The sequence below is a fragment of the Ferrimonas gelatinilytica genome (genome assembly GCF_039544205.1).
Lineage (GTDB): Bacteria > Pseudomonadota > Gammaproteobacteria > Enterobacterales > Shewanellaceae > Ferrimonas > Ferrimonas gelatinilytica.
Genome location: NZ_BAABLF010000006.1, coordinates 1 through 57,429, shown reverse-complemented (window position 1 = coordinate 57,429; position 57,429 = coordinate 1). Strand labels below are relative to the sequence as shown.

General features: G+C 58.1%; 52 protein-coding genes, 2 tRNA genes and 2 pseudogenes. 24 read left to right on the top strand and 32 right to left on the bottom strand.

Annotated features, from left to right (window positions below; genetic code table 11):
• Positions 1–241: 241 nt before the first annotated feature.
• From ABD997_RS05250 to ABD997_RS05225, 6 genes are all read right to left on the bottom strand, one after another.
• On the bottom strand, positions 242–454 hold the full coding sequence (locus tag ABD997_RS05250; protein WP_345315960.1) for a GDCCVxC domain-containing (seleno)protein: 213 nt from the start codon (positions 452–454) through the stop codon (positions 242–244).
• A gap of 144 nt (positions 455–598) precedes the next feature.
• On the bottom strand, positions 599–1,141 hold the full coding sequence (locus ABD997_RS05245) for a hypothetical protein (RefSeq protein ID WP_345315959.1): 543 nt from the start codon (positions 1,139–1,141) through the stop codon (positions 599–601).
• A 994-nt stretch (positions 1,142–2,135) separates the two neighbouring features.
• Complete coding sequence (locus ABD997_RS05240) at positions 2,136–2,504, bottom strand: hypothetical protein (protein ID WP_345315958.1); 369 nt, start codon at positions 2,502–2,504, stop codon at positions 2,136–2,138.
• A gap of 68 nt (positions 2,505–2,572) precedes the next feature.
• Positions 2,573–3,064: an RDD family protein gene (locus ABD997_RS05235; RefSeq protein WP_345315957.1), complete on the bottom strand. Its 492-nt coding sequence runs from the start codon at positions 3,062–3,064 to the stop codon at positions 2,573–2,575.
• Positions 3,065–3,203: 139 nt separating this feature from the next.
• Positions 3,204–3,647 (bottom strand): hypothetical protein, encoded by a 444-nt coding sequence (locus ABD997_RS05230; RefSeq protein ID WP_345315956.1) that lies wholly within the window; start codon positions 3,645–3,647, stop codon positions 3,204–3,206.
• Positions 3,631–4,077 (bottom strand): hypothetical protein, encoded by a 447-nt coding sequence (locus ABD997_RS05225; protein ID WP_345315955.1) that lies wholly within the window; start codon positions 4,075–4,077, stop codon positions 3,631–3,633. The genes ABD997_RS05230 and ABD997_RS05225 overlap by 17 nt, the downstream gene beginning before the upstream one ends.
• Positions 4,078–4,733: 656 nt before the next feature.
• Between ABD997_RS05225 and ABD997_RS14975 the strand changes: the two are divergent.
• A pseudogene (locus ABD997_RS14975) lies at positions 4,734–4,957 on the top strand (transposase); the annotation flags it as partial.
• Between the two features lie 134 nt (positions 4,958–5,091).
• On the opposite strand, the gene ABD997_RS05215 reads toward ABD997_RS14975, so the two are convergent.
• Genes ABD997_RS05215 through ABD997_RS05205 form a run of 3 tightly spaced genes read right to left on the bottom strand, consistent with a single transcriptional unit; the run spans position 5,092 to position 7,846 of the window.
• Positions 5,092–6,333 (bottom strand): NAD(P)/FAD-dependent oxidoreductase, encoded by a 1,242-nt coding sequence (locus ABD997_RS05215; RefSeq protein ID WP_345315954.1) that lies wholly within the window; start codon positions 6,331–6,333, stop codon positions 5,092–5,094.
• A 15-nt stretch (positions 6,334–6,348) separates the two neighbouring features.
• Entirely contained in the window at positions 6,349–7,425 is a 1,077-nt protein-coding gene (locus tag ABD997_RS05210) for a YkvI family membrane protein (protein WP_345315953.1), read from the bottom strand.
• A gap of 46 nt (positions 7,426–7,471) precedes the next feature.
• The gene (locus ABD997_RS05205; RefSeq protein ID WP_345315952.1) at positions 7,472–7,846 is read right to left on the bottom strand and encodes a RidA family protein; all 375 of its coding nucleotides are present in this window, start codon (positions 7,844–7,846) and stop codon (positions 7,472–7,474) included.
• An 867-nt stretch (positions 7,847–8,713) separates the two neighbouring features.
• On the opposite strand from ABD997_RS05205, the gene ABD997_RS05200 reads away from it, so the two are divergent.
• Entirely contained in the window at positions 8,714–9,421 is a 708-nt protein-coding gene (locus ABD997_RS05200; protein WP_345315951.1) for an SDR family NAD(P)-dependent oxidoreductase, read from the top strand.
• A 118-nt stretch (positions 9,422–9,539) separates the two neighbouring features.
• Here the strand turns inward: ABD997_RS05200 and ABD997_RS05195 are convergent.
• The 5 genes and pseudogenes from ABD997_RS05195 to ABD997_RS05175 form a co-directional block, all read right to left on the bottom strand.
• A pseudogene (locus tag ABD997_RS05195) lies at positions 9,540–10,713 on the bottom strand (IS3 family transposase).
• A 72-nt stretch (positions 10,714–10,785) separates the two neighbouring features.
• Entirely contained in the window at positions 10,786–11,040 is a 255-nt protein-coding gene (locus ABD997_RS05190; protein ID WP_345315950.1) for a hypothetical protein, read from the bottom strand.
• 116 nt (positions 11,041–11,156) lie between these two features.
• The gene (locus ABD997_RS05185; protein ID WP_345315949.1) at positions 11,157–11,486 is read right to left on the bottom strand and encodes a hypothetical protein; all 330 of its coding nucleotides are present in this window, start codon (positions 11,484–11,486) and stop codon (positions 11,157–11,159) included.
• 646 nt (positions 11,487–12,132) lie between these two features.
• The gene (gene sohB / locus ABD997_RS05180; RefSeq protein WP_345315948.1) at positions 12,133–13,158 is read right to left on the bottom strand and encodes a protease SohB; all 1,026 of its coding nucleotides are present in this window, start codon (positions 13,156–13,158) and stop codon (positions 12,133–12,135) included.
• A 102-nt stretch (positions 13,159–13,260) separates the two neighbouring features.
• Complete coding sequence (locus ABD997_RS05175; protein WP_345315947.1) at positions 13,261–15,789, bottom strand: VolA/Pla-1 family phospholipase; 2,529 nt, start codon at positions 15,787–15,789, stop codon at positions 13,261–13,263.
• 260 nt (positions 15,790–16,049) lie between these two features.
• On the opposite strand from ABD997_RS05175, the gene ABD997_RS05170 reads away from it, so the two are divergent.
• On the top strand, positions 16,050–16,796 hold the full coding sequence (locus ABD997_RS05170; RefSeq protein ID WP_345315946.1) for a YciK family oxidoreductase: 747 nt from the start codon (positions 16,050–16,052) through the stop codon (positions 16,794–16,796).
• 79 nt (positions 16,797–16,875) lie between these two features.
• On the opposite strand, the gene rluB is transcribed toward ABD997_RS05170, so the two are convergent.
• From rluB to ABD997_RS05145, 5 genes are read right to left on the bottom strand one after another with little or no spacing between them, the layout of a single operon-like run.
• Positions 16,876–17,748 carry a 23S rRNA pseudouridine(2605) synthase RluB gene (gene rluB / locus ABD997_RS05165; protein WP_345315945.1) on the bottom strand — a complete coding sequence of 291 codons (873 nt, stop codon included), beginning with the start codon at positions 17,746–17,748 and terminating at the stop codon, positions 16,876–16,878.
• A gap of 11 nt (positions 17,749–17,759) precedes the next feature.
• Positions 17,760–18,344, bottom strand: a complete 585-nt coding sequence (gene scpB, locus ABD997_RS05160) for an SMC-Scp complex subunit ScpB (RefSeq protein ID WP_345315944.1) — start codon at positions 18,342–18,344, stop codon at positions 17,760–17,762.
• Entirely contained in the window at positions 18,341–19,144 is an 804-nt protein-coding gene (locus ABD997_RS05155) for a segregation and condensation protein A (protein ID WP_345315943.1), read from the bottom strand. Before ABD997_RS05155 ends, scpB begins: the two co-directional genes overlap by 4 nt.
• 54 nt (positions 19,145–19,198) lie before the next feature.
• On the bottom strand, positions 19,199–19,819 hold the full coding sequence (locus ABD997_RS05150) for an L-threonylcarbamoyladenylate synthase (protein ID WP_345315942.1): 621 nt from the start codon (positions 19,817–19,819) through the stop codon (positions 19,199–19,201).
• Positions 19,820–19,822: 3 nt separating this feature from the next.
• Positions 19,823–20,650, bottom strand: a complete 828-nt coding sequence (locus tag ABD997_RS05145; RefSeq protein ID WP_345315941.1) for a PHP domain-containing protein — start codon at positions 20,648–20,650, stop codon at positions 19,823–19,825.
• A 301-nt stretch (positions 20,651–20,951) separates the two neighbouring features.
• On the opposite strand from ABD997_RS05145, the gene aroF reads away from it, so the two are divergent.
• The 13 genes from aroF (at position 20,952) to ABD997_RS05080 (ending at position 34,373) form a co-directional block, all read left to right on the top strand.
• The gene (gene aroF, locus ABD997_RS05140) at positions 20,952–21,965 is read left to right on the top strand and encodes a 3-deoxy-7-phosphoheptulonate synthase (RefSeq protein WP_345315940.1); all 1,014 of its coding nucleotides are present in this window, start codon (positions 20,952–20,954) and stop codon (positions 21,963–21,965) included.
• A complete protein-coding gene (locus ABD997_RS05135; protein WP_345315939.1) occupies positions 21,965–23,521 on the top strand; it encodes an anthranilate synthase component 1 in 1,557 nt (518 codons plus the stop codon). Before aroF ends, ABD997_RS05135 begins: the two co-directional genes overlap by 1 nt.
• Positions 23,521–24,114, top strand: coding sequence for an aminodeoxychorismate/anthranilate synthase component II (locus tag ABD997_RS05130; protein WP_345316238.1), 594 nt, complete (start codon positions 23,521–23,523; stop codon positions 24,112–24,114). The genes ABD997_RS05135 and ABD997_RS05130 overlap by 1 nt, the downstream gene beginning before the upstream one ends.
• Positions 24,108–25,127, top strand: a complete 1,020-nt coding sequence (trpD, locus tag ABD997_RS05125; protein ID WP_345315938.1) for an anthranilate phosphoribosyltransferase — start codon at positions 24,108–24,110, stop codon at positions 25,125–25,127. The genes ABD997_RS05130 and trpD overlap by 7 nt, the downstream gene beginning before the upstream one ends.
• Positions 25,124–26,572 (top strand): bifunctional indole-3-glycerol-phosphate synthase TrpC/phosphoribosylanthranilate isomerase TrpF, encoded by a 1,449-nt coding sequence (trpCF, locus tag ABD997_RS05120; RefSeq protein ID WP_345315937.1) that lies wholly within the window; start codon positions 25,124–25,126, stop codon positions 26,570–26,572. Before trpD ends, trpCF begins: the two co-directional genes overlap by 4 nt.
• Before the next feature lie 26 nt (positions 26,573–26,598).
• Entirely contained in the window at positions 26,599–27,786 is a 1,188-nt protein-coding gene (gene trpB, locus ABD997_RS05115; protein ID WP_345315936.1) for a tryptophan synthase subunit beta, read from the top strand.
• The gene (gene trpA / locus ABD997_RS05110; RefSeq protein ID WP_345315935.1) at positions 27,783–28,586 is read left to right on the top strand and encodes a tryptophan synthase subunit alpha; all 804 of its coding nucleotides are present in this window, start codon (positions 27,783–27,785) and stop codon (positions 28,584–28,586) included. Before trpB ends, trpA begins: the two co-directional genes overlap by 4 nt.
• A 234-nt stretch (positions 28,587–28,820) precedes the next feature.
• On the top strand, positions 28,821–29,369 hold the full coding sequence (locus ABD997_RS05105; RefSeq protein WP_345315934.1) for a septation protein A: 549 nt from the start codon (positions 28,821–28,823) through the stop codon (positions 29,367–29,369).
• A 324-nt stretch (positions 29,370–29,693) separates the two neighbouring features.
• Positions 29,694–30,914, top strand: coding sequence for an L-lactate MFS transporter (locus tag ABD997_RS05100; RefSeq protein WP_345315933.1), 1,221 nt, complete (start codon positions 29,694–29,696; stop codon positions 30,912–30,914).
• A 346-nt stretch (positions 30,915–31,260) separates the two neighbouring features.
• Positions 31,261–32,487, top strand: coding sequence for an L-lactate MFS transporter (locus tag ABD997_RS05095; RefSeq protein ID WP_345315932.1), 1,227 nt, complete (start codon positions 31,261–31,263; stop codon positions 32,485–32,487).
• A 110-nt stretch (positions 32,488–32,597) separates the two neighbouring features.
• Complete coding sequence (locus tag ABD997_RS05090) at positions 32,598–32,894, top strand: YciI family protein (protein ID WP_345315931.1); 297 nt, start codon at positions 32,598–32,600, stop codon at positions 32,892–32,894.
• Positions 32,895–32,899: 5 nt separating this feature from the next.
• Positions 32,900–33,706, top strand: a complete 807-nt coding sequence (gene xthA, locus ABD997_RS05085) for an exodeoxyribonuclease III (RefSeq protein ID WP_345315930.1) — start codon at positions 32,900–32,902, stop codon at positions 33,704–33,706.
• A 337-nt stretch (positions 33,707–34,043) separates the two neighbouring features.
• On the top strand, positions 34,044–34,373 hold the full coding sequence (locus tag ABD997_RS05080; RefSeq protein ID WP_345315929.1) for a hypothetical protein: 330 nt from the start codon (positions 34,044–34,046) through the stop codon (positions 34,371–34,373).
• A 135-nt stretch (positions 34,374–34,508) separates the two neighbouring features.
• Here the strand turns inward: ABD997_RS05080 and panF are convergent, their stop codons facing one another.
• Both panF and ABD997_RS05070 read right to left on the bottom strand, forming a co-directional pair.
• Positions 34,509–35,933: a sodium/pantothenate symporter gene (gene panF / locus ABD997_RS05075; protein WP_345315928.1), complete on the bottom strand. Its 1,425-nt coding sequence runs from the start codon at positions 35,931–35,933 to the stop codon at positions 34,509–34,511.
• Entirely contained in the window at positions 35,926–36,135 is a 210-nt protein-coding gene (locus tag ABD997_RS05070; RefSeq protein WP_345315927.1) for a YhdT family protein, read from the bottom strand. Before ABD997_RS05070 ends, panF begins: the two co-directional genes overlap by 8 nt.
• 689 nt (positions 36,136–36,824) lie before the next feature.
• On the opposite strand from ABD997_RS05070, the gene pflB reads away from it, so the two are divergent.
• From pflB to ABD997_RS05055, 3 genes are all read left to right on the top strand, one after another.
• On the top strand, positions 36,825–39,107 hold the full coding sequence (gene pflB / locus ABD997_RS05065) for a formate C-acetyltransferase (protein ID WP_345315926.1): 2,283 nt from the start codon (positions 36,825–36,827) through the stop codon (positions 39,105–39,107).
• A 179-nt stretch (positions 39,108–39,286) separates the two neighbouring features.
• A complete protein-coding gene (gene pflA, locus ABD997_RS05060; protein WP_345315925.1) occupies positions 39,287–40,027 on the top strand; it encodes a pyruvate formate lyase 1-activating protein in 741 nt (246 codons plus the stop codon).
• Positions 40,028–40,125: 98 nt separating this feature from the next.
• Entirely contained in the window at positions 40,126–40,770 is a 645-nt protein-coding gene (locus ABD997_RS05055) for an energy-coupling factor ABC transporter permease (protein ID WP_345315924.1), read from the top strand.
• A gap of 103 nt (positions 40,771–40,873) precedes the next feature.
• On the opposite strand, the gene yfbV is transcribed toward ABD997_RS05055, so the two are convergent.
• Positions 40,874–41,311, bottom strand: coding sequence for a terminus macrodomain insulation protein YfbV (yfbV, locus tag ABD997_RS05050; protein WP_345315923.1), 438 nt, complete (start codon positions 41,309–41,311; stop codon positions 40,874–40,876).
• Between the two features lie 262 nt (positions 41,312–41,573).
• On the opposite strand from yfbV, the gene ABD997_RS05045 reads away from it, so the two are divergent.
• On the top strand, positions 41,574–42,758 hold the full coding sequence (locus ABD997_RS05045) for an acetate kinase (RefSeq protein ID WP_345315922.1): 1,185 nt from the start codon (positions 41,574–41,576) through the stop codon (positions 42,756–42,758).
• 57 nt (positions 42,759–42,815) lie between these two features.
• Positions 42,816–44,954, top strand: coding sequence for a phosphate acetyltransferase (gene pta, locus ABD997_RS05040; protein ID WP_345315921.1), 2,139 nt, complete (start codon positions 42,816–42,818; stop codon positions 44,952–44,954).
• 672 nt (positions 44,955–45,626) lie between these two features.
• Here pta and ABD997_RS05035 read toward each other — a convergent pair.
• From ABD997_RS05035 to ABD997_RS05010, 6 genes are all read right to left on the bottom strand, one after another.
• A complete protein-coding gene (locus tag ABD997_RS05035) occupies positions 45,627–45,977 on the bottom strand; it encodes a P-II family nitrogen regulator (protein WP_345315920.1) in 351 nt (116 codons plus the stop codon).
• A complete protein-coding gene (locus ABD997_RS05030) occupies positions 45,962–46,738 on the bottom strand; it encodes a DUF1538 domain-containing protein (protein WP_345315919.1) in 777 nt (258 codons plus the stop codon). Before ABD997_RS05030 ends, ABD997_RS05035 begins: the two co-directional genes overlap by 16 nt.
• Positions 46,726–47,457 carry a DUF1538 family protein gene (locus tag ABD997_RS05025; RefSeq protein WP_345315918.1) on the bottom strand — a complete coding sequence of 244 codons (732 nt, stop codon included), beginning with the start codon at positions 47,455–47,457 and terminating at the stop codon, positions 46,726–46,728. Before ABD997_RS05025 ends, ABD997_RS05030 begins: the two co-directional genes overlap by 13 nt.
• Positions 47,458–47,602: 145 nt before the next feature.
• Positions 47,603–49,357: a gamma-glutamyltransferase gene (gene ggt, locus ABD997_RS05020; RefSeq protein ID WP_345315917.1), complete on the bottom strand. Its 1,755-nt coding sequence runs from the start codon at positions 49,355–49,357 to the stop codon at positions 47,603–47,605.
• Positions 49,358–49,785: 428 nt separating this feature from the next.
• Positions 49,786–50,712, bottom strand: a complete 927-nt coding sequence (locus tag ABD997_RS05015; RefSeq protein WP_425557047.1) for a class I SAM-dependent methyltransferase — start codon at positions 50,710–50,712, stop codon at positions 49,786–49,788.
• Complete coding sequence (locus tag ABD997_RS05010) at positions 50,709–51,782, bottom strand: AI-2E family transporter (RefSeq protein WP_345315916.1); 1,074 nt, start codon at positions 51,780–51,782, stop codon at positions 50,709–50,711. The genes ABD997_RS05015 and ABD997_RS05010 overlap by 4 nt, the downstream gene beginning before the upstream one ends.
• 42 nt (positions 51,783–51,824) lie before the next feature.
• Here ABD997_RS05010 and folX point away from each other — a divergent pair, with 42 nt between their 5' ends.
• Positions 51,825–52,187, top strand: a complete 363-nt coding sequence (gene folX / locus ABD997_RS05005) for a dihydroneopterin triphosphate 2'-epimerase (RefSeq protein ID WP_345315915.1) — start codon at positions 51,825–51,827, stop codon at positions 52,185–52,187.
• 25 nt (positions 52,188–52,212) lie between these two features.
• Positions 52,213–53,103, top strand: coding sequence for a TIGR01777 family oxidoreductase (locus tag ABD997_RS05000; protein ID WP_345315914.1), 891 nt, complete (start codon positions 52,213–52,215; stop codon positions 53,101–53,103).
• Between the two features lie 18 nt (positions 53,104–53,121).
• Here ABD997_RS05000 and ABD997_RS04995 read toward each other — a convergent pair whose 3' ends face one another.
• Together ABD997_RS04995 and ABD997_RS04990 are read right to left on the bottom strand one after the other, a co-directional pair.
• On the bottom strand, positions 53,122–55,596 hold the full coding sequence (locus ABD997_RS04995; protein WP_345315913.1) for an ABC transporter permease: 2,475 nt from the start codon (positions 55,594–55,596) through the stop codon (positions 53,122–53,124).
• A complete protein-coding gene (locus tag ABD997_RS04990; RefSeq protein WP_345315912.1) occupies positions 55,593–56,273 on the bottom strand; it encodes an ABC transporter ATP-binding protein in 681 nt (226 codons plus the stop codon). Before ABD997_RS04990 ends, ABD997_RS04995 begins: the two co-directional genes overlap by 4 nt.
• A gap of 40 nt (positions 56,274–56,313) precedes the next feature.
• Here ABD997_RS04990 and ABD997_RS04985 point away from each other — a divergent pair, with 40 nt between their 5' ends.
• Positions 56,314–56,940 (top strand): arylesterase, encoded by a 627-nt coding sequence (locus ABD997_RS04985; protein ID WP_345316236.1) that lies wholly within the window; start codon positions 56,314–56,316, stop codon positions 56,938–56,940.
• A gap of 272 nt (positions 56,941–57,212) precedes the next feature.
• Here the strand turns inward: ABD997_RS04985 and ABD997_RS04980 are convergent.
• Both ABD997_RS04980 and ABD997_RS04975 read right to left on the bottom strand, forming a co-directional pair.
• Positions 57,213–57,288, bottom strand: a tRNA-Ala gene (locus ABD997_RS04980).
• 44 nt (positions 57,289–57,332) lie between these two features.
• Positions 57,333–57,408, bottom strand: a tRNA-Glu gene (locus ABD997_RS04975).
• Positions 57,409–57,429 lie beyond the last annotated feature (21 nt).

Below are 57,429 nucleotides of genomic sequence, written 5' to 3'. Positions count from 1 at the left end.
GAGCGAGAGTGACGAGAGGAGATAGCTGGAAGGAAAAAGAGGGAGAAGAGGAAAGATAAAAAGCCGATAAGAGGGGAGATAGGGGAGACGGGAAACAGGAACAAATCGCTAAGAAAGAGGAACGAAGAAAGCAGAACAGACAGTCATCCAGTGATCCCAGGGCACCGGCCGATACAGTAAAGTGCCACGGATGCAGCGGACCCGCCAAACGCCCATCACTTGTCCCACTGAGTTGACGGGTCTAACCGCAACACCCGTCTCCTCGTTGAATCGGCGGACACTTAACCGTGCCATAGGAGCAGTAGACACAACAGTCACCGGGTTTCGGTTTTAGCAGCTGATGGCAGGCCTCACACTCGTAGAAGAATTGGCATGCATCTGTAGGCATCACCTCCTCTTTCCGGTGCCCGCACTCTGGGCACGTAATGATGGATCGTAATATTATTTCGGACATTGCTGGGCCTTGATGAACAGAGGTAACGTTGATATCACTGACAATGAATTAGCACAAATTGTGCTATGCAAGGTGAATAAAAGAGTCAGACTGGAATTCAGCCCAAACAATAGGACCAGCTTCAGCGCAAATCGAAATGAATTTTCATATCTTCAGCCAGTCATAAAAATCCTCTGGCATTTCTCCCTCTATTGATTCAATCGACTTAATATCAACTGTCGAATTACAGCCCATTAGCGGAACTTCAATGATCTGATCTTGAGAAGACCAATCCATATTTAGAAAGCGGATATTATTTTCATCGTAAGAAACTGAGCTAACCCTACCATGCCCATAGAGCTTCATAGTTTTCCCAAACTTCTCACGTTTTTTAAGAACAACAAGGTCACCCTTACAGATGGAGTTAAATCGTTCAAGCTGGCGCTCACTATCTAAATAATCGAAGCGGCAGATTTTATTTTCCTTCCAACCAATATCCAATCGATTATTAAAGTCTGCGTCCGGACAAAAGCCCATAAACAAAACATATTCGTCTGTTGTGGTGGCATTATTAATAGCATTTAATACATGCTTAGCTTCCAAATCGCCTTCAGATAGCTTTCTATCCGCGTTGGCCTTCAGCTTTACGAGGTCGGTTCTAGACATAATTCCAGAACTAATGCGATCAATAATTTTCTCATACTTCATGTTTGGCCCCATGCTTACGATGACAGAAACACCTAAATTTTGGAAAAAGGCGCGCGGACTAAAACTAAAGGTTATAAAGCTGGATATTTCTAACTAACTGAAAAGAATAAAAACGATAACAGCACGCCTTATATTTAATTATATGAAACAGAGGTTACCTTTTCTTCCGTGTTGAACTCTATGTTACAGCGAAACAGATGAAAGTTAAGTTTGCTACTGTGAATGATTCGCTTACCTTGCCACAACTCTTCTACTCTATATTCCGATAAATTAATGGTGTTTAGTTGCCTAATAACACTTGAGTAGGAAGTGTCTTTGCTTAAGTTTCCACAAAGATAGTAAACTTCCTTTCTTGCTTCGTTTGAGTAGAAACCAAAAGTCACTAAGCTGGAGATTATTGTTGCCACAGCAAAAACCTTTAAATTAAATGTGATTTTTCTATTCAATTATTAATATTCCAAAAAGCACACCAATCAGCGAAAACAGCTTGGTGGCTAAAATATGCAAAACATGAGCAATGGCCAACCGAACGAATGCGATCCGCCTGCAGCGCCTTGCTAGGCATCGTTAGTTGAGCTTACACGATATGCTGCGGTCAGATAACAAAGCAGAGCCCCCATAGGGACAACCGAAATAAGGGCTCCATTCCCGTAATTCAAGTACACCGCATTGATATACGTCGCAGCTATCGCCGCCAACGTCACTAGTGTCAATGCCCATCTTCTTCCTTTTGCAGAAAGCAATATTGCAGTGGATAGTACAAGCAGAAGTGTCATCTGTATCAACACCCAGGTTCTATAGGTTTCACTATCAGATGCCAACAGCACAAGATGGAGGGCTGAAGTAATCGCTAGAACTATCGCCATCGCGTAGCTAAGTAATCTGAATACTCTCATATGTGCCTAACGCCCTGTTAACAGGCAAAAAATTGTTGGCTAAAATTAGCGACGAAGGAGCAAAAGCCAACGGTTTTTTGTCCTTGTTTAACAGCTTGTTAGCTGTACTTTTCTTTATTAAACATTTTTGGCGCACGCAATGCGGTTATAAATGCTAAAACAAATAGCAACGCGGCATAGGCAAACCACGAAATTTGATAAAGCCCCAAAAAGTTACTGGTAGTATGCGATAACAAATAAACGAATCCCGACAAAAACGCCAAGTGCTTTACTGCTATTGGATCATTGATAGTTAGCTGCCCCAAATAAAAGCCCACACCACCCACAAAACCAGCCAATAAAACACTAACAGCAACTGCCAGAAAATGGATATCTGCACCTGATTTATAGACAGAGCAATAGCGAAATATGAAACTGAAAATTATCAGAAACAAAGTAAATATACTTGATTGTTTTATGGTGCTCAATGTAACTCCTTGTACAGCTAACGCAAAACTAAGGGTCCGGCATATTCCGGTCCCTCTTTAGCTTTTTGTTAGGTATTACTTGCTGAAAAATTTACGCTTTCAACACCCTTGTTTTTAGGACGTATAACTACAGTACCTGCAATTTTATCGTGCCAACCCTGCTTCTTCGAATCCCAAGCAACCCAAAAGAATCCAAGGCCTATTGGTAGCAGAGAAATATAATAACCAATGTAACGTATTAATGACTGCTGAACGGAAGGAGGATTTCCAGTTTTCGAGTCAACAACTTTGGTCTTGACAGCCATCTTACCCGGCGTAGCCGATTTATATACCCAAAACAGTACTGTGGCGACAAGAGGAAATATCCAGTTGATCACAAAATGTGGAACACCAAGAATAAATGCATCACTTTCCCAGTATTGCTCACCATAGATCAAGATAAGTAAAGGTAATGTGACCGCAATCAATATTATTGAGTCAATTATCGAAGCGCCAAATCTTATCCAAAATCCAGCATATTCTTGCTGTGCCCCATAAGATTCCATTTCTTTACCGCTCATCTCTATCTCCTTATGTAAAGATGTATATATAAATACCTAACGCCCTGTTAATGGGCAAAATATAGTTGGCTAAAATTAGCGCCGAAGGAGCAAAAGCCAACTGTATTTTGTCCTTTTTAAACAGTTTGTTAGGTACACTTTACCACTGATGTGCAGGCAAATTAATTACTTCATTACTTTCAACTAGCGTCCAGCCTCTGGATTTTCGCTCAAATACATATGAGATTGAAGGCTTATAATCAGCTACTACTAATTTACCAACCAAACTGTTTTGCTTAGAGTACCAACAGTATGCATTACTTTCGTCATAGTCAGGTATTTGAGAAGTCAGTGCTCGTTCAAAATCCGGATCTAAATACACTAACCCTGAGAAGTTATTTTGAGCTTTGTCGAAATATGTATACACGTCACAACTGTTAGAGTTTTGTACTTCTGATGTTCCTGCACAACCGGACAAAACCACAATGGTTGATAATAGAGCCAAAATTTTCATGTGTACCGAACGCCGCCAACACAGGCGAGCGTAGCGAGTCCAGCCAGCTTGCTGGCGTTTGTGCTTGGCCTTGTTAAATTTCTGCTTCAAGTGATAGCTCTGTATCTTGGTTTTTATACTTTGAATGCCAGATGAAGGTGCCACGCATAGCATTAAAATAGAAATACATGAATATCAAGGCCATTGGTAGCCCTTGGACAGTACCGAGGTCATACCATTGAGAAAACTTTGATATTACGAAATAAATGAACATTAACGTTGCGGCTGTTCGAGATTTTTTGTAAATAAATAAAGTCAGTATTGCGATTAATACGACATCAATCATTAACCATGGGTCTAGGAAGTAATTTAAAGTCTCATTATCGCTTTGAGTAAAGAAGCCGGCAGTGCTAAATATCAGTGTTAAAACAAGTGAAATTAGTCCTGCAATCCATCCATTTTTTATAGCAGCTTCACAAAGCTCCTGTGTCTCCATTTTCATTTGATCTTTAAATGATTCTTTTTTCTTTTTCTCTGCCATGAGCAGTTCTCCTTTTGAAATTTAACAGTATATTATCTTGAATTCCCACTTACCCCGCAGGCACTTCGCCTCCGGGCCCGCCGCAACATCCAGATTTTTAGCGATTTACTGGCCAATCTTTACCATCGGCTATTGGTGAAAGTGAGAACCACGGTGAATTGTTGCCAGATAAGCTAGCGGTTACTTACAGTTAACAAACTGATAAATAAAGATATTGAGAATAAATCCGCTGCTTTTTGGGCGAATTAAACCACACGGCGATACCGCGCAACGGTTTGATCTTTTTCAGCGGTGGATTGATAACTGTACAAATAGACAGTATTCATTCAACACCGCTGTCGACGGGCTCAATGCCCCGACGACCTTTCCGGGCCCAAGCACGAACCCTTCGCCATCTAGGATAACGAGCAAACCTCTCCATCGAATCCATCATCGATTATTTTCAATAACTTACGGCATCAAATCCGGCTTGGCAACCGGGCTTTGGGAGCCGACGGAACCCTCAGAGTTAAGTGCGTATTGTCGGTACCGGGTGGGGAAGAAGCGGGGTGGGCTTTACCTCTGGAGGGGACAGGGAGGAGAGTGAGATAGGCTCCCCGCAGCCTGGCTGCGGGGACAAAATTCGACTGGGTATTCGGCTCAACGGTTACTGCTCTGGCCCTACTCAGACAGCGATCCTGGCGTCAATTGGCAAAGGAGAGCCGTCCGCCAAAGGCAGAGATTTCGCCGCCTGGCTGGGACGGGTTCGCGACAATACAACGCCGGTGGAAAACCAAAACTCGGTAGCATCAATAAACGGGGCGACCGTTACCTGAGAACCCCATTGGTCCATGGCGCACGAGCGGTGATCAGCAGCCCTGGTTCGAAAATGCCAAGCATTGGGCATCACTCTTAAATGCAGGCATTAACTGGACACAGTTCGACAGCCAGTACGACACAGCTTTCTGCGTCAAGGACACAGTAGTTAGGCTCAATGATTCTTTTATCAATATTAAGAACATCAGCCTAAAGTGCTCAGAATCTGTTAGCTCGAAAAGGCGTCATATTGATTTCCGTTTCTTTACCTTCAATCATCTGAGCGATTAGCCGTCCGGTTATGGGCCCTAAGGTAAACCCTTGATGCCCATGGCCAATGGCCAGCCATAAACCCTTTTGACCTGGGGCTGGGCCAATGATGGGTTTCATATCCGGTAAGCAGGGGCGTGCGCCGCTCCAGGGCTCGGCATCAACGGTGCTGCCCATATCCAGGATGGACCGCGCTTGCTGCTCAGCCTGAGTCAGCTGGTCAAAGCGGTTAGCGGCTTCCAGGCCCGCCAGATAGGCACCGCTACACAGGCGTACTCCTTGCGGCATCGGCGCCATCACATAACCGACCTCCGCATCGACCAACGGGTATTTGAGCTGAGACTCGCCGGTGTCGGCAAAATGGATGTGGTAACCCTTCTTAAAGAACAGCGGCACCTGCAGCCCCAGCGGTTTAACCCATTGCGCCGCCCAGGGGCCGAGCGCCACAACCGCCTGATCAAATAACAGTTCTTCATCCGCCAGCTGAACAGCCCAGCCTTCGGATCGCCGTTGCAAGGACTGGATCTCTGCCTGGACAAACTTCCCGCCCAGAGACACAAAATGCTCGAAATAGGCGTTCACTAAGTCATGGGGAGTTTGTGCCGACCAGACCTGCTTCCAGTGGACGCCGCCCGCCATCGGCGTTTTAATCGCCGGCTCGACCTCTTTTAACTCGTCCCCGTTCAACAAGTTGTACTCGACACCGGTACCATCCAGAGAGCCCTCGAGCTCTTTACAGCGCTGCTCGAAGACCTGTTTAGTGCGATAGATCTCGAGGTAGCCGCGCTTGGAGATAAAGCGTTCCGCCTGCGACAATTGGATCATCTCCTCATGCGCATCGACGCAGCGGTCGATAAGGGTGGCGTATTCGGAGGAGATCGCCTCATGCCTACCGGACTCGGAGTGATGCCAATACTGAAATAACGGCGCGGCCTTCGTCACCACCTCGGCAAACTGATAGCGAATGTCGATCTGTTGGTTGGGGATCATCTTCAAAATCTTGGACAGATTTCTCGGAAAAGGATAAGGCCGAATCGCTTCACGCTGAATCAACCCAGCATTACCAAAAGAGGTCTCATTGCCCGGTTCTTTTCGGTCAATCAAGGTAACTTGATATCCCGCCTTTTGCAGATGCCAGGCGATGGAAACCCCGACGATACCGGCCCCCAGTACCACCATTTTTTTTGACATGATTTGACCCTACCTTTATTTGATTGTTGCCGCAGCACAGGTGAGTGCGACTTTTCGTTGTTTTAATCCGGCCCACGCGATAGCGATCATCAAAACAAATCCGATATAGCCAAACGACGGGTATACCAAACCAACCAGCTCAATGAAGCCATAGAGACTGGCCATATAAGCTAATAAGCCAAACACCAGCGTGGCAATACGAAAGCCTTGTGTATCGGCAGTGAACATGCGGGACGAGAAGGAATACAGGGCACCGACAGCGGTGTTGAAGATCATTAAGAACATCACAATGGACAGGCCCAAAGCCAAGTTGGGCGAGAAGGATTGAGCCAACGCGAGCATCGGCATCGAGGCCTCGGCGATCACCTCAACGTGACTCAACAGCGCCATGCTCATCAATAACATCAAACCGCCGAGTGTCAGCCCACCCAGTAATCCCCCCAGCGCCGCGGTTTTCGGCGAATGGATGGCCCCCCCGGAGATCGCCAAAATCGCCACACAAGCAAAAATGTTATAGGAAACATAAAGTAGTGCAGCGAGTAACCAGTGTTGGGAGGCTCTAGGCAGTTGCTCCGCCAGCGGCGCTAAGGTGGCATAGTCGGTGCCCTTAGTGACGATGGCATAACCGCCGATCAGGACGGTCACCACGATCAACAAAGGGGTAATGGCACTGATCAGGCCAATCACCCGCTCCGGTTTCAGCCAGGTTACAAAAATCACCAGAGCGGTCACCATGAGACTGCCAAAAGTGGCCGGCAATTCAAACTGCTGCTGCAGCAGCGCACCGGAACCGGCGATCATCACCACCGCAGCGGCAAACATGGAAAACGTCATCAACAGATCGATGGGTTTCCCCAGCCATTTGCCACAAATTTCCTGCACCACCTGTTTATGCGAGTCGGCTTTCAGATGACTGCCGTAGCTCGCTAATGTCATCCCCATAACAATAAACACGACCGAGCTGAGAAGGGTTCCGATCAATCCCCAAGTCCCAAAGCTCACGTAAAACTGAATGAGTTCCTGACCCGACGCAAAGCCGGCTCCCATAACAAACCCAATAAACGCGCCAGCGATCTTAAGGATCTCTTTCATCAACCAAACTCCCTGTTACGACAATGACACAGACGAGCAGAGGAGATTAATCCTCGATCCAGGCCTGAACTTCGATCTCCACATCCAGACCTAGGGCCAGACCCGCGGTCACAGTGGAGCGCACCGGCAGCGCATCTTGGAAATAGGCTTTATAGGCTTCGTTAAATTCGGCGAAATGATCCATGCTGGACAGCCAGATGGTCGCCTTGATGACGTCCTTATAGTCGGCACCGCACTCTCTCAGTGTCTCGCCGATCCGCTCCATTATGGCGTGGGTCTGTTCGGTAACGGAGCCGTGGATCACCTCACCAGCCGCCGACATCGAGATCTGGCCAGAGAGAAGGAGAAAGTTCCCTGCGCGAATGGCTTTGGAGAAAGGAACAGGTAAGGTAGTGGGGTAACGTTTTACAGCTTGACTCATTGAAAATCCCTTAGTGATATCTACAGCGTAAAATTATTATTTTAGATAACTTAAGCGCAACGATGCGTTAACAAAAACTCACGTTATGTTAGCAACACCTCAAAGTCAACTCTTCGCCTCACTAAAGACATAACCACTTGATTCAAAACAACTAAATCAAGCATAAGGCGCAGCGGCGACGCTGTGGCACCACCCGCTAAGATCGAGATGGGGTGTTCGAACGATTCAGACTGTACGCATATTCCAAATACCCGCTCCCCAACGTCTTATCCAAGGAGACTGCCGTCTATATAAAACGGGTCAGGTATTAATATTCAGTTAGAATCGGCGAGACCTAAATATCATCGACATTCCGGAATTGAACCAGTCCTTATCCCCTTTAGGGTGGGCCGGCTTGGCCTCCATGGCGATCTGCCGCTGTGGAGCGGCCGCGAACGAGACAGCCGTTTAGCTCTGGGCAGTGACGGCATCCCCCAGTTAACCACTTCATAAGAATCTTGCTGATACTGGCGTTTAAGCCAATACCCATAGCATCAATGAAGACAATATAGACTAGGCTTTGTAAAACAATATTAAGCCAGAAATCGAGAGCAATAACAGGATAAAATGATTCCTCCGAATTATGCTTCAATAGGTATTTGTCAATAACATGCCACTTACACGACGCTTCCGTTGAACTCCTTGTACAGCTAACGCCCAATTAAGTAGTCAGTAACGCACTGAGCAAGCCTATTAAAACCACTTACAACACAAAAGCCAACGCATAGTAAGTTCGCCAAGTGGCACGAATCTGCTTGAACTGTTTGTTAACTGCATTTTTATACTTAGTCTATAATTAATTTGATACTAGAGAGCGAGCACAAGCAATTGAAAATTCTTATTATTGGTGGCAGTGGTGGTATCGGGAAAGCGATTCTCAGACATGTCATTGCGACATTCCCTGAAGCTAGAATATACGCAACTTACCGTTCAACGTTACCCGAAGAACGACTAGCCGATATAACATGGTTGAAAGCTAATGCGTCCCTAGATGCAGATGTGAGGCAACTCGCAGAAAAAGTTGCGAATCTTGACTTACTGATTAACGCCGCAGGTTTTCTACATGACGCAACCAATAAACCCGAAAAAACCATCAACGAATTCACCCCCGAGTTTTTTAACCAGAACTTGAGTTCAAATACCCTACCCACACTGTTACTAGCAAAGTATTTTTCAACCCACCTCAAAGCCAAACACCAGACGTACTTTGTTTCACTATCCGCTAGAATAGGAAGTATTGAAGATAACAAGATTGGAGGATGGATTAGCTACCGTTGTTCTAAAGCGGCACTAAATATGGCTGTAAAAACGATTAGTATAGAATGGAAATTTAAGCTACCTAACTGCTGCGTGTTTGCATTCCACCCCGGCACCACTGATACAAAATTATCTCAGCCTTTTCAAAAGAGCGTACCACCGAGCAAGCTATTTACCGCTGAGTATGTGAGCCAACAGCTGTTCAATATAATCAGTAACGTCAAACCCTCGGACACCGGTAAATTCTATAGTTTTAACGGTGAAGAGCTCCCTTGGTGACGATATAAAGCTAACGCCCTAATAATGGGCAAAAAATTGTTGGCTAAAATGTGAAGCGGAGCGAAACCAAGCCAACGTAATTCTGTGATGTTGCCCCGATAAAGTGGACACTTCATTGTTATGCAGCCAGCTTCTCATACTGAGTTGGGCTTTGATAGCCCAGGCTCGAGTGAAGCCGACGGCGGTTGTAGAAGTGGTCGATATAGTTAGCTATTGATTCGTGTAACTGAGCAGCATCTGCGTACCGTGCACCAGTAAAGAGTTCGCCTTTCAGCGTGTGGAAGAACGATTCCACCTCGGCATTATCAGTACACCGGCCTGGGCGATTGAGACTGTGATTAATGCCCCTGCGCTCATAGTACCCTTGCATCAATTCATTCAGATACTCAGTGCCTCTATCGGTGTGAAACAATAGTCCCGGCTTGGGGCGCCGTTTACTGAGCGCTTTCCATAGAGCCGTTTCCGTCAGTCGAGCTGTCCGGTTATCACTAAAGGCCCAACCGACAACCTTCCTTGAGTACAGGTCGATCACCACGGCCAGGTAGTACCATTTCCTGCCCAGTTTCAGGTACGTAACGTCCCCAGACCATTGCTGGTTTACCGAGGTCGCCTTGTCGGTCTTTAGGCGAAGATTTTCGACTGCTTTGAGTTTCTCTCGTCGCTTGGGCAATTGCCTGTAAACCCTGCAGCAACGGGCTTTTAGGCCACGAATACGCATCAGGCGAGCAACGCGTTTTCGGCTAATGGATATCCCTTGCTGCTTCAACTGAGCGTGCACCCTTGGGCTACCATATCGACCTTTGGAGGACTCGAATAACTGAGAAATACGTATTCCCAGTTCCTGATCCTTCTGCCTGCGATAGCTCGGCTTACGCCGCCTCCAGGCATAGTATCCAGAGCGCGATACGCCAAAGAACTGACACAGGTGAGACAGCGGAAAGCGACCGTGAAACCGGGCTATGAATCGGAACGCTTCCTCTTTTCCTCCGCTTGGAACCGCTGCCACTTTTTTAGCAGATCGTTCTCCATTTCCAACTCAGCCAAGCGGCGTTTCAACTGGCGATCTCACCCTCGGGGTTTACTTTTCTTGATGGCTTTTTGTTCGCTTTGATCATGCCCCACTTGCCCTCTCGATGCTCTTTGCGCCAACGAGACAACATGAAGGGGTGGATGTCCAGCGACTCGGCCACTTCCTTAACCGAGCGGTGCGGCAAGTGTGACCAGGTTACTGCTTTAACCTTGAATTCGACGCTGTATTGCTGCGTCCGCTTTCCTGTCTTGTAGGCAGGCATGTGGCACCTCAATCGGTTGTGATTAAGTGTCCACTAAAGCGGGTCAACTTCACCCGTTACTGTAATGGCTTGTTATGTGGCTGAACTACGAGAACCAACAATAGCAAACCAGAACAAGCCAATGCCTACAAGTACAATACCTAAAGCTGAACGCTCTTCTTGAATGCTACTAACGTAAATAAATGGTAATGCAGCCATAGTAATTGAGACTAATAGATATAGACCTCTTCGCTTGTTATTTGAATAATAAATACGTTTTCGCCACTTATTTAATAAAAGTGTACCAATGGGCAAATACGTCAACATAAAGATTTCAAAAATGCCCATCTCTCCTAGACACATAACGCCTCACTAAGAGGCAAATAATAGTTGGTTAAAATAAGCGACGAAGGAGCAAAAACCAACTGTTATTTGTCCTTTTGAGTGACTTGTTATGTTTTGAGCTACTCCAAGCACCTTTTGATAGTTTGATGTTCTGCGTTAGCCTTTAAAAGAGCTACAAATTCTTCTGTTGTTGGTTTTAAAACTTTGCAATGATTTAACTCAGATTCATCATGAGTTTCTTCATAACCAACAACATGGTAGCACCCACCGGATATATCTTTACCTCGCCCTTCCTGTTCGCACTTTGCAACGGCTTTATAAAAAAAGTAGGCACGAGTAGATTTTATACATGAATTATATGGTTCACGTACTTCCTTAGTTAACTCTGCGCGCAGTTTCTTATACTCAGGATTAAGCTTACAAGCATGCCCACTAAGGCTAAAAAACATTAACGAAATTATCAGTATTCTCATAAAAACATAACAGTATATTATTCGGAATTCCCACTTACCCCGCTGGCGCTTCGCCGGCAGGCCCGCCCCAACATCCAGATTTTTAGAGGTTTACTGGCCAATCTTTACCATCGGCTATTGGTGAAAGTGAGAACCACGGTGAATTGTTGCCAGATAAGCTAGCGGTTACTTACAGTTAACTGACTGATAAAAAATGGGATTGAGCTTAACCCCTCTGTTTTTTAGGCGAATTAAACCACACGGCGATACCGCGCAACGGTTTGATCTTTTTCATCGGCGGATTGATAACTGTATAAAGAGACAGAACCCATTCAACACCGCTGTGGGCGGGCTCAATGCCCCGACGACCTTCTAGGGCCCAACCAAGGAACCTTCCCATCTTGGTTAGCTTGCGAACTTCCCTATCGAATCCATCATCGATTATTTTCAATAACTTACGGCATCAAACCCGGCTTGGCAACCGGGCTTTGGGAGCCGACAGATCCCTCAGAATTAAGTGCGTATTGTCGGTACCGGGTGGGAGAAAGCGGAGTAAGTCTTAGCTCCGCAGGGGATAGGGAAGAGAGTGAGAAAGGCTCCCCGCAGCCTGGCTGCGGGGACAAAAGTTAACGCGGCCTCCGCCTCATCGGGTACTGCCCTGGCCCCATTCGGCCAGCTTCAGCATCGCGCCCTCCAGCGCCCCTTCCGCGCCTTTGCCAAGGCGTTTGGCGAGGTTCTTCTTCTCGACATACTCCAGCTGAAGCACCGGCTTCTCCTTGCTCTTGGCCATCAGGAAATCGTCTGAGGTGGAGAGCTCATCCACCAGATCCAGTTCCAGCGCCTGGTGACCAAACCAGTGCTCCCCGGTGGCCACCTTGCTCAGGTCCAGCTGCGGCCGGTACTTGCCCACGAACTGCTTGAACAGCTCATGGGTGTGCTCCAGCTCCTCGCGGAACTTGGCCCGCGCCTCATCGGTGTTCTCGCCAAACAGAGTCAGGGTGCGCTTGAACTCACCGGCGGTGTGCTGCTCAAACTCGATGTCGTTGCGCTTGAGCAGGCGGTTGAAGTTGGGCAACTGGGCGATCACCCCGATTGAGCCGACAATGGCAAAGGGCGCTGCAATCACCTTGTTGGCCACGCAGGCCATCATGTAACCGCCGGAGGCGGCCACCTTGTCCACCGCGATGGTCAGGGGGATGTTGGCTTCCCGGATCCGGTTCAGCTGACTGGCGGCCAGGCCGTAGGCATGCACCATGCCGCCCCCGCTCTCCACCCGCACCAGCACCTCATCCTTGGGCTCCGCCACCATCAGCAGGGCGGAGATCTCCTCCCTCAGGCTGGCCACCTGGGCGGCATCGATACCGGCCTTGAAGTCGATGACGAAGAGACGGCCCTGACGCTCCTGCCCCTTCTGCGCCTTCTCCTTCGCCTTGCGCTCCGCTTTGCGCGCCTTCTCCTTGGCCTTGAGGGCATCATCGCCAAACAGCTCCGCCTCGAGCTGCTGCTGGTAGTGTTCCAGCCTCTCCGACAGGTCATGGATCTTCAACGAGCCTTTCTGGCCCTTCTGGCTGCGCCCCGCCGCAGCGATCACCACCACCAGGGCCCCGATCGCCATGACTACGGTGACCGCCTTGGCCAGGAACAGGCCATATTCATGTATAAATTCCAAGATGTTCATCCTCCAGAGCATTCTGCTCCCAGTGTACCGAATCCCTTTGAAAGTTCGAAAGAAAAAGCCCGGCAATTGCCGGGCTTCTGCTGCACTTTCGCCTTACTCGGCGGCGATGACGCCGGGATCCGAAATACTGATGGTGCGCCCCCCGGTCCGGGCATGATCCACCACCTGGGTCTGCATCTCGATGGTGGCCCGAACCGCATCGTTTGGATCTACCCCCGGGGTGGAGGTGGTCGGGCTGATCAGGGAGCTGTGGTGGCCCTTACTGAAGCGCACCGCGCCACTCACACGACCGGCGCCATCCTGGGTGGTCTCGGTGATGTTGGGCAGTCCCAATACACGGATAAACTGCTCGGTGCCGGAGAGCGGGAAACCTTCCACTGCGTTGGGCAACACCTGATCCGGCGGGTTGGAGCCGCCAGTGGCCAGATCCCCAACCACCGCAATCAGGTGGACCGGCGTCTGAGTGGCTTTGAGCTGAGCCGCATGGTTGATGGAGTCCATAGAGTCCACCGCGGTCTGAACGGCAAAGACAAACTGTGGAATCACGTCGGATTTCACCTGCGCCACAACCGCAGCGCACTCCGGCGATTCAACGATACTGCCACTGTTCGGATCGATGCACTCCGGCGCCAGCTCTGCCACCAGAGAGGTGAGCAGCAAAGGGCCGAAGGTGGCAGAGCCAACAAAGGAGCCGGCCAAGCCGCCATCCGGGGCCACCAGACTGGCGTTCACCAGGGCGTAGGGATTGGTTCCCATGGCGGGATCCCAGCTGTTGGCGTAAGCGGTCACCGAGGTACCGACGATCGCCCCGAGACTCAGCCCCTGAAGGCTAACCCGGGTCATGTCGAAGGTGGGCTGGGCACCCGCCATCATCTGGCCCTGGGTCAGGGCGGTCAGCGCCAGACGCAGCCCGAGGTGGTCGATCACCCCCTGGCGGAAGTTATCCCGGGTCGACAGGGAGCTGGCGATATTGACGAAGTTCAGCGGGTTGCCGTTGGCGAAATAGGGCACGCCCAGCAGATCACCAACCGAGGGATCCGTTGCGGACACCTGGAAGGCTCCCGTGGTTGGGTCCAGCAACTTGGAACGCTCGCCATGCAGGGGCATGTCGATGGAGACGGTGGCGATCCCCGCCAATGTGTAGGCGCCCGCCACCGGCAGGGTCAACTCCTTGGCCATGCCCAGGCCGTGCAGGTTCACCGAGACCGGCCAGCCGGCCGCCGGTGGCGTCCAGTTCGGTACTCCCTGGCTGGCGTAGAAGGCCGCCAGCTTTTCGGCATTGGGCAGGGTGATCTGAACCGGTACGCGATCCCGCATCTGCCCGCCGGTGACGCAGCTTTGCAGGTCCACGCCGCCACAGGGGTTGGCCAGTGGGTTGAACCGAGTCAGGTGACGGGTGGGATCCGCCGGTGTGCCGTCATCCAGCAGGAACTGACCGCCCACCAACAGGCGGGGATCCGCCAGAGCCGCCTGGGGGTCGATCCCCTGAGCCTCAGCCTGAGCTTCAAACCTCTCCTGGCTCAGGGTGCCGCCCTGCACCGCCTGAAGCACCGCCACGGGGCTGTCCCCAAATGCCAGGAAGCGGCCATCCACCGCACCGCCATTGGCTTCGGTGGGGAAGCTCTGCAGGTAGGGCAGCGACAGTTCCGCGGCGTAGATATCCGCCATATCCGCCATCATGCAGATCTCGTCCATGCAGACGCCGTTCTGCTTCAAACCGAGCCTGTCCGCCGCGGTCAGGCCGGTGGGCATCGGCGTCGCCGTCCAGACCGGGGCAAACAGCGGCGAGATCGCCCGCTGCGGTTCCGGCTGCAGGCCATCGGCCATCAGCAGTGCCGTTGTGGCCACCACGTCCTGCACCGACTGGGTGGTGAACACACCGCTGTAGGTGATGCTCTCCTTATCCACCGAGTGGGCCGACGCCAGGCTGTTTTCATAGTTGTTCACCAGTCCCTGCAGCAGACGCTGATCCGGCGTAACCAGAGGGGCTTCCTCGATGTCCGCCTTAAGCAGTTCGTAGGTGGTGGAGGGCGCAATGGCGACACCGGTGCTGTCGCTCAGCAGTGAGGTGGTGACCACCGCATAGCTGGAGGCCGGTGCCAGCGGTATCAGGGGCACCACGTTGATACTGTTGCCACTGGGCACCACGGTGAAGTCGATGCCGGCCACCAGCTCTTCACCCACTTTGCAGATGGTCAGGGATTCGCCGGCGGCACACTCAGGGTCCGTCGACAGCGGGCCGCCCAAGGTCACCTCAAACAGGCGCACCGCACCGGGGGCCACGGCGGAGGCGGGATCCAGCATGATATCGCTGCCGCCCGGGGCCACTTCGATCACCATCGGCATCTGGGTAGACCAGCCATCCAGGGCCCCAAGGGCGATCTGCGGATCGGTGTAATCGCCGCTCTCGGCCTCGCCCGGGATCTGCAGGGTTCCATCCGGTGTGCCGGAGAACAGCAGGTCGCTGGGCAGAGCGACCTCCCCTGCCCCGGGATCGAACACAATACGTGACAGCGGGGTCGGTGTGGGCGTCTTCTCGATCACCTCCTGGTGGCTGTCACCGTTACAGCCAGCCAACCCCAGCGCGGATGTAATGGCAACACTCAGCATCAAGCGTTTCATCTTATCTCCCCAGTCCTTTGCTTTTATTTTGTTTTCCAGCCCAGTATTGGTCACAATATCGGGCGATATCGCGGCCCCGATACACTCTGGACTGACTCCTTCCCTAGGGAAAGTAACGCAGAATCCAATGCTTAGCTACACTTTAAAAACATTTGTTTAGCATTCGTCGGCGCTAAGCTCCGACCAGTGGCCGCCCCCGTTTCGACCCAATAAATAACAACGAAAATCTCGACGATTTCAGCCTTAAGCAGGAAGTTCTCATGTTGGAATATCAAGCCGAAAACGATGCCCTCAAGGACAAAGTGATCCTGGTCACCGGCGCCGGAGCCGGTATCGGCCGCACGGCGGCACTGACCTACGCCGCCCACGGCGCCACCGTCATTCTCCTGGGGCGCAGCACCAACAAGCTGGAGGCGGTATATGATGAGATCGTCGCCAGCGGCGCTCCCGAGCCGGCCATCGTGCCACTGGATATGAAGGGTGCCACCGAGCAGAACTACCGCGACCTGGCCGTCACCCTGGAGGAGCAGTTCGGACGACTGGACGGATTGCTGCTCAACGCCTCGGTACTGGGTGCCCTCACCCCCTTCGATCAGATCGACAGTGAGATGTTCAACGAGGTGATGCAGGTTAACGTCACCGCTAACTTCCTGATGGCCAAGTCCCTGATGCCGGTTTTGCGCCTGGCCGAACACGGCTCCATCGTCTTTACCAGTTCCGGCGTGGGCCGCACCGGCCGGGCCTACTGGGGCCCCTATGCCATCTCCAAGTTCGCCACCGAGGGGATGATGGAGACCCTGGCCGATGAACTGGCCGGTTCCACCCTGCGGGCCAACTGCATCAACCCGGGCGCCACCCGCACCAAGATGCGCGCCACCGCGTTCCCGGCAGAGGATCCCCAGAACCTCAAGACCCCCGAAGATCTGATGCCACTCTACCTCTACCTGATGAGCGACGACAGCGTAGCGGTCAATGGCCAGAGCCTGGACGCCCAGCCCAAGCGCTGATCCACTCGAAGGATCAAAAAAGGCAGCCACTGGCTGCCTTTTCTCTTTTCCTCACTGGGCTTTCAGCCCTATTGAGGCGCTACTTGCCCCGCTTCGGGGTAGCGGCACGGCCGCGATGGCGGCTTACCGCCCGGCGGATCTTGTTGGTCTTCAGGCTCTTCTGGCGACGCTGACCCACCTTGTCCTGGGACAGCAGGGTGCGGCTCTCCGGCGCCATCTCGACCAGGGTGCGCAGGTAGTTGACCTGCTCCAGCGGCAGCTCCATCCATCCCCCGCGGGGCAAGCCCTTGGGCAGCGGGATATCGCCGTAGCGGATCCGCATCAGACGGCTGACCTGCACCTCCTGGCTCTCCCACATCCGGCGCACCTCGCGGTTACGACCCTCGGACAGGACACCGTGGTACCAGGTGTTGATCCCCTCGCCGCCGACGCGGTGGAGCCGCTTGAACTTGGCCAGGCCATCCTCCAGCTCAACCCCCTTGCGCAAGCGGTTAAGCATCTCGTCATCGACCTCACCAAAGACGCGGATGGCGTACTCGCGCTCCACTTCCCGGGAGGGGTGCATCAAGCGGTTGGCCAGCTCACCGTCGGTGGTGAACAGCAACAGCCCGGAGGTATTGATATCCAGGCGGCCCACCGCCACCCAGCGGCTGTCTTTGACCTTGGGCAGACGGTCAAATACCGTCGGGCGCCCCTGGGGATCGATGCGGCTGCACAGCTCCCCCTCCGGCTTGTAGTAAGCCAGCACCCGGCAGATCACATCCTGTTCCCCTTTCAGGGAAACCGTATGGCCGTCGATCCGCACCTTGAGATCGGCACTGCCATCCACTCGATCACCGAGTTTGGCCACCTTGCCATCGATGCTGACACGTCCAGCGGCGATCATCACCTCCATCTCACGACGGGAGCCATGACCTGCACGAGCTAGTACTTTCTGTAGTTTCTCGCTCATTAATCTCTTCTTTAATGTATCGGGGACTCGGTGTCCGCCGCACTCTGGCCAAACAGCGCCTGCAGCGCCTGCTCATCTTCCAGGGGCGGCAGCTCGGCCAAGCTGTCCAGACAAAAGTATTGCAAAAATTCATCGGTCGTCGCGTAGAGCGCCGGCCGGCCGGGCACCTCTTTGTGCCCTACGATGCGCACCCAGCCCCGTTCGGTCAGGGTCCGGATCAAGTTTGCCCCCACCGACACCCCGCGAACCCGCTCAATCTCGCCACGGGTGATGGGTTGACGATAGGCGATCAACGCCAGGGTCTCCAGCAGGGCACGGGAGTAACGGGGCGACCGCTCCTGCCACAGCGCACTGAGCTGGGGGCTGAGATCCGGGTGGCTCTGGAAGCGATAGCCCCCCGCCACCTTCACCAGTTGGATGCCCCGGGGCCGGTAATCCAGCTCCAGATCCGCCAGCACCGCATTGATCCGCGCCGGACTGACCTGGAACTCGGCCAGCACGGTTTCCTTCAACTGGCGGGCACTCAATGGCTGTTCTGCCACGAAAAGTGCCGCCTCGATAAGCTGCTTGAGCTGGTCATCGCCAATACGATTCATGCTTTTGCCCTAACATGGATCTGGCTGCCCGGTTCCGCCTGCTGCAGCTGGATCAGTTGCTCTTTACACAGCTCCAGGATCGCCAGGAAGCTGACCACCACCCCCGCACGTCCCTCCTGTGGCGTAAACAGCTCGGAAAAAGGCGTGAAGCGCTCACTCGACAGCATCGCCAGGATCCGGCTCATCCGCTCCCGAGTGGAGAGGGACTCCGCTTCGATCTGGTGGTGTTCGAAGTGGTCCGCCCTGGCCACCACCTGGCGCAGGGCCAGGACCAGCTCGGCCAGGTCCACCTGGGGGGGGATCTGCACCGGCGCCAGCTTCGCGTCCCGCGCCGCGCGCGCAGGCCAGAGGTCCCGCTGCTCCCGCGGTAGCGCGTCCAGATCCTCTGCCGCCTGTTTGATCACCTCGTAGGCCTGCAACTGCTTGATCAGCAGGGTCCTTGGGTCCTCCTGCTCCTCCTCGTCCGGCGCCGGACGGGGCAGCAGCAGGCGGGATTTAATCTCCGCCAGGGTCGCCGCCATCACCAGGTACTCCGCCGCCAGCTCGAACTTCATCTGCTCCATCAGGGCGATGTATTCCATGTACTGACGGGTGATCATCAGGATCGGCAGGTCGAGAATGTCCAGCTTCTGTTTGCGGATCAGGTAAAGCAGCAGATCCAACGGCCCCTCGAACGCCTCCAGGATCACCTCAAGCGCCTCCGGCGGGATAAAGAGATCCGCCGGGGGTTCATGGATCGGCTTACCCCGGACCACCGCAAGGGGAAGGGGTTGCTGGATCATGACGTCGGACTGGGTCATAGGCCGTGGGAAAAACGCGACATTATAGGGACGCGCCGTGCCTTTGTCAGTGCTTTATTCGAAGGCACTGGGATCCCCGGCGCCGTGACGGACCACCTGCGGCGTGTCCTCGCTCATATCGACCACCGTGGTGGGCTGTTCGCTCAGGATCCCGCCATGAATGATGAGGTCCAACTGACGCTCCAGGCGGTCACGGATCGCCTCGGGATCGGACTCGGCGATGCTCTCCCCGGGCAGAATCAGGCTGGTGGACATCAACGGCTCTCCCAGCGCCTCCAGCAGGGCCAGGGCGATGCGGTTGTCCGGCACCCGGATGCCGATGGTCTTGCGTTTCTCGTTGAGCAAACGCCGGGGAACCTCCTTGGTGCCCTTGAAAATGAAGGTGTAAGGGCCGGGCGTGTGGCTTTTCAACAACCGAAAGGCGGTGTTGTCGACCCGGGCATAGAGCGAGAGCTCGGCCTGGTCCCGGCACATCAGGGTGAAGTTGTGGTCGGACTTGATTTGGCGAATGCGGCAGATGGCGTCCAGCGCCTTCTTGTCGCCGATGTGGCAGCCCAGCGCATAGCCGGAGTCGGTGGGGTAGGCGATCACCCCCCCTTTATTAATTATTGCCACCGCCTGATTGAGCAGGCGCGCCTGCGGGTTGTCCGGGTGGACGTGAAAAAATTGGCTCATACCTTACACCCATCCTCTTTGGTGCCAGACGCCGGGTTGCTCTGGCCGGGTCAATCCACGCCCCAGTTCCACCCAGCGGGAGGGAAAATGAAAATCGGAGCCGGCGGAGATTAACAGGTCGTACTCCAACGCCAGCGCCTGAAGAAATTGTCGCTGTTGCAGGTTCTGCTGGCAGTGGATCGCCTCCATGGCATCACCACCAGCCGCCTTAAACTCCACCAGCAGCTTTCGTAACCATTTGTTCGATAATTGATATTTACTCGGATGGGCCAACACCGCAAGTCCCCCGGCGCCCTGAATGCGGGTCACCGCCTCGGCGATGGTGCACCACTGGTTGGGCACATAGGCGCTTTGGCCCCGCCCCAGGTACTTGTCGAAGGCTGCCTGCTTGGCAGCAACGATCCCCCTGTCCACCAGCACCCGGGCGAAGTGGCTGCGCCCAACGCTGCCGCCATCCGCGTAACCCAGTGCGTCCTCAAGGGTGCCGGTGATCTGCCGCTTCGTCAGCTTCTCGGCGATGGTCTCGGCCCGGCGGCGACGCTGGTCGGCCTGGCGATGCAGGAGCGCCCGAAGCTCCGGGTCCTCACTGTCGAAATCGAGCCCAACCACGTGGATATCGAAGCTGTGCCAGCGGGTGGAGACCTCGACGCCGCTGATCACCCTCAGGGGGCTTCCCTCGGCCGCTGCCCGGGCCTCTGCCAGGCCCTCGACGGAGTCATGGTCGGTGAGTGCCAGCAGGTCGATCTGCTGATTGAGAGCCCGGATCACCAGCTCCGTCGGTGTCAAGGTGCCATCCGAAGCCCGGGAGTGGCAGTGCAGATCGATTTTCATATCACCCCTTTCTATTTACTGGGGCATTGTACTCCAGCGGGCGACCAAAGTCCGGTTGCCGAGTTTGACCCTTGACAGGGGTCGCGACGAACCGGTAGCCTGCGACTGTAAAGACAAAACGTCAAATATTCCTTACAGGTTTACAGTTGCTATGAGTCCAGACAAGAAGCACAACAACTGGTGGTGGCACGCCCGGCCATAGCGGGGGTGCAATTTGCTGTACCTGATAGAAAAACAAAATTTTCTAAAACCCGCTCTCGACACTCGAAAGCGGGTTTTTTCGTTCAGTTAGGGGAACACCATGATCATCGTCCTGAAGCCTGGGGTCACCGAAGCGGATGCCCTGCAGTTAGTCCGCCAGATAGAAGCCACCGGGCTCAAGCCACTCTACCTGCCCGGCATCGAGCGCACCGTGCTGGGGGCAATCGGCGATGAGCGGGTGTTGCAGTCGCTGCAGCTTGAGCGGGACCCCCGGGTGGACGAGGTCAAACCCATCCTCTCCAAGTACAAGCTGGTCTCCCGGGAGCTCAACCCCATCGACAGCCACGTAATGCTCGGGAGCCATGCGGTCGGTGGCGAGCGCTTCACCGTGATCGCCGGTCCCTGCGGCGTCGAAAGCCCCGAACAGCTGATGGGCGTGGCGGAGATGGTCAAGGGTCAGGGTGTGGCCGCCCTGCGCGGCGGTGCCTTCAAGCCCCGTACCAGTCCCTACAGTTTCCAGGGCCTTGGCGAAGAGGGGCTGAAGCTGCTCAAAGAGGCCAAGCGTCGTACCGGGTTGCCCACCGTGTCCGAGGTGGTGGACGCCGCTGATGCCGAGTTGATGGCCGGCTACGTGGATGCCCTGCAGGTGGGGGCACGCAATATGCAAAATTTCCGCCTGCTGGAAGCGGTGGGCCAGTTGGGCCTGCCGGTAGTATTGAAGCGCGGCATGAGCGCCACTCTGGAGGAGCTGCTGCTGGCGGCGGAATACGTGGTCAATGCCGGCAACCCCAACGTGATCCTGTGCGAACGAGGGATCCGCACCTTCGAGACCGCCACCCGCAACACCCTGGATCTCAACGCCGTCGCCTACCTCAAGCGCAAAACCCACCTGCCGGTGCTGGTGGATCCCAGTCACGGCACCGGCGTGCGTGAACTGGTGGCTCCGCTGGCCTACGCCAGTGCCGCCGTCGGCGCCGATGGCATCATGGTGGAAACCCACCTAAACCCCGCCGAGGCACTCTCGGATGGCCACCAGGCACTGGACGCCAACGATTTCACTGCCCTAATGTCAGGGTTACGCCCCTTTGTTGAAGCTGCCGGAAAGCAACTGTGATGAACACCCTATCGGAACCGGGCCAGGCCCGCACCCTCACCACCTCGGTGCGTTACCACGACACACCCGCAGAGGTTTACCACACCCTGTGCCAGGCGCGCCCCCATACCCTGCTGCTGGAGTCCGCGGAGATCGACTCCAAGGAGGGGCTGAAGAGTCTGCTGCTGATCGATGCGGCGCTTAGCCTGCGCTGCGACGGCCGCACCGTCACCGCCACCGCACTCAGTGCCAATGGCGAAGGGGTACTGCCCTTCCTGGCCCGGCTGCTTGCCCCCTACCAGCCACAGCAGGATGGCAACGCCATCACCGTCACCCTGCCGGAGCCGGAGCCGGGGCTGGACGAGGACAGCCGCCTCAAGGCCCCCTCGCCGCTGACGGTCCTACGCCTGCTGCAGCAGGAGATCCAATCGGACGATGCCCTGCCGGAGTCGGTACTGCTGGCCGGCGCCTTTGCCTTTGACCTGGTGGCCAGCACCGAGCCGTTGCCGCAAGTGCGCGACGGCGCCAACAACTGCCCCGATTACCTCTTCTATCTGGCGGAAACCACCCTGGTGCTGGATCACCAGGCCCGCACCGCGCGACTGATCGGCACCGTCTTTGGGGGGGATCAGGCCCACCGGGTGATGAACGACAAGCGCGCCCGACTCGGCGCCCTGGCCGCCACCCTGCAGCAGCCGCTGATGCCGCTGCCAGTCTCAGAGCCCTCTGGGCAGGCAGTCTCGGTCAACCAAAGCGACGCCCAGTACTGCCAGCTGGTGCGCGATCTCAAGGAGCACGTAGTGGCGGGGGACATCTTCCAGGTGGTCCCGGCAAGGCGCTTCTCCCTGCCCTGCCCCGAGCCCCTGGCTGCCTATGGCCGCCTGCGGGTACAGAACCCGAGCCCCTACATGTTCTTCATGCAGGCGGAGGCCTTCGCCCTGTTCGGCGCCTCGCCGGAGAGCGCCATCAAGTACGAAGTGAGCACCAACCAGGTGGAGATCTACCCCATCGCCGGCACCCGCAAGCGGGGCAAGTTCGACGATGGCCGCATCGATCATGACCTGGACGGCCGCATCGAGCTGGGCCTGCGCCAGGACCAGAAGGAGCTCTCAGAGCACCTGATGCTGGTGGACCTGGCCCGCAACGACGTGGCCAGGATCGCCGAACCCGGTACCCGCCGGGTGGCAGACCTGCTCAAGGTGGACCGCTACAGCCACGTGATGCACCTGGTCTCCCGGGTGACCGGCCAGCTGCGGGCCGACCTGGACGCCCTGCACGCCTACCAGGCCTGTATGAACATGGGGACCCTGACCGGCGCGCCCAAGGTGCGCGCGGCACAGCTGCTGCGCCAGGCCGAAGGGGAGCGACGGGGCAGCTACGGCGGCGCCGTTGGTTACCTCAATGGCCGCGGAGATCTGGACACCTGCATCGTGATCCGCTCTGCGCTGGTGAACGACGGCATCGCCCACGTCCAGGCCGGTGCCGGTGTGGTGTTCGACTCCGACCCGCAGTCCGAAGCGGACGAAACCCGAAACAAGGCCCAGGCGGTCCTGCGCGCCATCGGAGGTGGCCAATGATCCCAGTCACCCTTCTGGATAACTTCGACTCCTTTACCTGGAACCTGGTGGACCAGTTCCGCCGTCTCGGCCACCCCGTCACCGTCTACCGCAACGACATCGATGCGGACACCCTGGCCCAGCGATTGCTGGCCGAACCCGAGCCCGGCGTACTGGTGCTCTCCCCCGGCCCCGGCGCCCCTCACGAGGCGGGATGCCTGATGGACCTGCTGGCCAACCTGGCGGGGAAACTGCCGATCCTCGGGATCTGCCTCGGCCATCAGGCGTTGATTGAACACTACGGCGGCAAAGTGGGTCGGGCTCCCCAGGTGATGCACGGCAAAGCCAGCGCTATGGAGCACGATGGCGGCCCGCTCTTTGCCGGCCTGCCCAATCCGCTGACCATCGCCCGCTACCACTCCCTGGTGGGGCTGGAACTGCCCAGCTGCCTGGTGGTGCCCGCCAGCGTCGATGGCCTGGCGATGGCGGTGGTCCATCCTCAGGATCGCGCCGTCGGCTACCAGTTCCATCCCGAATCCATTCTCACCGAGCACGGCGCCGCCCTGCTGAGCCAGACCCTCGAACTGCTGACCAAGGAAACCCCGTTATGCTGAGTCCCACCCAGACCCTGATCGCCCAACTGCTCGACGGGCGCCCACTGAGCCGAGACCAGGCAAGCGCGCTGTTCAAAGAGGTGGTGAACGGCCAGATCACCGATGTGGAGCTGGCCACCGCCCTGACCGCCATGAAGGTGCGCGGCGAAACCATCGAGGAGATCACCGGCGCGGCGGACGCGCTGCGCAGCGCCGCCAAGCCCTATCCGCGCCCGCAGGGGAACCTGGTGGACATCGTCGGCACCGGCGGCGATGGCGCCAACACCTTCAACATCTCCACCACCGCCACCTTCGTAGCCGCTGCTGCCGGCGCCCGGGTGGCCAAACATGGCAGCCGCAGTGTCTCCTCCCTCTCCGGGGCGTCGGACCTGCTCAGCCAGTTCGGCATCAACCTGACCATGACGCCCGAGCGCAGCGCCCAGTGCCTGACCGATCTCGGGGTCACCTTCCTGTTTGCCCCCTTCTACCACGGTGGCATGAGACACGCCGCCTCGGTCCGGGCACAGCTGAAGAGCCGTACTCTGTTTAACCTGCTCGGGCCGCTGATCAACCCCGCACGCCCCAACCAGATGCTGCTGGGGGTCTACGATGCGTCTCTGGTGCGGCCCATTGCCGAAGTGCTCAAGGGACTTGGGATCGAGCGCGCCCTGGTGGTGCACGGCGATGGCCTCGATGAACTGGCCATCCACGGCGACAGCCTGGTGGTGGAGCTCGATCACGGCGAGCTGACCGAACGGGTGATCACCCCGGAGGAGCTGGGGGTGCAACGCTACGACCTGGCCGCCATCCAGGGTGGCGACCCCGCCGAGAACCGGGCGATCAGCGAGCGGCTGCTCAGCGGCGGTGGCAGCGAGGCCCAGCGCGCCGCCGTGGCGGTCAACGCCGGGGCCGCCCTCTACCTGGCCGGCAAGGCGGACAGCCTCAAGGCGGGCACCGCCCTGGCGCTGGCCACCATGGACGCCGGCACCCCGATGCGCCTGATCCAGCGCTTTGCCAAGGAGAGCCAGGAATGAGCAAATCCCAAAAGACCCCGGCAGGTGCCAGCGGCAAAGGCAGCACCCGCTACGGTTTCGACATGCGCCGCCTGCGCCAGACCGGGACAGTGCTGGATCAGATCGTGGCCACCAAGCCCGCCCAGATCCAGGCACTCTCGAAACGCTACGGCGACCTGCTGGAGACGCGGGCTCCGGCTTCAGACCGCAGTCTCTTTGACGCCCTCAAGCAGGGCCCGACCGGTTTCCTGCTGGAGTGCAAAAAAGCCAGCCCCTCCAAAGGGCTGATCCGGCCCAACTTCGATCCCGTTGCCATCGCCAGGGTGTACGACAACTACGCCGCGGGGATCTCCGTCCTCACCGACGAGCAGTTTTTCCAGGGCGATTTCGAGTATCTCAAGGCAGTACGCGATGCGGTGTCGGTGCCGGTATTGTGCAAGGACTTCATCATCGATGTGCGCCAGCTGCGTCTGGCCCGACACCTCGGCGCCGACGCCGCCCTGCTGATGCTGTCGGTGCTGGAGGATGAGCACTACACGGAGCTGGCAAAAGAGGCCAAGATCCTGGGGCTGGATATCCTCACCGAGGTCAGCAACGAGGCGGAGATGCAGCGGGCACTGGCGCTGGATGCCCGCATCATCGGCATCAACAACCGTAACCTGAGGGATCTTTCGGTCGATCTGGCCACCACCGAGCGCCTGGCCGGACAGGTGCCGGAGGACCGGGTGGTGATCAGTGAGTCCGGGATCAACCATCATGCCGAGGTCCGCCGACTGGCCCCCCACGCCGATGCGTTCCTGGTGGGCTCAAGCCTCACCGAGCAGGCCAATGTGGACCTGGCCTGCCGCCAGCTGATCTTCGGCCCGGTCAAGGTGTGTGGCCTGACCCGTCCGGAAGATGCCGCCACCGTCGCCGCCTGCGGAGCCAGCTACGGCGGCCTCATCTTCGCACCGGGTTCCCCCCGCTGCGTCACCCTGGAGCAGGCCCGGTCGATCCGAGAGGCCGCGTCCCTCAACTTCGTCGGGGTGTTTGTGGATCAGCCCATCGACAAGATCGCCACCCTGGCCCGGGCGCTGGCGCTTCATGCGGTACAGCTGCACGGCAACGAGAGTGAGGCCGATATTCAGGCCCTGCGTGAGGCGCTGGCCAGCAATGACGCCCCCTGCCGCATCATCAAGGCGGTGAGGCCGGACGGTTCCAATGATGTGGGCAACGCCGACCGGCGCCTGTTCGACGCCGCCCGTGGCGAACGCTTCGGGGGCACCGGCACGGCCTTTGACTGGAAAACCATCGGTGACGCACGCCGGGACGCCTTCCTCGCCGGAGGACTGGGCCCGGATAACATCAACGCCGCCGCCCATGCCGGTTTCTACGGCCTGGATCTCAACAGCGGGGTGGAATCGACACCCGGGGTCAAAGATCCGATCAAAATCGCTGATTGTTTGACCCAGATCCGACAATATTGAACTCATTACCCAAGAAGAGAACGACCATGAGCATCCTCAACCCCTACTTCGGCGAGTTCGGTGGCCAGTTTGTACCTCAGATCCTGATGCCCGCCCTGGATCAGCTGGAGCAGGCGTTTCTCGACGCCCAGCAGGACCCGGAGTTCCAGCGTGAACTGACCGACCTGCTGAAAAATTACGCCGGCCGCCCCACCGCCCTCACCCTCACCCGCAACTTCAGCCCCAACCCCAAGGTGAAGATCTACCTCAAGCGGGAGGATCTGCTTCACGGCGGTGCCCACAAGACCAACCAGGTACTGGGCCAGGCCCTGCTGACCAAGCGGATGGGCAAGAGCGAGGTGATCGCCGAAACCGGTGCCGGTCAGCATGGGGTCGCCTCCGCCCTCGCCTGCGCCCTGTTGGGCCTCAAGTGCAAGGTGTACATGGGCGCCAAGGATGTGGAGCGCCAGAGCCCCAACGTTTTTCGCATGCGGCTGATGGGGGCCGAGGTGATCCCGGTCCACAGCGGCTCCGCCACCCTCAAGGATGCCTGCAACGAGGCACTGCGGGACTGGAGTGCCAACTACGACAAGGCGCACTACCTGTTGGGAACGGCAGCGGGCCCCCACCCATTCCCCACCATAGTACGGGAGTTCCAGCGGATGATCGGCGAGGAGACCAAGCAGCAGCTGCTGGAGCGGGAGGGACGCCTGCCGGATGCGGTGATCGCCTGTGTCGGTGGTGGCTCCAACGCCATCGGCATGTTTGCCGACTTTATCGATGAACCCAGCGTCAAGCTTATCGGGGTAGAGCCCGCCGGCCACGGTATCGACAGCGGTGAGCATGGCGCCCCCCTGGCCCACGGTAAGACCGGGATCTTCTTCGGCATGAAAGCACCCCTGATGCAAAACCCCGATGGCCAGATCGAGGAGTCCTACTCCGTCTCCGCCGGGCTGGACTTCCCCTCGGTGGGGCCGCAACACGCCCACCTCTTCGCCACCGGGCGGGCACAGTACCCCTCCATTACCGATGATGAAGCCCTGGAGGCCTTCCAGCTGCTGGCCCGCAGCGAGGGGATCATCCCGGCACTGGAGTCGGCCCACGCCCTGGCGTACGCCCACAAGATGGCCGAAGAGGCCACCGAGGAGACCCTGCTGGTGGTCAACCTCTCTGGCCGCGGCGACAAAGATATCTTTACCGTTTACGACATCCTGGAGAAGGGGGGCAAGCTGTGAGCCGTTACTCTCAACTGTTTTCACAACTGAAGCAGCGCGCCGAAGGCGCCTTCGTCCCCTTCGTCACCCTGGGAGATCCCAACCCGGCCGAGAGCCTGGCGGTGATCGATGCCCTGGTGGCCGGCGGCGCCGATGCCCTGGAGCTCGGCTTCCCCTTCTCCGATCCCTCCGCCGACGGCCCCACCATCCAGGATGCCAACATCCGGGCACTGGAGTCGGGTACCACTCCGGAGCACTGTTTCGAGATCCTCGCCGCGGTGCGGGCCAAGTACCCTGACCTGCCCATCGGACTGCTGGTTTACGCCAACCTGGTCTATTCACCGGGCCTGGATGCCTTCTACGCCCGCTGCGCCGAGGTAGGCGTCGATTCCGTCCTGGTGGCTGACGTGCCTGTGCAGGAGTCGGCGGAGTTTGCCGCCGCCGCCCGAGGCCAGGGTATCGCCCCCATCTTTATCGCCCCACCCAATGCCGACGAAGCCACCCTCAAGGCGGTCTCGGAAGCGGGGGAGGGATACACCTACCTACTCTCCCGGGCCGGCGTTACCGGTACAGAAACCGCTGCGGGCATGCCCATCGACCATCTGCTGGAAGGCCTGCAACGCTATGGCGCACCGCCGGCGGTGCTGGGTTTTGGCATCGCGGAACCGGAGCAGGTGAAAGCGGCGATCAGCGCAGGTGCCGCCGGAGTGATCAGCGGTTCAGCCGTGGTTAAGATCCTTGCGGGTAATCTTGATGACAGTGACCGGCGGGACCGGTTGCTTAGCGAGTTTTGTCAACGCATGAAGCGTGCTACACGCTGATTGAACCCTCAGGCCTGCAAGCCTTTTTGCCGCTTCTGTGCATCGCAGAAGCGGCTTTTTTTTTGCCCAATCTCCTGCCGGACAACACCGACTGAAAAATGCCCCTGTGGGGCAGCGACGCCTTAATGCTCCCGGATCCGCGTAATCGACCACCTGACAGGGGCGATGCGCTTGGGTAGACTGTCCCACAGCCCTGCCAAACCGGCAGCTTACGTTGTGAACCCTGGATCTGACATGAAACAACTGCTCGACTTCCTGCCACTGCTGGTGTTTTTCGCCGTCTACAAGTTTTACGGCATCATCCCCGCCACCGGTGCCATCGTGATCGCTTCCGCGGTCCAAACCGGCCTGATGTACGCCCTTTACCGCAAGGTGGAGAAGATGCATCTGGTAACCTTTGGCCTGCTGCTGGTGTTTGGCGGACTCACCATCGCTTTCAATGACGATGCCTTTATTAAGTGGAAAGTCTCCATCGTCTACGCCCTGTTTGCGGCGGCACTGCTGATCAGCCAATGGATGGGAAAACCAGCCATGAAAGCGATGCTGGGCAAAGAGATCACCCTTCCAGACGCCATCTGGGCGCGCATCGGCTACGCCTGGTCCGCCTTTTTCCTGGGCTGTGCTGGCCTCAACTGGTACGTGGCCTTCCACCTGTCACAGGAGACTTGGGTGACCTTCAAGGTGTTCTACCTGATGGGAATGACCTTTGGTTTCCTGGTTCTCACCATCCTCTACCTCTACCGCCACCTGCCCAAAGAGTCTGACGACGACAAAGCCGCCTGACTCGAGGTCGAAACAGCGCCCCCAAAGGGCGCTGTTTCGCTCCTGCCCTCTCGCCCGCCCCCCGAGACCCTGCCTTTACCCCCGCAGTTTGCCCCTGACTTCAAGGCATAAAAATGAGTTTGTGATCCACCGCATGTTCACCACAGCAAAAAGCGTGGGCAGCTCTAAAGAACTGAGCATTGCTCACATTTTGACCTGATCGGCGGTAGTTTACAGGTGACTTTATCTCTATAGTGATCCGACAAAATTGGACTGACCAACTGCCCAGGTGGTAGTCCGAGCCTGCCGTAAAGCCCCCCTGAGGGCATAGCAAAGAGAGATAAGATGAATCGAGCCATCAAAATTCTGATCGCCGGGGTCTGCATCAACCTGTGTCTGGGGGTTCTCTATACCTGGAGTGTTTTCAGTCAGGCGCTTGTCAGCGACATGGGCTGGTCCAATACCGATGCTGGCATGCCCTACACCGTCTCAATCGTGGTCTTTGCCATTGCACTCTTGATCTCCGGTATCCTTCAGGATCGTTGGGGCCCGCGCCCCATGGCGGTGCTGGGCACCGCGCTGACCGGCGTCGGCATGGTTGGCTCCGCCTTTGCCACCACGCCCTCCATGCTGGTGCTGACCTTCGGCATCATCACCGGCGCAGGGATCGGTTTCGCTTTTGCTTGCCTGGCGCCCACCGCCATGAAGTGGTTTCCCCCCTCACGTAAAGGGTTGGTCAGTGGGATCATCGCCGCCGGTTTCGGCGTGGCGCCGCTCTATCTGGCCCCCACCACCACGGCGTTGATCAGCCAGTTTGGGATCAACCAGGCATTTCTCTATCTCGGCATCGGCGTGCTCGTCATCGCGCTGCCCATGGCCTTTACCATCGTCACGCCGCCGACAAGCCCGTCCAGCCAAACAACGACGGTGAACCAGGGCGCCGCTGCGGATACCTCAGACTTCACCTGGCGTGAGATGATCCGTACCCCTCAGTTCTACATGATGTGGGGCTTGTTTGCCCTGGGCTCCTCCGCCGGCCTGATGCTGATCGGCAACATCACCAGCATCGCCTTAGTGCAGGGTGGCGTCGAAGATGGTGCCCTACTGGTCGCGACTCTTGCGGTATTCAATACCCTCGGCCGCATCGTTATGGGGATGCTTTCCGATAAGATCGGTCGGATCCAGACGCTGTGGATCGTACTGCTGCTGCAGGGTCTGAACATGGTGCTGTTCCCGATCTTTACCACCGAGTTGGGTTTCCTCATCGGTGCTGCGCTGGCGGGTATCGCTTACGGGGGGCTGCTGTCCGTCGTCCCGAGCCTGACCGCCGACTTCTACGGCCTGAATAACTACGGCACCAACTATGGGGTGCTCTATACCGCCTGGGGCGTTGCCGGCTTCATGGGACCGGTCCTGGCCAACGAGGTGGTCGACCATACGGGATCCTTCGGTGTCGCCTATCTGGTATCAGCGGTGACCCTGGGGGTCGCCGTGGCCTTGGCTTTGATGCTCAAACCGGTCCGCAAGAAGGCTACCGCTCCCTCAGGAGAGCTCCTCACTGCCTAGACAAACCATGCCCTGGCGGATTTCTAAACATCCGCCAGGGCATTTGCCCTCATCGACCCCTTCTTTGCTCACCGCCTCTGCGACGAATAGCGCATATCACCCTTTCAAACCGGCGGAACGACCCCACCCTGCGTGATCGGGGTCACACCTGCCATCGGAAAAACAGGGGTATCCCATCAGAACTGCGCACTGGTTAACATTTGACCATTTCGCTTCTGGTCTCCCTGCGCATTTGCCTCTATAGTACGCCGCCAACAAATTGGACTGACCAAGTTACCAAGGTTGCGTCCGAGAATGTCCCAGTTCCTGCCCGGGCGAATGCCTGGGCCTAGCGAAGAGAAGCAAGATGAATCGAGCCGTAAAGATCCTGGTTGCCGGGGTATGCATCAACCTGTGTATGGGCGTGCTGTACGCCTGGAGTGTATTCAGCAAGGCTCTGGTCAGCGAACTGGGCTGGTCCCACGCCGATGCGGGTATGCCCTACACCGTCTCCATCGTGGTCTTTGCCGCCTCCCTGCTGGTTTCCGGTGTCCTGCAAGATCGGATGGGACCGCGCCGTATGGTGATCCTGGGCTCCACCCTGGTAGGCCTGGGTCTGATCACCTCCTCCTTTGTCACCTCCCCCGTCGCCCTGCTGCTGAGCTTCGGCGTGCTGGTGGGTTCTGGCATCGGCTTCGCCTACGCCTGCCTGACGCCGGCGGCCATGAAGTGGTTCCACTCCTCGAAAAAAGGGATGGTCAGTGGCCTGATCGCCGGCGGTTTCGGCATGGCCCCGCTTTACCTGGCCCCCACCACCACGGCGCTGATCGCCGAGTTCGGCCTGTTTAACGCCTTCTTCGTGCTGGGCGTGGGCGTGCTGCTGATCGCTCTGCCGCTCTCCTTCACCATCGTTAACCCGCCCAAGGGCTACACGCCGGCGGCTCCCGCAGGACTCAAGGTGTCCGATAAGGCCAGTACTGGTGTGGATTTCAGCTGGCGTGAGATGATGAAAACCAAGCAGTTCTACATGCTGTGGGTAATGTTTGCCCTCTCCTCCTCCGCCGGCCTGATGTTGATCGGCAACATCACCAGCATCGCTGCGGTTCAGGGTAATCTCCATAACGCCGCCTTCCTGGTCAGCGCCCTGGCGGTGTTCAACACCTTCGGCCGCATCGGCATGGGGATGCTGTCCGATAAACTGGGCCGCATCCGGACCCTGCTGATGGTGTTCCTGCTCCAGGGCCTGAACATGATCCTGTTCCCGATGTTCACCACCGAGCTGGGCTTCATCATCGGTGCCGCCCTGGCGGGCATCGGCTACGGTGCACTGCTGGCGGTATTCCCGACCATCACCGCGGACTACTACGGCCTGAAAAACTACGGCTCCAACTTCGGCGTCCTGTACACCGCCTGGGGTGTCTCCGGCTTCATGGGTCCGGTGATGGCGACCCTGGTCGTGGATGCCACCGGCTCCTACGCCATCGCCTACACCGTCTCTGCCATCGGCCTGGCCATCGCCGCCGTCCTGGCACTGGTTATCAAGCCGGTCGGTGCCGAGACCAAATCGCTTGAGGGCGATACCGCTACCGCCTAACTAAGCGCCCTCTCTCAAAATTAAGCCGACGCTCCTGCGTCGGCTTTTTTTTGCGTTAAAAGCCGTGGTAACGTGCTGTCCCCTCATACCAAGAAAACAGGAATTCAATCATGTGGTATATGATCTGCTCCACCGACGTCGACAACAGCCTGCCAATGCGTAAAACCACTCGCCCGGCGCACCTGGCCCGCCTGCAGGCGCTGCAAGATGAAGGCCGCCTGTTGACCGCAGGCCCACTGCCGGCCATCGACAGCGAAGACCCTGCCGACGCCGGCTTTACCGGCTCCCTGGTGGTTGCCCAGTTCGACTCCCTGGAAGCGGCCCAGGCCTGGGCGGATGCCGATCCCTACATCGATGCCGGTGTCTACGCCCACTCCGTGGTCAAACCCTTTAAGCGCGTATTCTGATATCGATGAAGTTTGTTTCGTTTAACATCAATGGACTGCGTGCGCGGCTGCATCAACTCGAAGCGCTGATCGATAAGCATCAACCGGATGTGATCGGCCTTCAGGAGACCAAGGTGGACAACGCCCAGTTTCCTGCCGAAGCCGTGGAGGCGATGGGATACCACGTCGTCTATCACGGGCAGAAGGGACACTATGGCGTGGCGATGTTAACCAAGCAGGCGCCCTTATCGGTGCAGTACGGTTTCCCCAGCGACAGCGAAGAAGCCCAGCGACGGATGATCATGGTGACCCTAAGCGACTCCAAGGGAGCGCCCATCCATGTGCTCAACGGTTACTTTCCCCAAGGGGAAAACATCGCACACGAAACCAAGTTTCCCGCCAAGCGTGCCTTCTATGCCGACCTGATGACCTTCCTCGAGGGGCATCACAGCCAAGATGAGCAACTGGTGGTGATGGGCGACATCAACATCAGTCCGACGGACCTGGATATCGGTATCGGTGAGGCCAACGCGAAACGCTGGTTGCGCACCGGTAAATGCTCGTTCCAACCGGAGGAGCGGGAATGGCTGCAGCGTCTGCTGGACTGGGGCCTGACCGACAGCTTCCGCCATCTCCACCCGGCTGTCAGTGATCGCTTCAGTTGGTTCGACTACCGCTCGAAGGGGTTTGATGACAACCGTGGCCTGCGCATCGATGTGATCCTGACCTCCACCGCCCTGACCGAGCGGCTGGTGGACAGCGGCGTTGACTACGAGTTAAGGGGTATCGAAAAGCCGTCGGATCACGCCCCTATCTGGACACAGATCCGCTGATCAACAGGCTCCCGACCTTCCCGGGGGCCTGTTTCCCGACGCCGCATCTTCCCCACAGGTTCAACGCCGCGACACCTCCCCCCGTAAGCTCATCCGCAATCGCCCAACAACAAGACAACATCTCGAAAACAACTCGTTGGAAACATGATCTCGGCATCCATTTCCATCCGCACAGTGTGCGCCAGATCTCATTTTCACCCGCTCTCGCTGGCATGACCTAGCCACTACTGATATCAATGAAGCCGCACATGAGAGGGAGTGCTGGCGGTAGCTTTTTCCGCTGGGCTTTCCACGCATAATAATGACAAGCCCTGTTGAGCAGAGGAAAAATAGAACAATGAGTCAAGCTCAATTAAATAAGATCATGGAGTGTGTTGAAATTTTCCGTGAGGTGTACAGCGAGATCCCGCCCCAGACCTGCCTGATGTTTATGCAGGTCTGCCAAGAGGAAGGCTGTTCCATCAAGGAGCTTCAGGAGCGTTTCGAGATGTCCCAGGCCAGTGCCAGCCGCAACGCCCGCCTGCTTTCCGAGCGCGTGCACTCCGGTCGTAACGGCCTGGGCCTGGTTGAGCTGCGTGTCGACGAGCAGGACTACCGCATCAAGCGCGCCTTCCTGACCGAACGTGGCCGAGAGATCCGCGACCGCCTGGCGGGGATCCTGCACTAAACAGGAACGAGGCAGGCCAAACACCGTGCCCTGACCTCCTCCCAATTAAAAAAAGGCTGCTCATTGAGCAGCCTTTTTTTGTCTTCAACAACAGGGTTTCGCCCCCTCTATCCAAGTCAGCGCCCGTCTCCCAGGTCACTGACCGCGATGGAAGCGGTTTGCCAGCACGAAAGCGAGCCCGGAGAGCAGTAACGCCGGCACCACCGGATGTAGCCCAAAGGGCCTTTCCCCAGTAACTGTCCAGTAGAGGAAGCCGCCCGCACCCACCAGCATCGCGCTGATGGCACCGGTGGCATTGGCTTTAGGCCAGAACAAGCCGAGGAGCAGTGGCCAGAGAAACACCACCTGCAACACACCAAAGGCGGTGAGGTTGAGCCAGACGATCATCTCCGGCGGATCCAGCGCCAAAGCACCGCACCCCAGCGCCAGGCTGGTCATGATCCCGTAGCTCAGCCAAGCCTGTGACCGCTGCGAAAGGGGCTGAGGACGGTGTCTGAGGATCAGATCCTTAACCAGAGTCGAGCCGGTTTGCAGCAGCATCGAGTCTACTGAAGACATGATCGCCGCCATCGGGGCCGCCAGCAGCAAACCAGCCACCATGGGAGGAAACAGGGTAACCATCAGGGTCGGTAGGACATCATCGGGGCTGGCCAGGGGGGGCAGCACTGCCCGGGCCAGCACCCCGCTGAGGTGCGGCAGCAGTATCACCACGGCGGAAACCGCGGTACTGAGGATCATCGCCTGTTTCAACGCCCGGCCATCCTTAACGGCCATCGCCCGCAGGGCGGTGTGGGGCAGGCCAAGGGTTCCCACACCCACCAGAACCCAGAACGACAACAGAAAGGGCCAGGAGAGAAACTGGTTCGGCCCTTGGGGGTGCAGCAGGGCCGGTTCCTCCCTCACCAGTGCCTCTACCATCGCCGGTATCCCGCCGCCATGCAGCAGCAGGCCAACAAAGAGAGCTACCATGCCAAATATCATCACCAATCCCTGCAGGGCATCGGTGTAGCTCACCGCACGGAATCCCCCCCAGAGGGTGTAGATCATGACGGTCACCACAAAGAGCGCCAGCGCCACGCCATAGTCGACGCCGGTCATCACCGACAGCAGCCTGGCGCCCCCAGTAAACTGCACCACCACCATGCCGATGAACGCCCCGATCAGGCTCAGTGCGGCGATCCAGAGCAGCAAAGGGCTCTGGTACCGCTCCTGGAAAATATCGAGGATGGTCACCGCGTTATGCTTCTTCGCCAGCAGCCAGATCTTGGGTCCCACCACCCCCAGGGTCAGCATCGCCACCGGCACCTGGATCATCGCCAGCAGAACCCAACCCAGGCCGAACTTGTAGGCGGCGCCCGGGCCGCCAATAAAGGAGGACGCACTGGTATAGGTGGTCACCAGTGCCAGGGCCAGCAGTGTCCCCCCCATGAACTGGCCGCCAAGGAAGTACTGCTTACTGAACTCCTCCCCGCCACCGCTGCGGCGGGCCGCCAAGCGGGAGACGACGAGAGTGACCGCCAGGTAGGCCAGAATGGGCAGTAACAGTGACCACTCAGTCATCGTCCTTTCCCCGCAACCAGAGCCCCACCAACACACTGAGCAGCAGCGGCGCCGCCACACAGGAGCTCCAGAACCACAGGGGCAGTCCCCACCAGCCCATTGCCTGGCTAAACCACAAGGGCCCCGCCAACCAGAGAATGAAGTAGCCCAGGGTAAACGCGACCGCCCCCTGTGCCAGGCCTTTGACATCGATCTTCTGCATGCGACTCCAACGGTTAGGAATATTGACTGGCGCTCAGAGAAAGCGGGCAATGATAGGTAATGATAGCGGGCAAGCCAAGAGCGCAACGCGACTCAATACCCGGGGAATCTCATTCGGTTCAGACACTCGCAAGCTTATTGGTATGACCACTAGGGGCGGACACCGTCAATGTTTACCGGACGGCGAAAAAGCCAGGTCCGAGGCGACCGCCGACACGACAAAGATCACACACTACAGCTTCCATACAGGTACCAAGTCACCAATTTTTATTGTTTTTGCGGTAGTCGTCATTTTTCCACTGTCGAACGTTTGTCCCCAACCACACTGTGATAACTTCATCCATGTAATTTGGTCTGACCAGTTTGGTCAGGTTCAATATTTTGGCCTACTGAGGTCCACAAGGCTGCAAAAGGTGGCCAGGATCACACAAAGCCACTGAGGGAGAGATATACTCTTCCTATCGAAGTTTGGGCAGGGTTGATGGCAACCATTCAATCGCGCTTTCAGGCTTATCGGGCGACGCTTTCAACCCTGTCAGAGGATTTGACCGCAGTCCCACGATGCAAGACCCAAATTACGGCCCATCGCCGTGCGATGGGCGCGGCCTAACTTATCTAGGCCGCCTACCCGCCCCCGACTGTACGGAGGCGGCACCGGTTAACCTCGGAATACAAAGTAAGGTAGATCTCATGACTGATAACACCGAACTGTTCTCACAAGCCTGGGACGGATTCACCGCCGGCGATTGGAAAACTGAAGTCAACGTCCGCGACTTCATCCAGAAGAACTACACCCCCTATGAGGGCAATGAGTCCTTCCTGGCCGGTCCCACCGAAGCCACCAACACCCTTTGGGCGAAGGTCATGGAAGGCGTTCGCCAAGAGAACGCCACCCACGCACCGGTCGACTTCGATACCGATGTCATCTCAACCATCACCTCCCACGATGCCGGTTACATCAACCAGGATCTGGAATCCATCGTTGGTCTGCAGACTGATGCCCCGCTCAAGCGTGCCATCATCCCCAACGGTGGCATTCGCATGGTGGAAGGTTCCTGCAAAGCGTACGACCGCGAGCTGGATCCCACCATCAAGAAGATCTACACCGAGTACCGCAAGACTCACAACGCCGGTGTCTTCGACATCTACACCCCTGAGATCCTGGCTTGCCGTAAGTCCGGTGTCCTGACCGGTCTGCCGGATGCCTACGGCCGTGGCCGTATCATCGGTGACTACCGTCGTATGGCCCTGTACGGCGCCGACTTCCTGATGAAGGACAAGCATGCTCAGTTTGCCTCCCTGCAGGAGCGCTTCGAGCAGGGTGAAGACCTGTCCGCCACCATGCAGCTGCGCGAAGAGATCGCCGAGCAGCACCGTGCCCTGGGCCAGATGAAAGAGATGGCCGCCAAGTACGGCTTCGACATCTCCCGTCCCGCGCAGACCGCTCAAGAAGCGATCCAGTGGACCTACTTCGCCTACCTGGCCGCCATCAAGTCTCAAAACGGCGCCGCCATGTCCCTGGGCCGTGTCTCCACCTTCCTCGACATCTACATCGAGCGCGACCTGGCCAAAGGTGTGATCACCGAAGAGCAGGCCCAGGAGATGGTTGACCACTTCGTTATGAAGCTGCGTATGGTCCGCTTCCTGCGTACCCCCGAGTACGACGAGCTGTTCTCCGGCGACCCGATCTGGGCCACCGAGTCCATCGGTGGTATGGGCCTCGACGGCCGTACCCTGGTCAGCAAAACCGCATTCCGCTTCCTCAACACCCAGTACACCATGGGCCCCTCTCCGGAGCCGAACATGACTGTACTCTGGTCTGAGCAATTGCCGGACGGCTTCAAGAAGTACTGTGCCAAGGTGTCCATCGATACCTCCTCCATCCAGTACGAGAACGACGACCTGATGCGTCCGGACTTCGAGTCCGACGACTACGGCATCGCTTGCTGTGTTTCTCCGATGGTTATCGGTAAGCACATGCAGTTCTTCGGCGCCCGTGCCAACCTGGCCAAGACCCTGCTGTACGCAATCAACGGCGGTGTAGACGAGAAGTCCAAGGCCCAGGTCGGTCCCAAGCACGCTCCGATCACCGACGAAGTCCTGGACTTCGACACCGTGAAGAGCAACCTGGAAGAGATGATGGTGTGGCTGGCCAAGCAGTACGTCACTGCCCTGAACTCCATCCACTTCATGCACGACAAATACAGCTACGAAGCAGCCCTGATGGCACTGCACGACCGTGACGTCAAGCGCACCATGGCTTGCGGCATCGCCGGTCTGTCCATCGCTGCTGACTCCCTGTCTGCCATCAAGTACGCCAAGGTGAAACCGATCCGCGATGAAAACGGCATCGCCGTTGACTTCGAGATCGAGGGTGACTATCCGAAGTTCGGTAACAACGATCCCCGTGTTGACGACATCGCCTGCGAACTGGTTGAGCGTTTCATGAACATGATCCGCTCCCTGAAAACCTACCGTAACGCGGAGCCGACCCAGTCCATCCTGACCATCACCTCTAACGTGGTGTACGGCAAGAAGACTGGTAACACTCCGGATGGCCGTCGTTCCGGTCAGCCGTTTGCCCCGGGTGCCAACCCGATGCACGGCCGTGACGAGTCTGGTGCGGTTGCGTCCCTGACCTCCGTAGGTAAACTGCCTTTCGCTCACGCGAAAGACGGGATCTCCTACACCTTCTCCATCGTTCCCGGTGCCCTGGGTAAAGATGAAGAGGGCCGCCGCGCCAACCTGGCTGCGCTGATGGACGGTTACTTCAAGCACACAGAGGCTCGTGAGGGTGGCCAACACCTGAACGTCAACGTGATGAACCGCGACATGCTGCTGGACGCCGTTGAGCATCCAGAGAAGTACCCGCAGCTGACCATCCGTGTTTCCGGCTACGCCGTGCGCTTTAACGCGCTCACTCCGGAGCAGCAACAGGATGTGATCACTCGTACCTTCACCAGCTCCCTGTAAGGGCTGACAGGTAACTCAACAGCCCCGCCGGCTTTGCCGCGGGGCTGTTTTTACATCTGTACCTTTCCAACATTCAATGCCCTTGTGCCGCAACCTAAGCGGTCAATATCGACGTTTTCCCACCCGACCCGGGCGGGATTGACGATAATCACACAAGGCATGTTATTCAGGAGTGCGTTATGAGCGTCAAAGGACGCGTCCATTCGTGGGAAACTTGCGGCACCGTCGATGGTCCGGGGATCCGCTTTATCGTCTTTCTTCAGGGCTGCCTGATGCGCTGCCTCTACTGCCACAACCGGGATACCTGGGATCTGCAGGGAGGAAAGGAGGTCACCGTTGATGAGCTCATGCCCCAGCTGCTGAGCTACCGACACTTTTTCGACGCCAGTGGCGGTGGCATCACCGCCAGCGGTGGGGAAGCGGCGCTGCAACTTGAGTTTGTCCATGAGCTGTTCAGTGCCTGCAAGGCGGAGGGGATCCACACCTGCCTGGACACCAACGGCATGATCCGCAAGCATACCGAGATCGTCGACAAAGCCCTGGCGGTCACCGATCTGGTGCTGCTGGACATCAAGCAGATGAACGATGATATCCATCAGAACTTGGTCGGGGTTTCCAACAAGCGAACCTTGCAGTTCGCCGAATACCTCAACCGTATCGGTAAAAAAACCTGGATCCGCTACGTCGTGGTACCGGGCTACACCGACGATGACGCCTCTGCTGAGCAGCTGGCGGACTTCCTGGCACCGATGGATAATGTCGAGAAAGTGGAGATGCTGCCCTACCACGAACTGGGTAAGCACAAGTGGGAGGCGATCGGCGAGACCTACCAGCTCGACGGCGTCCACCCGCCACCGAAAGAGACCATGGAGCGACTCAAGAAGATCTTCCAGAGCCGCGGCCTCAACGCCAGCTACTGAGCTTCTCAAAGATTCGAAAACCGGCCATGTGCCGGTTTTTTATGGTTTTGAAGCGACGATTGCTTACACTTGGGCAAAGCGTCACAGCGAGGCCAAGGATGAACGACGAACTGAATCTGGTATTGACGCTCGGCTATGCCGTGTTTCTCGGTTGGATCTTTCAGGCCAGCGCCCTGCGACACAACTGGCGCGACAGTCACTACCGCACGCTCTGCCTCTGCGCCGCCGTCGGCATTCTGTGCCTGTGGCGGATCCGCGCCGGGATCTACGAAGGGCTCGACCTGCACTTTCTCGCCCTGCCCCTGATCACCCTGATGTTCGGCTGGCGCAGCGCCATCCTTATTGCCACCACAGCCCAACTGGTGCTGCTACTGGCCGGGGTCGATCTATGGCACAACAGCTCAGGGCTGCTCTGGCTGGGCACTGCCCTGCCTATCGGCGTCAGTTACCTCTGGTTGATGTTCTGCCACAACCTGCTGCCGCGAAACCTGTGGATCTACGTGTTTATCGGCGCCTTCCTAAACGGTGCCTTGATCTACGCCGTACGCACCTTTGCCCTCGCGCTCTGGTACCACGGCCAGTACGACTGGACACTTCTGCAGGATAACTACCTGATCCTCATTCCCCTGTTCATTTTTCCCGAAGCGATGCTCAACGGGTTCCCCACCACCTTGATGGTGGTATACCGGCCGCAATGGCTCGCTACCTGGGATGAGAAGGGGTATCTGCACGGGGATAAATAGTCAGGCGCTGCAGTCCGGTCGAACACAAACGGTGGTAACGTCAGCGGAGCACAAAAAGGAACGCCGCCCCGAAGGGCGGCGACGCGGTCACAGCACGGCGGTCTTACATGTCACGCCAAAAGGCGGAATCGAGGCGTTTGAACGCTCGTTCTAACAGGCACGCCATGTGCTGATACTGGGAGTGCGGCACCAGGGGCGCCACATGGCAACCGGCTTTCACCAGCCGCTCTCTAACCTCCTTACACCAGTTTAACGTGGTCACGGGTAGCGGCTGTACCGACCGCCACCCTAACCAGTATAGTCCCTGCAGAGGCAGACTGACGATAAGAAGCGCCTGAGCCAAAGCCAGGGGGACAATGCCAGCCCCGAGGGTAGACCACTGGAAGGTGCCGCCGACCATGGCAACCACCGGCAACCAGGTCATACCAAACCGGGTCGCCTTTATCACCCGAACCTCCGGAAACCGGCTGGCCAGCTGGGGCTCGAGAGGCCACAGCTTCATATAGCGGTGGCCCTCGCGAATACGCGTAAACAACTGCATCTCTGAGATAGCCTCCGCTTAGTGAATTGGATCACAGATCTTACCCTTCTCACCGTAGCACAATTCACCCCCTGCGGGAATTGGGTAAAATGGTATTACCTTAAGCACTTGTGCGACTCCGTCCCTCCCTGTAACCGGGCCCGATGAGATACCGCATAAGACTGCCGCGACTATACTGATAGCTTTCTATCATCTTCCGCCGCTGGGCCAACGGGTCATACCACCGGTCTGGTGCACAACATACTCCTTTAGGTGTTGAAAAATGAGCAAACTTGTTCTGGTTCTTAACTGTGGTAGCTCCTCCTTGAAATTTGCCGTTATCGACGCGCAAACCGGTGACGAGCATCTGTCCGGTCTGGCCGAGTGTTTCCACCTCAAAGACGCCCGCATCAAATGGAAGCTGGATGGCGAGAAGGGCCAGGCAGAGCTGGGTGGATTTGCCGCTCACCGTGAAGCCCTGGACTACATCGTCAACCAGATCCTGCCCGCCTCCCTGTCTGAGCAGCTGGTCGCCGTAGGCCACCGTGTTGTGCATGGCGGCGAGAAGTACACCAAGTCTGTCCTGATCGACGATGCCGTCGTCAACGGCATTGAGCAGTGCGCCAACCTGGCGCCGCTTCACAACCCGGCCGCCCTTATCGGGATCCGTGCCGCACAAAGCAGCTTCAGCAACCTGCCGCAGGTCGCCGTGTTCGACACCGCGTTCCACCAGACCATGCCGAAGCACGCCTACGCCTACGCCATCCCGCAGAAGCTTTACCGTGAGCACGGGGTGCGCCGCTACGGTATGCACGGCACCAGCCACCTGTTCGTTTCCCGTGAAGCCGCCAAGGTTCTGGGCAAAGAGGCGGCCGACACCAACGTCATCAGCTGCCACCTGGGCAACGGCGGTTCCGTTGCCGCGATCCGCAACGGCCAGTCCGTCGACACCTCCATGGGCATGACCCCGCTGGAAGGCCTGGTGATGGGTACCCGCTCCGGTGACCTGGACCCGGCCATCATCTTCTACCTGGTCAACAGCGTCGGCTACACCGTTGAGGAGGTGAACAACCTGCTCAACAAGCAGTCCGGCCTGCTGGGTCTGTCCGAGAAGACCAACGACTGCCGCGGCATCGAAGAGGGCCATGCAGAGGGCGACAAGGGCTGCACCCTGGCGCTGGAAGTGTTCTGCTACCGCCTGGCCAAGTACATCGCCTCCTACACCGTACCGCTGAAGCGCGTTGACGCCATCATCTTCACCGGCGGCATCGGTGAAAACTCCGCCCTGATCCGCGAGAAGGTGCTGGAGCACCTGGCCATCTTCGGCTACGAAGTGGATGAGGAGAAGAACCTGGCGGCCCGCTTCGGCAACGAAGGGGTGATCACCAAAGAGGGCTCTCCGGTGGCCATGGTGATCCCGACCAACGAAGAGTTCGTGATCGCATCCGACGCGCTGAGCCTGATCTAAACTCAGACGCAATTTCCGGGCTCCTCAGGGAGCCCGTTTTGGTGACAAGAGGAAATTATGTCCCGAGCAATTATGTTAGTTCCGGTCGGTGCTGGCGTTGGCCTCACCTCCGTCAGCATGGGTATGGTCCGCTCCCTGGAACGCCAGGGCGCCAAGGTGAACTTCTTTAAACCCATCGCCCAACAACGCCCCGGCGATATGGGCCCGGAGCGCTCCACCACCATCCTGGGTACCTCCCCAACCATCAATCCGCCAGAGCCGCTGACCATGGCCTTCGCCGAGAAGTGCATCACCGCCGGTGATACCGATACGCTTCTGGAGGAGATCGTCGCTGCCGCCAAGTCCATCGAGCCAGACACCGAAGTGCTGGTGGTGGAAGGTCTGGTACCGACATCGAGCCACCCCTTTGCCAATACCCTCAATGGCCGCATCGCCAAGGCGGTTGATGCGGACATCGTTCTGGTAATCAACCCGGGCGCCGACAGTGCAGCCCAGGTGCAAAGCCGCCTGGAAGTGGCGGTGAACAACTTCGGTGGCAAGAGCAATAAGCGGATCCTCGGCGCCATCGTCAACAAGATCGGTGCCCCGGTCGATGAGTCTGGCCGTGCCCGTCCGGACCTGTCGGAAGCCTTCGATCACGACAACGTGGTACGTGGCAGCCAGGCCGAGATGTTCCAGCTGTCCGCCAACAGCCCGGTGCCGATCCTTGGCGCTATCCCTTACAACCTGAGCTTGGTATCTCCCCGCGCGTCCGACCTGGCCAAGCACCTGGGTGCCCGCATCGTCAATGCCGGCGAAATGCACAGCCGTCGCCTGCGCCGCGTCAGTTTCTGTGCCCGCTCCATCCCCAACATGATCGGCCACCTGCAGGCAGACTCCCTGCTGGTGACCTCCGCCGACCGCGAAGATGTGGTGGTCTCCGTCTGCCTCGCGGCCATGAACGGCATGAAGCTTGGCGCCCTGCTGCTGACTGGCGGCTACGAGTTGGATGACCAGGTTGAGCGTCTGTGTCAGCAGGCGTTCGAAACCGGCTTGCCGGTCTTCATGGCCGATACCAACACCTGGCAGACCGCCCTCAACATCCAGAACTTCAACCATGAGATCCCCCTGGATGACATGGATCGTATCGAGGAGTCGCAAAACTTTGTCGCCTCCCACATCGATCGCAAGTTCATCGAGAGCCTCACCGACAACTCCAAGCGTGAACGTCGCCTGAGCCCGCCAGCCTTCCGCTACCAGCTCACCGAGCTGGCCCGTCAGGCAGGCAAGCGCGTGGTGCTGCCGGAAGGGGATGAGCCTCGGACCATCAAGGCCGCCGCCATCTGTGCCGAGCGCGGCATCGCCGAGTGTATTCTGCTGGGCAACCCGGCGGAGATCCGCCGCGTTGCAGAGCAGCAGGGGGTCGAGCTGGGTGAAGGGATTGTCGTGGTCGATCCCGATGTTGTTCGTGAGCGCTACGTGGCGCCAATGTGCGAACTGCGTCGCAGCAAGGGGCTGACCGAAGTGGTCGCCCGTGAGCAACTGCAGGACAACGTGGTACTCGGCACCATGATGCTGGCGGAAAATGAAGTGGATGGCCTGGTTTCCGGTGCCGTGCACACCACCGCCAACACCATCCGTCCGCCGCTGCAGCTGATCAAGACCTCTCCGGGCTCCTCCCTGGTCTCCTCCATCTTCTTCATGCTGCTGCCGGATCAGGTTCTGGTGTATGGCGACTGTGCCATCAACCCGGATCCCAATGCCGAGCAGCTGGCGGAGATCGCCATCCAGTCCGCGGACTCTGCCAAAGCCTTTGGCATCGAGCCGAAGGTCGCGATGATCTCCTACTCCACCGGTAGCTCCGGCTCCGGTGCCGATGTCGAGAAGGTGCGTGAAGCGACCCGCCTGGCCCAGGAGAAACGTCCGGACCTGATGATCGACGGCCCACTGCAGTACGATGCCGCCGTGATGCCCAATGTTGCCGCGTCCAAGGCACCGAACAGCCCGGTTGCGGGTAAAGCCACCGTGTTCGTGTTCCCGGATCTGAATACCGGTAACACCACCTACAAGGCGGTTCAGCGTAGTGCGGACCTGATCTCCATCGGCCCGATGCTGCAAGGTATGCGCAAGCCGGTGAACGATCTCTCTCGCGGTGCACTGGTGGAGGATATCGTCTACACCATCGCCCTGACCGCGATCCAGGCCAACGCCGAATAAGCGTCATTTCTCAGCCTGAGTCACCCAAGAAGGGGAGCCGCTAGCGGCTCCCCTTCTTTCATTGTGGCGGCGCCCGTTTGCCAATCAACGAGGCCTGAGCGACGAAACCTCAAACTCTGCGCTCCCCATCCAATGCCCCCCACTTTGCGCCATTATGATGCAAGTCGGCGTCTGTGGCGGAATTCTGACCCGGCCGTTTTTTACTATTATTTTCATAAGATTAGAATCAAGCCTCGACCGTTTCAACAGGCTTGTCCACAGATTCTGTGGATAAATGTCGGCACGGTTCAGGTCGCCCCATTGAGCACCAGCTCCCGATAACTGACCCAGCCTACCGCCCTTCCCCGCTCCTGCAACGGGGCCGGTTCAAGGCCAAAGTGCTCAAACAGGCGGGCGCAATAGCGGACATCCCCATCTGAGCCGGGATCCCGAGCACAGGTTTGGCCATAATCTCGTAAAAGTTAACCCGGGAGGTGCTCCTATCTCTAGCCATCATCTGTTAACCGATATCGGACAAGAGTACCAGGCCATACTCATCGGCCTCATTCCGCTTATCGATCAGGGTCGCTTAGGCCCGGACGCCCTCAACCGCGCTATCCTCTTCTCGACGGTGTAAACCGTCCATCAACACTCAGGGATCCGCCATCACCTGCCGCACCGTCACCCGGGGCGTCATAACTGATCCTCCGCGCGGCTGGTCAGGCTCTCTATCTGGTGGGCCACCCCGACCACATCCTCGACATCCAGTTGCAGCGCGATCCCGGTGCCGGGTGTCTCATCAAACTCCCCCCGGGCAGCGAGGGATTCCAACACGTTACGAGCCAGGTGCTCCTCGACAACAAACAGCAGCACGTCCCGCTGGATATCCAAGTTCAAACCGAAAAAGGTCTTTTTCGGCTCAAGCCCCTCTCCACGGGCGTTATTGATCAGGGTAACCCCGGTGGCACCAGCCTCCCGCGCCACCTGGATCAGATCCGCAGATTGCATGTCCTCGACAAAAGCCACGATCAACTTGAAGCGCATTGAACACCCCTCTTCTCAAGGCGGCGCTGCCGCCAATGGGTCCACTGGGCATAGCCCATCACGGTAATAATCGGAAATACGCTGGCAAAGGCGATCAAGCCGAAGCCATCGATAAGGGGGCTGCGACCAGGGATGGACTGGGCCAGCCCCAGCCCGAGGGCGGCAACCAGAGGCACCGTCACCGTCGACGTGGTCACCCCGCCGGAGTCATACGCCAGGGCAATGATCGCCGCCGGGGCAAAGCGGGTCTGGATCACCACGCACAAGTAGCCCGCGAGGATATACCAGTGAATGGGATCCCCGACCACGATCCGGTAGCAACCCAGGGTGATGCCCAGTGCAACCCCGAACGCTACCGCCAGGCGCAGTCCTAGGGGGCGAATGGTGCCGGCACTGATCTCGCCAGCCTTAAGTGCCACGGCGATCAGCGAGGGCTCGGCAATGGTGGTGGAAAAACCGATGGCGAAGGCGAATAGGTAGACCCAGTAGTGATCACTCCAGTGATCCACCGGGCCGGTAAAGGCTCCGGAGGTCAGCTGAAATGCCATCACCTTCCCAAGCGGAAAGAGCGAATGCTCAAGCCCCTCGAGGAATAGGGCCAACCCCAGAATGACGCACAACAGACCCACCAGTTTTCTACGCCACTGAGTCAGCGGCTGACGGAGCACCAGCCACTGAAAGCCCAGAAGTACCACGATGATCGGTAATACGTCGTTCAGCGTGGTAAGTAAACTGACTCCGATCTCCCTTAGCCAATCCATGGTTGCAGGATCCCGAAAAGCAGTACAAAGACGATGGGTAACAGAGAGGCGAAGGCGATCAGACCAAAGCCATCGAGCAGAGGGTTACGCCCCTCGATACTGCTGGCAAGGCCAACCCCCAGCGCCGTAACCAGGGGGACTGTAATGGTGGAGGTGGTTACACCTCCGGAGTCATAAGCGATGCCGATGATGGAGTCGGGCGCTACCATGGTCAGCAACATAACCGCGAGGTAGCCGCCAACGATCATCGAGGGCAGGGGCCAGCCCAGCAGGATCCGCAGCACCCCGACCATAATGGCCAGGCCCACGGAGAGTGCCACCACACTGCGCAATTGATTGGCGTAGAAACGCTGAGAATCGGCGCTCTGGTCGATGGTGCCCGCTTCGGCGGCCACCGCTGCCGCTTCCTGGGTGATCGCAATCAGAGCCGGTTCCGCGACCGTCGTGCCAAAACCAAGGAGAAAGGAGAAGAGCAACAACCAGAAGAGGGAGCCCTTACGGGCAAACGCCTGGGCCAGAGACTCCCCGATGGGGAAGAGGGCCAGTTTGAGGCCGTAAACGAACAGCGTCAGTCCCATCACCACCAGCAGTAATCCACCGAGGATGGTCACCACACCGGGCAGGGGCTGAGCCAACACCCCCCACTGGAAACTGACGATCACCAGGACAATGGGCAGGAGATCGCGAACACTGCATAAAAATAGCCTCAGTAACTGCACTGTCGCTCCCTGCCAACCTGCCCTTCCCTACCTTAGTAAAGCATGTATCTTACTGACAAGTGGAAGTTATTTTGTACTTTGCTGCGCTTATCCAGCTCCCGGGGTAGTCACACTCCCCGGGTTATCCAATCGAACTCCCGCTGGTTCAGTGTGATGGCTCACCGGCGCTTCTGATCGTCCCGCCAATGGCGGTGCCCTCGCGCCGGGGATCCGCTGCTCCTTCCCACCCTTCGACACTCCTGCGGATGACCTGAACACCGCTATTTAACGGAGCCAAACGGACGTCGTACCCTCGAGCCTCCATCGCAGCGGCCAACTCCGGTGACGTCCGCTCGGCTTCCAGTACCAGATTGTCGTTTCGATGACTGATTCTGGGCAGGGCCAGGGCCTGCTCCAGCGGCAGCTGCCAATCTAAAAGTGCGATCAACATCTGGCTGACATAGCTGATGATTCGACTGCCCCCAGGGGATCCTATGGCCAGATTCGGTTGCCCCTCGGCATCCAATACCAGGGTCGGTGCCATTGAGGAGCGGGGACGTTTACCCGCTTCGACGCGGTTGGCCGCCGGATTCGATTCCGTACCGGGATCCAAAGCAAAGTCGGTCAGTTGATTGTTCAGCAGGAAGCCCCCCACCATCACCGTGGAGCCAAATCCCATCTCAATGCTGGAGGTCATACTGACCATGTTCCCCTCGGCATCCACCATCACCAGATGGGTGGTGGAGGGCAGAGCCCGGGTTGTGTCTGGGCCAGCCTGCACAGGCAGCTTCCCGGCAGCGGCAGGGCCCATATCCCGATCCGACCCCATCAAACGGCGCCTGTCGTTCAGGTAGGTTTCACTAAGCAGGGTTTGGACAGGCACCGGGTAGAACGCATCGTCGGCGATGTAGCGTGCACGATCGGCGTAAGCCAAGCGGGAGGCCTGGCTGAAGCGATGAACGAATTCGGGGCTCTGCGGCGTCCAGCTCGACACGGGATAGGGTTCGAGCAAGGAGAGGATCTGCCCCACAGTAATGCCGCCGGAGCTTGGTGGGCCCATGCCGCACACCTGATATTGACGGTAAGGTTGACACACGGGGCTGCGCCAGCGCGGTCGGTAATCGGCCAGGTCCGCCAGAGAGAGTAACCCGGGCCGATCCGGATCCGACTGCACCGCATCCACTATCTGCTCGGCAAGCTCCCCCCGGTAGAACGCGTCCGGCCCCTCGGTGGCCAGCCGCCTCAATGTTCGGGCCAGAGCGGGATTTTCCCGTCTGTCGCCGGCAGTTAGCCACTCCCCTCCCGGCGCAAAATACCCCCTGGCCTTGCCGGGGCGACGCAGCCCGGGATTGATCTCCTGAGCCAGCAGCAGTGCCAGGCGGGGCGATACCTCGAACCCCTCTTCCGCCAGCGTAATGGCCGGGCCCAACAACTGGCTCCAGGGCAATACGCCGAAGCGACGATGGGCTTCATAAAGGGCGGCCACCGCCCCGGGGACACCAACAGAGCGTCCTCCGACCACCGCCTCGATCCAGGGAACAGGCTCGCCGCGGTTACCGACAAAGAGCGTCGGGCTTGCCGCCGCCGGCGCGGCTTCACGACCATCCAGGCTCAGCAGCTGCGCGTTTTTTGCGTCCCAGTGCAGCAGGAACAGTCCCCCGCCGATGCCGGAGGATTGTGGCTCCGTCAGGGTCAGGACCATCTGGGCGGCAATGACTGCATCCACCGCACTGCCCCCGTCGGCCAGTATCACTGCTGCCGCCTCGGTGGCGTAAGGATTGGCGGTCGCCGCCATGAAGTCCTGGCCCCGGGCGACACCGGTGTGCGTGAAGCCGGTATCTCCCTCCGGCTCTCCCTGTGCCAGCACCACGGCACTGCATAGTCCAAACAGGAAAAATGCGGTAAAGCGCGTCATCGTCATCCCTTTCTGCTTTGCGGCTTGATAGGGCCGCGTCCATACACCGCACCAGTGTACGTCAGCAAAGAGGGAGTTACAGCCCGCCATCAGGCGCACCAGAACGAAAAACAGCGACCTTCAAGGTCGCTGTTTAAAAGCGTTGGAACCCTGCCTTGGTGGCTCAGTCCAAAAACGCCTCTTCATCCAGATCCGTCGGCAGTTGCTCCGCGACTTCATCCTGGAGCTGGTAGTAGGCGTCCTGATAGTCTTGCTGGTAATCCTGTACTTCCATCGATACAACCTCGTTCGCTGACTGACCTGCCCCACACAGGCATAAACAAAGATTAACAGGAATTAACACCGCAAGCCAGGAAGTTTCGCCTGTGGAATCCCCTGTTTTTCGCCGTAGAGTGCCAAGCGTCCGCCCAACACAGCCGGAACGGCCGTGAAGATCACTCCGGCTTTGAGAGCCGGTAGTGAAGCACCTTAAGACTGCGGTCCGGATCCGCATCCGGAAAGTTCACAGAATTTTCCAACTGCTGTACAAACTCCAGTGCCGGCGCGCAGGCCTGAACCTGATCCCGCAGGTATGCCCGGCTAAGCTCCGGCGCATTCAAACACAGCAGCGCCTCTCCGGATGGCCCAAGCAGTTCGGGCAGACGGCGCAGCAGGCGCGGGTAATCCTTGGTAGCGATAAAGCTGCCCTGCTGGAAACTCGGCGGATCCACCACGATAAGATCAAAAGGCGCCAGCTTTTTTAGCTTGCCGAAGGTCTTGAAAAGGTCATGCCCCAGGTATCGAACCCCGCGGTCGAAGCCATTTCGCTGGTGGTTGCGCTTCCCCTGGGCCAGAGCCGGACGGCTCATATCGAGATTCACCACTTCCCTGGCTCCGCCAGCCATGGCATAAACCGAAAACGCACAGGTGTAGGCAAATAGGTTCAACACCTGCTTGCCCGCGCTGTGTGCCCGCACCCATTCACGTCCCCTCTCCATATCCAGAAAGAGCCCGTGATTCTGGCCCTGCATCAGGCTCAACTCAAACGCCAGTCCGTTCTCCAAAACCCAGTGAGGCGTTGGGGGTGAAGCGCCGAGGCAGACCGTCTGTGCCGGCGAGCGGGAGCGGTCCTGCCACACCAGGCTCAGGGGCATCTCGCTAACCGTGGACCACCAGGCGGCGATCTGCCGCTGCAGTTCGGCACTTTGCTGCTCGGTCATGGCCGAGAACTGGGTCAGCAGTAACGAGGGGGCAAGCCAATCAAGTGTTACGCCCTCAAAGCCCGGGTAGCAGTGCCCGCGTCCGTGGAAAAGGCGACAGCACTCCTCCTTGGGCAGTTGCCCGGGGAGATGTGAAAGCAGGTCCATCGGCAGTGCACTCATTCGGCGTTATCCTCGGCAGCCTTTGAGGTCATGGGCTGGAGCTCCCCCTCGAGCAGGGCTGCCAGCCAGCGTCCACCCTGGGAGGACTCCAGGCCGATCTTGACGATCATGGTCAGCGGCACCGACAGCAGCATCCCCACAGAGCCGAGCAGCCAGCCCCAGAAGATTAAGGAGAGGAACACCACCAGCGTCGACAGACCAAGGCTGCGCCCCATCAATCGGGGCTCCACTACGTTGCCCATCACCATGTTGGCCACCACGTAGATCCCTGCCGAGGCGGCAGCGGCACCGAAGCCAAACTGAATGAAAGCCACCGCCACCGCCGGGATAGCCGCAATGATGGAGCCGATATTGGGAATGTAATTCAGCAGGAAGGCCACCAGTCCCCAAAGCATGAAGTAATCCACGCCAATCAGGTAAAGGCCGAATCCACAGAAGACACCGGTGATCAGACTCACCAGGGTTTTGATCGCCAGGTAACGGTTAACCGACTCGAGGAAACGATCGATCTGGTTTAACCGCATATCCGGGTCATCCAGAGCGTAGTGCAACTTGAGGTTGATGCCCGATGCCTCGAACAGCATGAACACCACCGCCAGTAAAATGAGGAGGGTATTTGCCAGCAGGTTACCGACTCCGGAAAGAATATCGGTGGCCAGACTCATGGCGCGGCTGGGATCAAACTGATTCCGTAACTGTTCGATGCTCAGGTTGACATTGAACTGTGCGAGAAAATCAACCACGACACGAAATTGCTCCGTCAACTGCTCCCGGTAGTTGGGCAGCTGGCTGCGGAAATCGGCGATGGAGCTGCCCACCACGGACCCAAGCCAGAGTCCAAACAGCAGTACCAGCAAAATCACCGTGATGATCGCTAAGCCTCTTGGAAAGCGTATACGCATCAACATTCGAACCAGGGGACTGCAGATAATGGCAATGAACAACGCCAGCAAAAAGGGCACGACAATGGCGCTTGCGGCCTTAATTCCCGCGAAAATCACCACCAAGGAGGCCAGCATCAAGGTGGTCTGCAAAGCAACCGAAGCTTGATTAAAGGGGGAGGGAGCCATTAGCTTGGGATCCTATAAGATTGAAATTAGGAGAATATTACCATGCACAATCAAGCAGTCATTCGCATTAAGAATCTTCGACTTCGCACCTACATCGGGATTAACGATGACGAAATCCAGAATAAGCAGGATGTGATCATCAACGCCACCATCCGTTACTGTGCAGACCGGGCAGCCAACAGCGATAACATGGAGGATGCCCTCAACTACCGGACAATCTGCAAGGCGATCATCGCCCTGGTGGAGAATAATCGTTTCGCGCTACTGGAAAAACTCACCGGTGATGTGCTGTCCTTATGTCACCAGCACCATTGGGTCGACCACGCCTGCGTTGAGATCGACAAGCCGCACGCCCTACGCTTTGCCGACTCGGTATCGATGCAGTTGAGCTGGCAGCGAGATTGAGTCTACGCCCAAAAGGAGTCAAAGGATGCAGATCCTCATTACCGGCGGAACCGGCTTCATCGGCCAGGCCCTGATCGCCAGCCTGCCCCATCACGAGTTCACCGTTCTCACCCGCGACACCAAACGGGCCAGGCAGCGACTGGGTGATCGGCATACCTACCTCAGCTCCCTGGCCCAGCTGAGCCATCTGAGTGACTTCGATGCCGTGATCAACCTGGCCGGGGAGCCCATTGCGGACGGACGCTGGACGATACAGAAGAAGCGTGCGATCTGTGACAGTCGTTGGCAGATCACCGCAAAACTGACCGCCCTGCTGGACAACAGCCAGGAACCTCCACGGTGCTGGCTCAATGCCTCCGCCATCGGCATCTATGGTCCCAGAGACAGCACACCGGTGGATGAGTCCGCCTCCCTTCAGGCCACCGACTTCGCCGCACAGGTGTGCGAGCGTTGGGAGCAACTCGCCCGGCGGGCGGAGGAGCGAACCCGCCTGTGTATCCTGCGCATCGGTTTGGTGATGCATCCGGAAGGGGGCGCGTTGAAAAAGATGTTGCCCCCGTTTCGACTGGGGCTGGGTGGCCGGATCGGCGACGGTCAGCAGATGATGTCCTGGATCCACCGCGACGACCTGGTGGCTCTATTTGGTTTCCTGCTGGAAAACGACGATGCCTGTGGCGTCTTCAATGCCACCGCCCCGAACCCGGTCAGCAACCAGGTTTTCACCGAAACCCTGGCGAAGACCCTGGGTAAACCGGCCCTGCTTCCGGCCCCGGAGTTTGCGCTCAAGTTGGCGTTCGGTGAGATGAGCATCCTGCTACTTACCGGCCAAGCGGTGGTTCCCCGCGCCGCACAGGACGCGGGCTTCATATTTCACTACCCCAAGTTGGATGAGGCACTGGGCCAACTGCTGGCCTGAACTGATACCCGCTGCCGGTCAGGCCTGACGCTGCAGCAGCTCGGCACAGCGATGGGCCAGCAGACGCCGGCAGGACCAGAGTCCGAGCAGGCCAATCAAGAGGCCACTTACCGGAGGCACGGTCCACCACCAGAAGCCGTGCCACTGCACCCGCAGATCAAAGAGCTGGGTTTTGATTATCACCAGCAACAGCTCCGCCACGCACACGGCCAGCAACCCGGAGAGCAGTCCCAGCAGGAAAAACTCCCACCCCACCGCGCGTCGCAGCAACCTGCCTGCGGCGCCTAAGGTCCTCATGATCCCCAGCTCCTGACGCCGTGAAGCCATCCCCGCTTCCGTTTGTGCCATCAGCAGCAGACTGGAGGCGATCGCCACCACCAGCAACACCCAAGCCAGTGCCAGGGAGACCTGATCCACCACCTCACGCAGCTGGGCGATCATCGCCCCTACGTCGATCACGGACACTGTGGGGAACAGGCGTACCAGCTCCGCCACCAGTTCAGGATCTCCCTCGGGATGCTTAAAGCTGGCGATGTAGGTCGGATAGAAGGGACTGAGCGTCGCTTCGGGGAAGATGAAGAAGAAGTTTGGCTGCATGGTTTCCCAATTCACCTGGCGCAAGCTGGTCACGGTCGCTTCCAGCGTACGGCCACCGATGACGAACTGCAACCGAGAACCCAGGCCGACCCCCAGTCGCTCCGCCACCTCCGATTCGACAGAAACCTCCTCCACCGCATTAGGGCCAAACCAGCGGCCTGCGACCACAGGATTATTGGGAGGTAGCTCGGCTCGATAGGTGAGGCTGAGCTCCCGCCGGATCCCATCCGGGCCAGAGGCCTCCTCATCGTCCTCCTCCTTGCTGACCGCGCCCTGTACCCTCTCGCCGTTGATTGCCGACAGGCGCCCGCGGATCACAGGATAGAGATCCGTCGCCTCCACCTGGCGCTCTGCCAGGAAATCGGAGATGGGCGTCCTGAGATCTGGCGCCACATTGACCAGGAAGTGATCCGGTGTGCCCTCGGGCAGCTGTTGCTGCCAATCCTCCAGCAGGTCCTGTCGCAGTGCCAGGACCGTCAGCAGAAGCATCAGTGCGACGGTGAACCCGACAAGCTGAAGCAGGTTCTCCCGGGCGCGGCGCCGCAGCCCAGCCAGGGCCAGTTGCAGAGCCGAGCCGGTTCGCACGCCCAGTTGACGTCCCAGGGAGAGTACCACGAAACCCACGCCGCCAAGCAGCAGCGCCAGGGCCAGCGCACCAGCCAGCAACACCAGGGTCATTACCACACTGCCACTGTAGAGCCAGGCCAGCAGCGCCAGGGCAGCCAGGGCAAATAGCCCGTTGAGCCACCCTGCCAACCCCGTGGGCTCCAGATCTCGCCTCAACACCCGCAAGGGGGCAACCCTAAGAAGACGGAGCAAGGGATAGAGAGTAAAACCGATCCCGGCCACCACCCCGGTGGCGGCACCGAGTATCAAGGGGCGCCAACCCAGCGTCTGCGCCATCGGCAGGGCATCGGCCAGCAACGACCCCATACCCAGGGCCAGCAGGATGCCAAGCAGGGTGCCGATGGCGATCCCCATCAGCGTGGTCAATCCCAGGTGAAAGACGAAGATCATCCTTACCTGGCGGTGGGTGGCCCCCAGCGTTTTAAACATCGCCACCACGTCGAAGTGGCGTTGGCAGTAACGCCGCGCCGCAACCCCCACCGCCGCACACGCCAGGGCGATCCCCAGCAGCGTGGCCATCAACATGAACTGCTCTGCCCGGCCAATGGCCCGGGAGAGGGGAGAGCCCTGGTTACGCACATCGAGCCAACGCTGACTGCTGGTCAACTCTGACAACAGGTCGCTCTCGAACTGCGCTAGAGCCTCGGCAGCGCCGGCGAACTGGTAGCGCCAGGTCAACCGACTGCCGGGCTGCACCACTCCGGTTTGTTCCACATCCTGCATCCGCATCAGCACCAGGGGCGCCGAGGCAAAAAGGTTGAACCCGCCGTCGGGCAGGCGAGCAAAGCTGCCTGAAAGCCTCAGCTGCGCGTCACCCAGCTCAACAGTCTGCCCGGTTTTGGCCAGGTGGTGCAGCCGGCTGTCGAACCAGAGCGTCCCGGATTGGGGCAATCGCCCCGGTAGGACCCCTAGGGGCTCAATCTGGCCCTTGAGGGGATAGTTGTCGGTGACCGCTCTGACCGACACCAGTTGAAGCTGGTCACCGATGAAGGCCATCGACTGGAACGAGAGTACCTTGGCCACCGAAAGGCCCAGCTCCTCCGCCCGTTCAAGCCAGAGAGGGTCGACCTCCTGGGGCGATTGCAGAACCCTATCGGCAGCCAGGAAGCGAGTGGCCTCCTCATTCAGCCCCTGCTTCAGGCGCTCAGTGACCAACCCCAGGCTGGTCACCGACAGCACGGCCAGTGCCAAGGCGGCGGTGATCAGTCGAAGCTGACCGCCCCGAAGCTCTCGTCGAAACAATCGCCACGCCAACCCCCACTGACTCATAATGCCTCCAGGCGACCGGCTCGCATGCTCACCTGACGTTGGCAACGCTTAGCCAAAGCCAAATCGTGGGTCACCAGCACCAGGGTGGTGCCGATCTCCCGGTTCAGTTCGAACAGCAGGTCCTCCACCAGCTCACTGTTGGCGTGGTCCAGGTTGCCCGTGGGTTCGTCGGCGAACAGGATCTGCGGCTGGCTGGCAAACGCCCGGGCGATCGCCACCCGCTGCTGTTCGCCACCGGAGAGTTGGTTGGGAAAATGATCCAATCGGTCCTCCAGCCCAACCCGAGCCAGCAGCGCCCTGCCACTGGCTTCGGCCCCTTTGCTGCCCGCCAACTCCAGTGGCAACATCACGTTTTCCAGCGCCGTCAGACTGTCCACCAGCATGAAAGACTGGAAAATGAAGCCAACACTCTGTCGGCGCAGCGCCGCCCTGCCCTCTTCGTCCAGCTCATGAAGCGCCGTTCCGGCCAGCCAGATCTCGCCGCTGGAGGCTCGATCCAACCCCGCAAGAAGAGCCAGCAGGGTCGACTTGCCGGCCCCGGATGGCCCGATGATTGCTAGGGATTCGCCGGACTTGACTTCCAGATCCACGCCATTGAGTATCGTTAAGGCCCCGTCCAAGGTCGTCACCTGTCGGGTGAGCGCAACGGTTTGAATTGCCATCGTGGGAGAGGTCATAGTGCAGCGTTCCTTGCAGAGAGTGTTTGTCGTTTTTGCAATGCTTTTCAGTTCGTTAGTTTGGAGCAAACCGGCCTCCATTTTAATACTGGGTGACAGCTTAAGCGCAAGTTATGGCATGGATGAAGCCGAAGGTTGGGTCAATTTGTTACAAAATGAGCTGCCCGAGACCCGGCTGATCAACGCAGCAGTCAGCGGAGAAACCACGGATGGCGCGCTACGTCGCCTGCCCGCTCTGCTTACGGAGCACTCGCCGGAGTGGATCTTCGTGGAGTTAGGAGGGAACGATGGCCTGAGAGGCTTCCCCCTGTCGGTTACAGAACAGAATCTTAGACAGATCATCGAGCTGGGTTTAGCGAGCAACAGCAAGGTCATGCTGTCCGAGATCCTGCTACCCCCAAATTATGGGCGTCGTTACACCCAGGCGTTTCAATCCATCTTTCCACGGTTGGCCGATGAATACGAGGTGGTGCTGGTGCCCTTTTTCATGGCCGACATCGCCACGGATCCAGCCCTGATGCAAGCCGATGGCATTCACCCAAATCGCGCTGCTCAACCCCTAATCGTGGAAACAATTAAGCCCTGGTTTCGCGCACCAGAGCGGCGCAGCATGACGTCCAAGGCCAATGCTGGCCTACCCGCCGGCCAAACCAAGGCCACCCCCTGACCGGGCGAACCAGGACCGGCCCTGCCGGCAGATCCGATACGCTTCCATCACCATCTGTGTGGCGAGGCCACAGGGAAAGGTAGAGGTTAGAGCGGCCCTTTTCCGGCAGTAGCCAAGCAAACAGGAACACGAGTCCCGTGAATTTCAGGCACAAAAAAACCAGCCCCTAGGCTGGTTTTTTTGTGCTGCCGAGATGTCCGGCTGCAGAGATAAGTGGCGTCCCCTAGGGGATTCGAACCCCNCCTGCCTGAAGCAACCTTCGAACAGGAAAGTGGTGGAGCTACGCGGGATCGAACCGCGGACCTCTTGCATGCCATGCAAGCGCTCTCCCAGCTGAGCTATAGCCCCATATCGCACTGTTTCCCGCCGGCCAGGCGGAAAACTGATATAAGTGGCGTCCCCTAGGGGATTCGAACCCCTGTTACCGCCGTGAAAGGGCGGTGTCCTAGGCCTCTAGACGAAGGGGACCCCGGACTCACCGTTTCAACT

Bases quoted from the DNA above. Each gene is read 5' to 3' on its own strand.
- ABD997_RS05250 (WP_345315960.1), bottom strand. From the start codon at position 454: ATGTCCGAAATAATATTACGATCCATCATTACGTGCCCAGAGTGCGGG.
- ABD997_RS05245 (WP_345315959.1), bottom strand. From the start codon at position 1,141: ATGAAGTATGAGAAAATTATTGATCGCATTAGTTCTGGAATTATGTCT.
- ABD997_RS05235 (WP_345315957.1), bottom strand. From the start codon at position 3,064: ATGAGCGGTAAAGAAATGGAATCTTATGGGGCACAGCAAGAATATGCT.
- ABD997_RS05225 (WP_345315955.1), bottom strand. From the start codon at position 4,077: ATGGCAGAGAAAAAGAAAAAAGAATCATTTAAAGATCAAATGAAAATG.
- ABD997_RS05215 (WP_345315954.1), bottom strand. From the start codon at position 6,333: ATGTCAAAAAAAATGGTGGTACTGGGGGCCGGTATCGTCGGGGTTTCC.
- ABD997_RS05210 (WP_345315953.1), bottom strand. From the start codon at position 7,425: ATGAAAGAGATCCTTAAGATCGCTGGCGCGTTTATTGGGTTTGTTATG.
- ABD997_RS05205 (WP_345315952.1), bottom strand. From the start codon at position 7,846: ATGAGTCAAGCTGTAAAACGTTACCCCACTACCTTACCTGTTCCTTTC.
- ABD997_RS05190 (WP_345315950.1), bottom strand. From the start codon at position 11,040: ATGGGCATTTTTGAAATCTTTATGTTGACGTATTTGCCCATTGGTACA.
- ABD997_RS05185 (WP_345315949.1), bottom strand. From the start codon at position 11,486: ATGTTTTTTAGCCTTAGTGGGCATGCTTGTAAGCTTAATCCTGAGTAT.
- ABD997_RS05175 (WP_345315947.1), bottom strand. From the start codon at position 15,789: ATGAAACGCTTGATGCTGAGTGTTGCCATTACATCCGCGCTGGGGTTG.
- ABD997_RS05170 (WP_345315946.1), top strand. From the start codon at position 16,050: ATGTTGGAATATCAAGCCGAAAACGATGCCCTCAAGGACAAAGTGATC.
- rluB (WP_345315945.1), bottom strand. From the start codon at position 17,748: ATGAGCGAGAAACTACAGAAAGTACTAGCTCGTGCAGGTCATGGCTCC.
- scpB (WP_345315944.1), bottom strand. From the start codon at position 18,344: ATGAATCGTATTGGCGATGACCAGCTCAAGCAGCTTATCGAGGCGGCA.
- ABD997_RS05155 (WP_345315943.1), bottom strand. From the start codon at position 19,144: ATGACCCAGTCCGACGTCATGATCCAGCAACCCCTTCCCCTTGCGGTG.
- ABD997_RS05150 (WP_345315942.1), bottom strand. From the start codon at position 19,819: ATGAGCCAATTTTTTCACGTCCACCCGGACAACCCGCAGGCGCGCCTG.
- ABD997_RS05145 (WP_345315941.1), bottom strand. From the start codon at position 20,650: ATGAAAATCGATCTGCACTGCCACTCCCGGGCTTCGGATGGCACCTTG.
- aroF (WP_345315940.1), top strand. From the start codon at position 20,952: ATGATCATCGTCCTGAAGCCTGGGGTCACCGAAGCGGATGCCCTGCAG.
- ABD997_RS05135 (WP_345315939.1), top strand. From the start codon at position 21,965: ATGAACACCCTATCGGAACCGGGCCAGGCCCGCACCCTCACCACCTCG.
- trpD (WP_345315938.1), top strand. From the start codon at position 24,108: ATGCTGAGTCCCACCCAGACCCTGATCGCCCAACTGCTCGACGGGCGC.
- trpCF (WP_345315937.1), top strand. From the start codon at position 25,124: ATGAGCAAATCCCAAAAGACCCCGGCAGGTGCCAGCGGCAAAGGCAGC.
- trpB (WP_345315936.1), top strand. From the start codon at position 26,599: ATGAGCATCCTCAACCCCTACTTCGGCGAGTTCGGTGGCCAGTTTGTA.
- ABD997_RS05105 (WP_345315934.1), top strand. From the start codon at position 28,821: ATGAAACAACTGCTCGACTTCCTGCCACTGCTGGTGTTTTTCGCCGTC.
- ABD997_RS05100 (WP_345315933.1), top strand. From the start codon at position 29,694: ATGAATCGAGCCATCAAAATTCTGATCGCCGGGGTCTGCATCAACCTG.
- ABD997_RS05095 (WP_345315932.1), top strand. From the start codon at position 31,261: ATGAATCGAGCCGTAAAGATCCTGGTTGCCGGGGTATGCATCAACCTG.
- ABD997_RS05090 (WP_345315931.1), top strand. From the start codon at position 32,598: ATGTGGTATATGATCTGCTCCACCGACGTCGACAACAGCCTGCCAATG.
- xthA (WP_345315930.1), top strand. From the start codon at position 32,900: ATGAAGTTTGTTTCGTTTAACATCAATGGACTGCGTGCGCGGCTGCAT.
- ABD997_RS05080 (WP_345315929.1), top strand. From the start codon at position 34,044: ATGAGTCAAGCTCAATTAAATAAGATCATGGAGTGTGTTGAAATTTTC.
- panF (WP_345315928.1), bottom strand. From the start codon at position 35,933: ATGACTGAGTGGTCACTGTTACTGCCCATTCTGGCCTACCTGGCGGTC.
- ABD997_RS05070 (WP_345315927.1), bottom strand. From the start codon at position 36,135: ATGCAGAAGATCGATGTCAAAGGCCTGGCACAGGGGGCGGTCGCGTTT.
- pflB (WP_345315926.1), top strand. From the start codon at position 36,825: ATGACTGATAACACCGAACTGTTCTCACAAGCCTGGGACGGATTCACC.
- pflA (WP_345315925.1), top strand. From the start codon at position 39,287: ATGAGCGTCAAAGGACGCGTCCATTCGTGGGAAACTTGCGGCACCGTC.
- ABD997_RS05055 (WP_345315924.1), top strand. From the start codon at position 40,126: ATGAACGACGAACTGAATCTGGTATTGACGCTCGGCTATGCCGTGTTT.
- yfbV (WP_345315923.1), bottom strand. From the start codon at position 41,311: ATGCAGTTGTTTACGCGTATTCGCGAGGGCCACCGCTATATGAAGCTG.
- ABD997_RS05045 (WP_345315922.1), top strand. From the start codon at position 41,574: ATGAGCAAACTTGTTCTGGTTCTTAACTGTGGTAGCTCCTCCTTGAAA.
- pta (WP_345315921.1), top strand. From the start codon at position 42,816: ATGTCCCGAGCAATTATGTTAGTTCCGGTCGGTGCTGGCGTTGGCCTC.
- ABD997_RS05035 (WP_345315920.1), bottom strand. From the start codon at position 45,977: ATGCGCTTCAAGTTGATCGTGGCTTTTGTCGAGGACATGCAATCTGCG.
- ABD997_RS05030 (WP_345315919.1), bottom strand. From the start codon at position 46,738: ATGGATTGGCTAAGGGAGATCGGAGTCAGTTTACTTACCACGCTGAAC.
- ggt (WP_345315917.1), bottom strand. From the start codon at position 49,357: ATGACGATGACGCGCTTTACCGCATTTTTCCTGTTTGGACTATGCAGT.
- ABD997_RS05015 (WP_425557047.1), bottom strand. From the start codon at position 50,712: ATGAGTGCACTGCCGATGGACCTGCTTTCACATCTCCCCGGGCAACTG.
- ABD997_RS05010 (WP_345315916.1), bottom strand. From the start codon at position 51,782: ATGGCTCCCTCCCCCTTTAATCAAGCTTCGGTTGCTTTGCAGACCACC.
- folX (WP_345315915.1), top strand. From the start codon at position 51,825: ATGCACAATCAAGCAGTCATTCGCATTAAGAATCTTCGACTTCGCACC.
- ABD997_RS05000 (WP_345315914.1), top strand. From the start codon at position 52,213: ATGCAGATCCTCATTACCGGCGGAACCGGCTTCATCGGCCAGGCCCTG.
- ABD997_RS04995 (WP_345315913.1), bottom strand. From the start codon at position 55,596: ATGAGTCAGTGGGGGTTGGCGTGGCGATTGTTTCGACGAGAGCTTCGG.
- ABD997_RS04990 (WP_345315912.1), bottom strand. From the start codon at position 56,273: ATGACCTCTCCCACGATGGCAATTCAAACCGTTGCGCTCACCCGACAG.
- ABD997_RS04985 (WP_345316236.1), top strand. From the start codon at position 56,314: ATGCTTTTCAGTTCGTTAGTTTGGAGCAAACCGGCCTCCATTTTAATA.